Source organism: Mesorhizobium sp. LjNodule214 (assembly GCF_964252735.1).
In the GTDB taxonomy this organism is placed as follows: domain Bacteria; phylum Pseudomonadota; class Alphaproteobacteria; order Rhizobiales; family Rhizobiaceae; genus Mesorhizobium.
In genome coordinates this window covers 1,125,547-1,182,323 of sequence record NZ_CAXUPE020000002.1, presented here as the reverse complement: position 1 = coordinate 1,182,323, position 56,777 = coordinate 1,125,547, and the positions used below count along the sequence as shown (strand labels likewise).

General features: G+C 62.0%; 51 protein-coding genes and 2 pseudogenes (2 of these 53 only partly in view). 37 read left to right on the top strand and 16 right to left on the bottom strand.

Annotated features, from left to right (window positions below):
- The 7 genes and pseudogenes from groL to uppS all read left to right on the top strand — a co-directional run.
- Positions 1-954: the 3' portion of a chaperonin GroEL gene (gene groL, locus ACSQ3Z_RS19385; protein WP_436172911.1), read on the top strand. 690 nt of this gene lie to the left of the window's left edge; 954 of the gene's 1,644 nt are visible here — the last part of the coding sequence; its start codon lies off the left edge, out of view; the stop codon is at positions 952-954.
- A 42-nt stretch (positions 955-996) separates the two neighbouring features.
- Positions 997-1,071, top strand: a pseudogene (locus tag ACSQ3Z_RS19380) (hypothetical protein); the annotation flags it as partial.
- Positions 1,072-1,119: 48 nt separating this feature from the next.
- Positions 1,120-1,485 (top strand): 4a-hydroxytetrahydrobiopterin dehydratase, encoded by a 366-nt coding sequence (locus ACSQ3Z_RS19375; RefSeq protein ID WP_436172910.1) that lies wholly within the window; start codon positions 1,120-1,122, stop codon positions 1,483-1,485.
- A 37-nt stretch (positions 1,486-1,522) separates the two neighbouring features.
- Entirely contained in the window at positions 1,523-1,849 is a 327-nt protein-coding gene (locus ACSQ3Z_RS19370) for an antibiotic biosynthesis monooxygenase family protein (protein WP_436172909.1), read from the top strand.
- Between the two features lie 76 nt (positions 1,850-1,925).
- Positions 1,926-2,837, top strand: a complete 912-nt coding sequence (locus ACSQ3Z_RS19365; RefSeq protein ID WP_436172908.1) for a complex I NDUFA9 subunit family protein — start codon at positions 1,926-1,928, stop codon at positions 2,835-2,837.
- 170 nt (positions 2,838-3,007) lie between these two features.
- Entirely contained in the window at positions 3,008-3,181 is a 174-nt protein-coding gene (locus ACSQ3Z_RS19360; RefSeq protein WP_436172907.1) for a hypothetical protein, read from the top strand.
- A gap of 189 nt (positions 3,182-3,370) precedes the next feature.
- Complete coding sequence (gene uppS, locus ACSQ3Z_RS19355) at positions 3,371-4,153, top strand: polyprenyl diphosphate synthase (RefSeq protein ID WP_436172906.1); 783 nt, start codon at positions 3,371-3,373, stop codon at positions 4,151-4,153.
- 67 nt (positions 4,154-4,220) lie between these two features.
- Here uppS and ACSQ3Z_RS19350 read toward each other — a convergent pair whose 3' ends face one another.
- The 8 genes and pseudogenes from ACSQ3Z_RS19350 to bufB all read right to left on the bottom strand — a co-directional run.
- On the bottom strand, positions 4,221-4,448 hold the full coding sequence (locus ACSQ3Z_RS19350) for a GDCCVxC domain-containing (seleno)protein (protein WP_436172905.1): 228 nt from the start codon (positions 4,446-4,448) through the stop codon (positions 4,221-4,223).
- The gene (locus ACSQ3Z_RS19345) at positions 4,445-4,726 is read right to left on the bottom strand and encodes a heavy-metal-associated domain-containing protein (RefSeq protein ID WP_436172904.1); all 282 of its coding nucleotides are present in this window, start codon (positions 4,724-4,726) and stop codon (positions 4,445-4,447) included. Before ACSQ3Z_RS19345 ends, ACSQ3Z_RS19350 begins: the two co-directional genes overlap by 4 nt.
- A gap of 11 nt (positions 4,727-4,737) precedes the next feature.
- Positions 4,738-5,115 (bottom strand): mercuric transporter MerT family protein, encoded by a 378-nt coding sequence (locus ACSQ3Z_RS19340; protein ID WP_436172903.1) that lies wholly within the window; start codon positions 5,113-5,115, stop codon positions 4,738-4,740.
- Positions 5,112-5,768: an NrsF family protein gene (locus ACSQ3Z_RS19335; protein ID WP_436172902.1), complete on the bottom strand. Its 657-nt coding sequence runs from the start codon at positions 5,766-5,768 to the stop codon at positions 5,112-5,114. Before ACSQ3Z_RS19335 ends, ACSQ3Z_RS19340 begins: the two co-directional genes overlap by 4 nt.
- A complete protein-coding gene (locus ACSQ3Z_RS19330) occupies positions 5,765-6,370 on the bottom strand; it encodes a sigma-70 family RNA polymerase sigma factor (protein WP_436172901.1) in 606 nt (201 codons plus the stop codon). The genes ACSQ3Z_RS19335 and ACSQ3Z_RS19330 overlap by 4 nt, the downstream gene beginning before the upstream one ends.
- Positions 6,367-6,849 (bottom strand): DoxX family protein, encoded by a 483-nt coding sequence (locus ACSQ3Z_RS19325; protein ID WP_436172900.1) that lies wholly within the window; start codon positions 6,847-6,849, stop codon positions 6,367-6,369. The genes ACSQ3Z_RS19330 and ACSQ3Z_RS19325 overlap by 4 nt, the downstream gene beginning before the upstream one ends.
- Positions 6,846-7,640, bottom strand: a complete 795-nt coding sequence (locus ACSQ3Z_RS19320) for an HvfC/BufC family peptide modification chaperone (RefSeq protein ID WP_436172899.1) — start codon at positions 7,638-7,640, stop codon at positions 6,846-6,848. The genes ACSQ3Z_RS19325 and ACSQ3Z_RS19320 overlap by 4 nt, the downstream gene beginning before the upstream one ends.
- Positions 7,624-8,424, bottom strand: a pseudogene (bufB, locus tag ACSQ3Z_RS19315) (MNIO family bufferin maturase); the annotation flags it as partial. The gene ACSQ3Z_RS19320 and the pseudogene bufB, both read right to left, overlap by 17 nt.
- 1,097 nt (positions 8,425-9,521) lie before the next feature.
- Between bufB and ACSQ3Z_RS19310 the strand changes: the two are divergent.
- From ACSQ3Z_RS19310 to ACSQ3Z_RS19200, 23 genes are all read left to right on the top strand, one after another.
- Complete coding sequence (locus ACSQ3Z_RS19310) at positions 9,522-11,588, top strand: phage tail sheath family protein (RefSeq protein WP_436172898.1); 2,067 nt, start codon at positions 9,522-9,524, stop codon at positions 11,586-11,588.
- Positions 11,589-11,600: 12 nt separating this feature from the next.
- The gene (locus ACSQ3Z_RS19305; RefSeq protein WP_436172897.1) at positions 11,601-12,122 is read left to right on the top strand and encodes a phage tail protein; all 522 of its coding nucleotides are present in this window, start codon (positions 11,601-11,603) and stop codon (positions 12,120-12,122) included.
- 41 nt (positions 12,123-12,163) lie between these two features.
- Complete coding sequence (locus tag ACSQ3Z_RS19300; RefSeq protein WP_436172896.1) at positions 12,164-13,027, top strand: hypothetical protein; 864 nt, start codon at positions 12,164-12,166, stop codon at positions 13,025-13,027.
- Between the two features lie 419 nt (positions 13,028-13,446).
- The gene (locus ACSQ3Z_RS19295) at positions 13,447-13,833 is read left to right on the top strand and encodes a hypothetical protein (RefSeq protein ID WP_436172895.1); all 387 of its coding nucleotides are present in this window, start codon (positions 13,447-13,449) and stop codon (positions 13,831-13,833) included.
- An 8-nt stretch (positions 13,834-13,841) separates the two neighbouring features.
- A complete protein-coding gene (locus ACSQ3Z_RS19290) occupies positions 13,842-15,161 on the top strand; it encodes a DUF4255 domain-containing protein (RefSeq protein WP_436172894.1) in 1,320 nt (439 codons plus the stop codon).
- Positions 15,162-15,166: 5 nt separating this feature from the next.
- Positions 15,167-17,191, top strand: coding sequence for an ATP-binding protein (locus ACSQ3Z_RS19285; RefSeq protein WP_436172893.1), 2,025 nt, complete (start codon positions 15,167-15,169; stop codon positions 17,189-17,191).
- Positions 17,191-17,454 carry a hypothetical protein gene (locus ACSQ3Z_RS19280; protein ID WP_436172892.1) on the top strand — a complete coding sequence of 88 codons (264 nt, stop codon included), beginning with the start codon at positions 17,191-17,193 and terminating at the stop codon, positions 17,452-17,454. The genes ACSQ3Z_RS19285 and ACSQ3Z_RS19280 overlap by 1 nt, the downstream gene beginning before the upstream one ends.
- The gene (locus ACSQ3Z_RS19275; protein WP_436172891.1) at positions 17,451-18,647 is read left to right on the top strand and encodes an eCIS core domain-containing protein; all 1,197 of its coding nucleotides are present in this window, start codon (positions 17,451-17,453) and stop codon (positions 18,645-18,647) included. The genes ACSQ3Z_RS19280 and ACSQ3Z_RS19275 overlap by 4 nt, the downstream gene beginning before the upstream one ends.
- A complete protein-coding gene (locus ACSQ3Z_RS19270) occupies positions 18,644-18,916 on the top strand; it encodes a hypothetical protein (RefSeq protein WP_436172890.1) in 273 nt (90 codons plus the stop codon). The genes ACSQ3Z_RS19275 and ACSQ3Z_RS19270 overlap by 4 nt, the downstream gene beginning before the upstream one ends.
- A gap of 74 nt (positions 18,917-18,990) precedes the next feature.
- Positions 18,991-20,181 carry an eCIS core domain-containing protein gene (locus ACSQ3Z_RS19265; protein WP_436172889.1) on the top strand — a complete coding sequence of 397 codons (1,191 nt, stop codon included), beginning with the start codon at positions 18,991-18,993 and terminating at the stop codon, positions 20,179-20,181.
- Between the two features lie 119 nt (positions 20,182-20,300).
- On the top strand, positions 20,301-22,307 hold the full coding sequence (locus ACSQ3Z_RS19260; protein ID WP_436172888.1) for an eCIS core domain-containing protein: 2,007 nt from the start codon (positions 20,301-20,303) through the stop codon (positions 22,305-22,307).
- 399 nt (positions 22,308-22,706) lie between these two features.
- Positions 22,707-23,357, top strand: a complete 651-nt coding sequence (locus ACSQ3Z_RS19255; protein WP_436172887.1) for a hypothetical protein — start codon at positions 22,707-22,709, stop codon at positions 23,355-23,357.
- 8 nt (positions 23,358-23,365) lie between these two features.
- Positions 23,366-23,653 (top strand): hypothetical protein, encoded by a 288-nt coding sequence (locus ACSQ3Z_RS19250; protein ID WP_436172886.1) that lies wholly within the window; start codon positions 23,366-23,368, stop codon positions 23,651-23,653.
- Positions 23,654-23,655: 2 nt separating this feature from the next.
- Positions 23,656-24,789 (top strand): phage late control D family protein, encoded by a 1,134-nt coding sequence (locus ACSQ3Z_RS19245; protein WP_436172885.1) that lies wholly within the window; start codon positions 23,656-23,658, stop codon positions 24,787-24,789.
- A 10-nt stretch (positions 24,790-24,799) separates the two neighbouring features.
- Entirely contained in the window at positions 24,800-25,516 is a 717-nt protein-coding gene (locus tag ACSQ3Z_RS19240; protein ID WP_436172884.1) for a phage baseplate assembly protein V, read from the top strand.
- Between the two features lie 8 nt (positions 25,517-25,524).
- Positions 25,525-25,830 (top strand): hypothetical protein, encoded by a 306-nt coding sequence (locus ACSQ3Z_RS19235; protein ID WP_436172883.1) that lies wholly within the window; start codon positions 25,525-25,527, stop codon positions 25,828-25,830.
- Complete coding sequence (locus ACSQ3Z_RS19230; protein ID WP_436172882.1) at positions 25,830-26,207, top strand: GPW/gp25 family protein; 378 nt, start codon at positions 25,830-25,832, stop codon at positions 26,205-26,207. Before ACSQ3Z_RS19235 ends, ACSQ3Z_RS19230 begins: the two co-directional genes overlap by 1 nt.
- 7 nt (positions 26,208-26,214) lie before the next feature.
- Positions 26,215-28,719, top strand: a complete 2,505-nt coding sequence (locus ACSQ3Z_RS19225) for a hypothetical protein (RefSeq protein WP_436172881.1) — start codon at positions 26,215-26,217, stop codon at positions 28,717-28,719.
- Between the two features lies 1 nt (position 28,720).
- A complete protein-coding gene (locus ACSQ3Z_RS19220) occupies positions 28,721-32,221 on the top strand; it encodes a hypothetical protein (RefSeq protein WP_436172880.1) in 3,501 nt (1,166 codons plus the stop codon).
- Between the two features lies 1 nt (position 32,222).
- Positions 32,223-34,463, top strand: a complete 2,241-nt coding sequence (locus ACSQ3Z_RS19215) for a hypothetical protein (protein ID WP_436172879.1) — start codon at positions 32,223-32,225, stop codon at positions 34,461-34,463.
- Between the two features lie 37 nt (positions 34,464-34,500).
- The gene (locus ACSQ3Z_RS19210) at positions 34,501-37,770 is read left to right on the top strand and encodes a DUF6519 domain-containing protein (RefSeq protein WP_436172878.1); all 3,270 of its coding nucleotides are present in this window, start codon (positions 34,501-34,503) and stop codon (positions 37,768-37,770) included.
- 17 nt (positions 37,771-37,787) lie between these two features.
- Complete coding sequence (locus ACSQ3Z_RS19205) at positions 37,788-38,117, top strand: hypothetical protein (protein ID WP_436172877.1); 330 nt, start codon at positions 37,788-37,790, stop codon at positions 38,115-38,117.
- A 140-nt stretch (positions 38,118-38,257) separates the two neighbouring features.
- Complete coding sequence (locus tag ACSQ3Z_RS19200) at positions 38,258-39,250, top strand: IS481 family transposase (RefSeq protein ID WP_436172876.1); 993 nt, start codon at positions 38,258-38,260, stop codon at positions 39,248-39,250.
- Positions 39,251-39,890: 640 nt separating this feature from the next.
- Here the strand turns inward: ACSQ3Z_RS19200 and ACSQ3Z_RS19195 are convergent.
- From ACSQ3Z_RS19195 to ACSQ3Z_RS19170, 6 genes are all read right to left on the bottom strand, one after another.
- The gene (locus ACSQ3Z_RS19195; RefSeq protein WP_436172875.1) at positions 39,891-41,132 is read right to left on the bottom strand and encodes a tyrosine-type recombinase/integrase; all 1,242 of its coding nucleotides are present in this window, start codon (positions 41,130-41,132) and stop codon (positions 39,891-39,893) included.
- Positions 41,133-42,032: 900 nt separating this feature from the next.
- Positions 42,033-43,151, bottom strand: a complete 1,119-nt coding sequence (locus ACSQ3Z_RS19190) for an ABC transporter ATP-binding protein (RefSeq protein ID WP_292450297.1) — start codon at positions 43,149-43,151, stop codon at positions 42,033-42,035.
- The gene (locus ACSQ3Z_RS19185; protein WP_292450299.1) at positions 43,148-44,143 is read right to left on the bottom strand and encodes a carbohydrate ABC transporter permease; all 996 of its coding nucleotides are present in this window, start codon (positions 44,141-44,143) and stop codon (positions 43,148-43,150) included. The genes ACSQ3Z_RS19190 and ACSQ3Z_RS19185 overlap by 4 nt, the downstream gene beginning before the upstream one ends.
- Positions 44,144-44,217: 74 nt before the next feature.
- A complete protein-coding gene (locus ACSQ3Z_RS19180; protein WP_436172874.1) occupies positions 44,218-45,411 on the bottom strand; it encodes a carbohydrate ABC transporter permease in 1,194 nt (397 codons plus the stop codon).
- Positions 45,408-46,943 carry an ABC transporter substrate-binding protein gene (locus tag ACSQ3Z_RS19175; RefSeq protein WP_436172873.1) on the bottom strand — a complete coding sequence of 512 codons (1,536 nt, stop codon included), beginning with the start codon at positions 46,941-46,943 and terminating at the stop codon, positions 45,408-45,410. The genes ACSQ3Z_RS19180 and ACSQ3Z_RS19175 overlap by 4 nt, the downstream gene beginning before the upstream one ends.
- A gap of 70 nt (positions 46,944-47,013) precedes the next feature.
- Positions 47,014-47,652: a GntR family transcriptional regulator gene (locus ACSQ3Z_RS19170; RefSeq protein ID WP_436172872.1), complete on the bottom strand. Its 639-nt coding sequence runs from the start codon at positions 47,650-47,652 to the stop codon at positions 47,014-47,016.
- Between the two features lie 173 nt (positions 47,653-47,825).
- Here ACSQ3Z_RS19170 and ACSQ3Z_RS19165 point away from each other — a divergent pair, with 173 nt between their 5' ends.
- The gene (locus tag ACSQ3Z_RS19165) at positions 47,826-48,560 is read left to right on the top strand and encodes an SDR family oxidoreductase (RefSeq protein WP_366511189.1); all 735 of its coding nucleotides are present in this window, start codon (positions 47,826-47,828) and stop codon (positions 48,558-48,560) included.
- Positions 48,561-48,938: 378 nt separating this feature from the next.
- Here the strand turns inward: ACSQ3Z_RS19165 and ACSQ3Z_RS19160 are convergent, their stop codons facing one another.
- Both ACSQ3Z_RS19160 and ACSQ3Z_RS19155 read right to left on the bottom strand, forming a co-directional pair.
- Positions 48,939-50,180, bottom strand: a complete 1,242-nt coding sequence (locus tag ACSQ3Z_RS19160) for a tyrosine-type recombinase/integrase (RefSeq protein WP_436172871.1) — start codon at positions 50,178-50,180, stop codon at positions 48,939-48,941.
- A gap of 516 nt (positions 50,181-50,696) precedes the next feature.
- A complete protein-coding gene (locus ACSQ3Z_RS19155; protein WP_436172870.1) occupies positions 50,697-52,127 on the bottom strand; it encodes an NAD-dependent succinate-semialdehyde dehydrogenase in 1,431 nt (476 codons plus the stop codon).
- A 136-nt stretch (positions 52,128-52,263) separates the two neighbouring features.
- On the opposite strand from ACSQ3Z_RS19155, the gene ACSQ3Z_RS19150 reads away from it, so the two are divergent.
- The 6 genes from ACSQ3Z_RS19150 to ACSQ3Z_RS19125 all read left to right on the top strand — a co-directional run.
- Positions 52,264-52,920, top strand: coding sequence for a GntR family transcriptional regulator (locus tag ACSQ3Z_RS19150; protein WP_436172869.1), 657 nt, complete (start codon positions 52,264-52,266; stop codon positions 52,918-52,920).
- A gap of 3 nt (positions 52,921-52,923) precedes the next feature.
- Positions 52,924-53,916 (top strand): proline racemase family protein, encoded by a 993-nt coding sequence (locus tag ACSQ3Z_RS19145; protein WP_436172868.1) that lies wholly within the window; start codon positions 52,924-52,926, stop codon positions 53,914-53,916.
- 30 nt (positions 53,917-53,946) lie between these two features.
- Entirely contained in the window at positions 53,947-54,789 is an 843-nt protein-coding gene (locus tag ACSQ3Z_RS19140) for a transporter substrate-binding domain-containing protein (protein WP_436172867.1), read from the top strand.
- Between the two features lie 74 nt (positions 54,790-54,863).
- Complete coding sequence (locus tag ACSQ3Z_RS19135) at positions 54,864-55,517, top strand: amino acid ABC transporter permease (protein ID WP_436172866.1); 654 nt, start codon at positions 54,864-54,866, stop codon at positions 55,515-55,517.
- The gene (locus ACSQ3Z_RS19130) at positions 55,514-56,371 is read left to right on the top strand and encodes an amino acid ABC transporter ATP-binding protein (protein ID WP_436172865.1); all 858 of its coding nucleotides are present in this window, start codon (positions 55,514-55,516) and stop codon (positions 56,369-56,371) included. The genes ACSQ3Z_RS19135 and ACSQ3Z_RS19130 overlap by 4 nt, the downstream gene beginning before the upstream one ends.
- An 86-nt stretch (positions 56,372-56,457) precedes the next feature.
- A protein-coding gene (locus tag ACSQ3Z_RS19125; protein ID WP_436172864.1) for an aldehyde dehydrogenase family protein crosses the window boundary here: on the top strand, positions 56,458-56,777 show its start. Its footprint extends 1,159 nt past the window's final position; 320 of the gene's 1,479 nt are visible here — the first part of the coding sequence; it begins with the start codon at positions 56,458-56,460; the stop codon falls past the right edge of the window.

Sequence of the window (56,777 nt, the reverse complement as noted above, 5' to 3'; positions counted from 1 at the left end):
CAGGCGCTGCTGCCGATCCTCGAAGCGGTCGTGCAAAGCGGCAAGCCGCTGCTGATCATCTCCGAGGACGTCGAAGGCGAAGCGCTGGCGACACTGGTGGTCAACAAGCTGCGGGGCGGCCTCAAGGTCGCGGCGGTCAAGGCGCCGGGCTTCGGCGACCGCCGCAAGGCGATGCTGGAAGACATCGCGGTGCTCACCGCCGGCCAGATGATTTCCGAGGATCTCGGCATCAAACTGGAGAACGTCACGATCGACATGCTCGGCCGAGCCAAGCGCGTGCTCATCGAGAAGGATACGACCACGATCATCGACGGCGCCGGCGAGAAAGCCACCATCCAGGCGCGCGTCCAGCAGATCAAGTTGCAGATCGAGGAAACGACCTCGGATTACGACAAGGAGAAACTCCAGGAGCGGCTGGCGAAGCTGGCCGGCGGCGTTGCCGTCATTCGCGTCGGCGGCGCGACCGAGACGGAAGTCAAGGAAAAGAAGGACCGCATCGACGACGCGCTGAACGCCACGCGCGCGGCCGTGGAGGAAGGCATCGTTGCCGGCGGCGGTGTTGCGCTTTTGCGCGCCAAGGCAGTTTTGACTGAGCTTACTGGCGCGAATGCTGACATGACGGCAGGTATTTCGATTGTGCTGAGAGCGCTTGAGGCCCCCATCCGGCAGATTGCCGAGAATTCCGGCGTCGAAGGTTCGATCGTCGTGGGAAAACTGATGGACACAAAGGACCCCAATCAGGGCTTCGATGCGCAGACCGAGCGTTACGTCGACATGGTCCAAGCCGGCATCGTCGATCCCGCCAAGGTTGTTCGAACGGCCCTTGAGGACGCCGGTTCCATCGCCGGGCTTCTGATCACCGCCGAGGTAATGGTCGCGGACATTCCGCGGAAGGATGCGCCAGCTATGGGTGGCGCAGGAGGTATGGGCGGAATGGGCGGAATGGACTACTGAGCGGCGCCTGAAACTATAGCCAGGACGACGGAAGGCCAGCGACGCGGGCACATGCTCGCCGATATCTCGGCGATCATCAGTTCGCTCGACATCGTGTTCGGGGAGATCGATCGATAGCTCGTCGCTGTCGTTTTTGCTACTAAAAATGGTCGTGGAGACAAGAACATGACCGACACTCTTGCCGAGAAAACATGTACGCCTTGTCGCGGCGGCGTCCCGCCGCTCACGCGTGATGAAGCCCAACGCTTCCAGGCTCAGGCTCCCGATTGGGAGCTGGATGACGATGCCCACCGCATCCAGCGGAGCTTTCGATGCCGCAATTTCCGGGACGCGCTCGCCCTTGTTCAGGAGATCGGTGAGCTCGCCGAAACCGAAAGCCATCACCCCGACGTCAGCTTCGGCTGGGGTTATGTGACGGTTTCCCTGAGCACCAAGAAGATAAAAGGACTGCACGAGAACGATTTCATCATGGCGAGCAAGATCGATCGGGTGTTCGATCGCTCGGGCCAGCCCCTCGACCGCCAGCGGTGACACGGCAAAATCCATTGCCAATCAAGCGAGGTCGTTTATGCCACACATCCGAACCGACAATCAGCCCGTAACTCAGATCACGGTTATCGAGCCCGAGCCGGGAAAGCAGGCCGAGGCGTTGTCATTGATGACTGAGCGGGCCCGCTTCATGGCGCGCCAGCCCGGGTTCATCTCCGTCAGCCTGCATCGCAGCCTCGACGGGCGTCGCATCGTCAACTACATCCAATGGCAGAGTCGCGATCTCTTGCGATCGGCTCATAAATCGCCGGAATTCCGCAAGGAGTGGGACCACTTCGATCAGCTAACGGACGAGATCGATCCCAATCTGTACGAGGTAGCCCAGGTGATAGATAGTGGTCAGTAGGCGTGCTGTTCACGTGACCTGAACCTTACGGCCGAGACAGCTCGACATAAGCTGGCGAATTTGAGCCACGACGGCCATGAACGATCGCATTGTAACCGTTTTCGGCGGAACCGGCTTTCTCGGCCGCCGCGTCGTTCGGCATCTCTGCAAGCGCGGGTTTTCCGTTCGGATTGCATCAAGGCATCCGGATCGGGGGCACAGGCTGTTCGCTCTTGACGATCCGCAACTTCAATCGGTCGCGGCCAACATTCACGACGAGCGGTCGGTCGCCGATGCCCTTGCCGGCACTTTTGGTGTTGTAAATGCGGTCAGTCTTTACGTCGAGCACGGACGGGAGACGTTTCATTCCGTGCACGTCGAGTCTGCCCAACGGGTAGCAGCTCAAGCACACCTAGCCGGAACCGAACGGCTCGTTCACGTTTCAGGAATCGGCTCCGACGCTGCCTCGCCCTCGCTCTATATCCGCAACCGTGGCGAAGGCGAACTGGCGGTCCGGGCCGCGTTTGCAGACGCCACACTCATCCGCCCCGCAGTGATGTTCGGGCCGGACGACGCGTTCCTCACCACCATCCTCAAGCTGCTCGGCCGGCTTCCAATCTATCCGATGTTCGGCCGCGGCCTGACGAGATTGCAGCCGGCCTATGTGGAAGATGTGGCGGAGGCGACCGCAAGGGCGCTGCAGGGTACGGAAACGCATGCGATCACATTCGAGTGCGGCGGCCCTCGCGTCTACTCTTACGAGGAATTTCTCAAAGTCGTCGCGCACGAAGCCGGTCTTAAGCCCAAACTGATTCCAATCCCATTTGCCGCTTGGCACGCGCTGGCTTGGTTCGCCGAAATGCTCCCGAGCCCGCCCGTCACTCGGAATCAAGTGGAACTGATGCAGGTCGACAACATGTCATCGCCGGAGATGCCGGGATTTGGAGAACTTGGAATTTCGCCGTACTCGGTCGAGGAAATGCTCCAGGAGATATTGTGGGATCACTGATCAAAGAGCTTCTTCGTCTAGTACGCTCCCGCCAAGGGGAACGATAGGCATGGTCGAGGGCATGGTGAAGTATGCCCGCTCGAACTTCATGACGCCGATACCGGCGGCGGCGAGCGTCGCCTTTCGTGCCCGGCCTGAAGAACCCCGGCCGGGCCTAGCTGGTCGTCGCGATGAGTTCGACGCTGGCGGGAAATTTTACGCTGCTGGGATCGGTCGCCAACCTCATCGTCGTCGAGCAGACGCGCGCCGCCGGCACGCCGCTCGGTTTCGGCGCCTTCTTCAAGGTCGGGCTGCCGCTGACGCCGATAACCCTTCTCGCCGGAACCGTCTGGTTCGCAATGTAAAGTTTCATGAAATAAGCCTGTGTCGGCGGCGTTCAGCTATAAATAAGACAGGAGCGGAATGCCCCGGTCTGATCAGCCGTGCCGTAGCGTCTTGATTGGGCTCGCTCGGCTGGGAGGTGCGACAGGAGTTACGTTGGAATCCCTGGCTGTGGGGGTACCGTCCGGCAGAGAAAGGCGGATAATCCGCATATGACCGCAGAGCAAAACGCCAAGTCCGAGGAAAGTAATGGCAAGTGGCGATTTGTCAGCCTGCTATACTGGGTCTACGAGCGTCGGCTGCTGCGCCAAATTCGGGGACGGGTATTCCCACGCCATGTCGGTTTCATCCTGGACGGCAACAGGCGCCATGGACGTCAACGAGGACTGCAGGATTTCAACGAGATTTATCGGCGCGGTGCTGAGAAGCTCGACGACGTGCTTAGTTGGTGTGCCGAGTTGCAGATCCCTACTGTCACGCTCTGGGTATTCTCGACGGAGAATCTCAAACGTTCGCCCGAGGAAATTTCTGGGATTCTCGCGGCAGTCGAGTCCAAGATCGCCGCTCTTGCCAGCGATCCGCTCACGCATCGACAACGTATCCGGGTGCGGGCGATCGGCAGACTCGACATCCTACCGGGATCGGTCATCGCTGCCATTCGAATGGCGGAAGCGGCGACTGCGCAATACGATTCCCTGACGCTGACGATTGCGGTCGCTTACGGCGGGCGCGAAGAGATCGCCGACGCAGTCCGCTCCCTGCTTCGAGACGAGGCAGCTCAGGGGATCGCGTTGCCGAGCATCATTGAGCGCGTCACCCCCGAAGCCATCGCTTGCCACCTCAGGGTTAACCTGCAAGCCAGAAGGGTGGCAGTGATCTTGCCATGCGCGTGGCCCATGCAATCGGCGGCTGCCGGCGTCCGCAGTTCTGTTGTGAAGTGGCGGGCCACGACCGATGAAGATGAGCACTATGCCTTCACCAGAGCACTCCGATGACCCCCCCCCGCGACGTTCAAAAAGACCTGGAGCCTGCCGCCGCTGAGAGATTTCAACGTCATAAACCTCAGCAGCAACGATGCTGGCCCGCCGCGCCGGACTGCAGCTCTCCCTGTTTCGGCGGACAGGGATGATCGCCGTAGGAGCAGAATACGCAGCAATCTCCCGTTAGAGGCTTGAGCAGAGTCTTGCAGCTTTCGCATTCGTAGAAATACCGGCAGGCATCGGTAGGCATTGTCTCGGTCCTGCGGTGGCCGCAGGATGGACAGGTGATGGTGCTGATGAGGTCGGTCATTGCTCATTTACCAAGGCTGCTGCATAGCCGGCATTGGCGGAAGCATCGGCGATCGCGGCAGTGCTCGTCTTGCCATCGTCGAAGACAACCGTTGCAGTCTTGGTACTGACATCGGTTGAAACCGAGACAATGCCGTCGAGGTGCCTGATCGCGGTTGCAACGGTGATCGGGCAGAGCGGACAGGTCATGTCGGGCACTGAGAATGTGGCGGTGCGCTGTGCTGCGGCGGCAGGCAAGGCGGCAAGAAGCAGCGCAACAACTGCAATGACGATGCGCATGGCGGGATCTCCTACAAATTGAGCCGTCCGAAGACATCGACAGCGGCCGCTGACGCCGCAATGAGGCTCGCGGCCAACAGGATGAAACGGGTGGAACGGCGATAGACGGGACTGGCGCAAAGCGAGCCCGGAAGGCAAGCGGCCTCGCTGCGGCGGTAGCGCCAGAATCCAAGACCGATGGAGACGGCTGCGAGCGTGAGGAAATATGGCTGGTAAGGCGCCAGCGCGGTGAGGCGCGCGATCCAGGCGCCACTAATTCCTACGAGAGCGAAGGCGAGGGGAACGACACAGCAGGCGGAGGCGAGGAGACCTGCCGAGAGCCCGCCGAGAGCGAGCGACAGCGCAGCCCGCGATGTCTTTGAATTGTCGACGATCAATGGTCTGCTCATGCCGGCCTTCCTACGCGGTTCGAGACGAATAGGTTGATGGCGCCGCCCGACAACACGATCAACAATCCGGTGCCGAGATTGAACATCAGAATCTCGACGCTGGCGTCGAGTGGATGGAAAAGGGTCAGCGCTGCTGCGGTGATACCAGCGACGGAAAGACTTGCGGCGAAGATCACTGGCGCCGGGTTGAAACTGGCTGCATGGCGCAGCATGAGGGCCAAGGCGAGCGACAAAGGCAGGGTGGTCAGCACCAACGTGGCAATGCAAGAGGCCGTCTCACCGGGAGGCGCGCTGCCGGGAACCATCGGGGTCCAGAATCTCAGGCACTGATAGCCGATCGAGGAAAGCCAAAGGGTGAGTGCCGGAAAGGGCAGCCACAGCCAGTGACGCGAACGGCCGGGAAGGCAGATGAGGAATGCCGCGACTGCGGCAAGGATACCGGTGAAGACAGCCCCCGTGAGGCTCAAGGCGAAGCGGATCTCGACCAGGCGAACGAAGAGGCCTGGCCGCCAGCCATGGGCAGCGGCGATCATGACGAGGATCAATGCCGCCAGGAGCAAGAAACCGGTGGCGCGCAGCAGTGGCGGACGGAGCCGCCTGACCGGCCTCAGATTGGTCGCAAGCGCGGAGATGAGATCATCCGTGGGGATCATGTTTCGCTCCCGCCTGAGAAGAATTGCCGCAGACGCCGGATGGCACGGTGGGTGGCGATCTTGAGCGCCGCCACGGTCATACCGCTCGCCGCCGAGGCCTCCTTCAGCGACAGTCCTTCGATCTTGGTGAGCCGCACGGCTTCGCGCTGTCTGGAGGGAAGGCGGTCGAGGGCAGCAGTGATGTCATGGATATTCGTCATGTCCTCAAGGTTCGCGGACGGATCGGCAAAGGTTTCATAGTTAGGCTCAGATTCCGTTTCGAGGGCCCGGCGGCGGCCCTGGCGGCGCAGTCGGTCGATCAGTCTGCGTCTGGCAATGGCCGTGAGCCAGGGACCGAAGGGCCGCGCCGGATCGTAGGTCGCACGCGCAGCGTGCAGGGTGAGCAGTATATCCTGCACCGCGTCCTCGACGTCGCTGGGGTTGCGGTGACAGCGCGCGGCGTGGGCGCGGAGATATGGTGTGATGCTCTCGAGGAGCCGCCGGTAGGCATTGGCATCGCCGTCCTGCGCTCTTGCCATGAGGATCGACCAATCCAGCTCCCGCACCTGCGGCGGAGGAGCAGCTCCCCCTCTCACAAGCTTCAACACAGGAGGGGTGGTCATTGCCCATACGCCTCCGAAGCAAATCGTCGCACGACCATCCGGTCAAGGGAAATAGGCCCCGCGCCAAGGGCAATGATGGAGATTGCCATGGCGGCCCAGGGTAGATGGAAGTTGGCCCAGCCATCGGGCACCACAAGCTGGATGACGCTGGTCATGACGAGCATTGCCAGGGCGGCGAAGCGGGTGGCAAGGCCCAGTACCAGCAGCACCGGCAAAGTGAGTTCGGCGGTTGCAACGAGAAAGGCCACGGCATCGGGCATGGGGAAACCATATTCGGCACCGAAGATGTGCAGTTTGAACTCCTCTTCGAACAGATAGATGGCGATGTCCGAAAGTTGAAGGAAGCCGTCCCAGCGGGTGAGGCCGGAGCGGAAAAACGGCACAGCGAGTGCTGCTCGCAGAAACAGTGGCGCCGAAGCCATGGCGGCAGAAGAAAGCCACCTCGTCAGTGTACGGACCAGTTCCGGCGCCGAAATCATGATGGTGCACCTCCGGTATCCTGTTCGAGGCTCCAACCGATGAAGGCGCCGGCTTCTATCAGTCCGGCCAAAATCGTCCTGAGATCGAAGTACGGTGTGGCTTCGAGTGCGGCGATAGCCGCGGCCACCACTGGCCTACCGGCACCCAGGGTCCTGACGAGGGCCGCAGCTCCCATCGGCAGTTGGTTCACTACAACTTCGGCGCTCGAGCGGATGATGAGGGCATCCTCGCCACCGGCTTCGAGATCGACAGCTCCGGGCTCGCCGCCAGCAACGTTCATGCGCCAGATGGTGAGGGCGGGAAACCGCGATTGCGTCACCCGGAGCGAAGGATGGAGCGCCAGCCGGACTAGGGCCAGACGGTCCTGATCGATTGTGAGGAGATCATCGGCGGAAAGCGGCTCCGCTTCGGCCGCATGATAGGCCCCGATCCACGCGCGTTCGATCCTCGCCACGTCGGCGAGATAGGGGAGTGCCGCCGCAGGATCGAACCCATCGATGAATTCGGGGAAGCCTGCGCCGTAGCCCAACATGATGGGCGACTGCGGCGGATTGGCAGTTACGAATTGCCCCGTCATGGCACGGAAGAATTCATCCCCGACGATGCGGTGAACCGCCGGGTAGTTTTCCTTCAGTGTCTCGATCAGGCCGGCCACGACATTGTTGCGATAGACCGCAAAGCGGCGCAGACTTGGTAAACCATCGGGCCCCACGAGGCCCCGCGGCGCGGCGCGAGCAGCATCGAGCAGGGCCAGGGCGAACTCCTGTTGCCGTTCAGCCAGTCGTTGCAAGGCGCATCTCCTGCCGTGGCGCGTGAGACTTCATATACACTTCGGCTCGCATGGCCTCGGCGTGCAGCTCGTTCCATGACGGCAAATCGGCATCCCATTCGATCAGCGTCGGCGTGGGGCCGAGTTTATCGATCGCGTAGGCGTAGAGCTGCCAAACCATGGGGTCGACCGGCCGGTTGTGGGTGTCGATGAGCAGTGGCCTCTGTTTCTCATCGATTTCCGGCGTGAAGCCGGCAAGATGTATTTCCTGCACGGCGCCGAGCGGGTAGGCATTGATATAAGCGAACGGGTCCCACTGCTGATTGGTCGAAGCGACATGGACGTTGCTCACGTCGAGCAGCAGTCCGCAGCCGGTGCGGCGCTGCACTTCGGCGATGAAATCAGGTTCGGCATAGGTGCTTTCGGCAAAGGCGATGTAGGTAGAAGGATTTTCCAGCAGCATCTGGCGGCCTAGCGTTTCCTGCACCTCGTCGATGTGTGAGGCGATGCGCTGGAGCGTTTCCCTCGTGTAGGGCGTCGGCAGGAGATCATTCAGAAACACATCGCCATGACTCGACCATGCAAGGTGCTCGGAGAAAAGGCCCGGCTGGTAGCGGGCGATCAGGTCTTTCAGGCGCCTCAAATGGTCTTGGTCAAGGGGCTTGGCCGCGCCGATCGACAGACCGACGCCGTGCAACGATAGCGGATAACGCTCGCTCACCGCCGCGAGGTAGCGGTGCGGTGGCCCGCCGGCCCCCATGTAGTTTTCGGCGTGGACCTCGAAAAAGCCGACGTCCGGCGGTTCTTCTGGAGGTTCGCGACAGTACCCGCGGAGGTTACGGCGGCTCAGATCTCCACGGATCACGAATCTGTGTAGTGCGGCGGTTGGGGCCGCTATGTGGGATCGCCGGGAAAGAACAACGCACTTGAGGCGACGGGCGCCGCAAATCAACCGCAGATGAGGCTTGATGAGGCGGCCGCATCGCCATCGCGGCTCCGCAAATTGACGGTTCGTCGGAGGACATCCGGCGCCGCCTATCCAGATTTTTACCTCACCTCGTGCCATTGGCTTCCAAGTGGGGTCGCCAGACGGGTAGCAGGGGTCGGCGACTGGGGTCAAAAGGGCTCGCGATCCCCCTAAAAACCGACCCCAATATGCCATGATATCCCGCAATACGACAAGTCAGAAAATTTATATGATTCAATGGGTAGTGGCGTGATCTAGCGTGATCGAAAGAGGTCGAGTGGGATGGTTGTGCATCACGCTCAATCACGCTGGATCACGACAACGCACAGTGAAGCAAGGTGCTGCCATATCACCTCGCGCTGGTGAACGCCAAGACACTCAAGGGAGTTGCTGTGCGGCCCAGACTGGGGCAGGGGATTGGGAGTGGGAGAAGGGTCGCTACTGAAAGGCTGGCCGGTTGTCATCCCACTTTCGCGCAAAACTGCCAGTGGGCCCCTTAAATTCCGGTTCCCTCTTCAGTCCTAAACCCGGAGTCCACGGAGCCGGCAAAAGGCCATACACTCGTATATAGGTCCCTATGGCCTCTCATACTGCCACGGGAATAGGCGTGGTTACTTTCTATGGGAGCGGCTTTTGGTGGATGGGTGGAGCGTTCGAAAGTTGTTATCGTGTAAGAAAACAACGTGGTTAAGGATAGGTAAAAATTTAGATCGTCGTTGATCGAACAGAATTGTGTGCCGCATATAACTCATCATTGATCGCATGCATTGGATGCTGGACATTCCGCAGGCGGCGTGTAATGTATCGGCATATATCCAATAGATCGTCGGCAGACGAATATTGACCCACAGCCTGCGCACTGTAAGGGGGGCGCAGTTGTTGTGCTGCTCATTCGAGCGCAGGCGGATGGCAAACCTCGTTTCCTGGAGGATGTCATGCCCGTTCATCCGACTTATCCCGGCGTATATATTGAGGAAATTCCAAGCGGCGTCAGACCGGTAGCCGGGGTGGCGACTTCGATTGCCGCATTCGTCGGGACGTTCCGAAAAGGCCTGCTGGACGAGGCAGTCCAGCTTCTGAGCATGGCTGATCTCGAGCGCGAATATGGCGGGCTCGATCGAAACAGCGAAACATCCTATGCGATCCAGCAATTCTTCCTCAACGGCGGTACGGAAGCCTGGGCGGTTCGCATCGCCGACACTGTCACCGGCAATGCCGCTGTGCCGCCGACGAACGCACGCTCGGCGGAGATAATCCTCACGACGGTACCCGGCGGCGCCGTTCAGATCTTTCGGGCGCGCGCCGGACATCGCATCCGCGGCCAGAGCGCCGAAAACCCCGGAGCCTGGGCCAATGCGCTTCGGCTCGACGTGGACTATGACACGGCCGATCCAGCAGAGCAGTTCAATCTGACGATCAGCGAGGTGAGGGTCGATGGGGACCGTACCTTGGTGCTGCAGACGGAGACGTTTCGCAATCTGACGATGCGCCCCGACACGGCCAACAACGCACTCGAAGCGGTCAACCAGGGATCGCGGCTGGTCCAGCTCGATCGCGCCGGCTTGAACCCGGCTGCGATTCCGAACCCCTTTGTCACGACATTTCGGCCTGCGTCGAACGGCACGCTGGGTGGACCGTTGCCAGTGCCGGTAGCCATCCCGGCCAACAACGCCGCCTTCAACGTGAATATCGGCGCAGGTGTCATAAACGGCACTATCCAGTATGGCGCCAGCCCGGTGCCGACAAGCTACGCGGGCCTCTTGCCCTTTGTGCAGGCAGCGATCCGGCGTGCGGCGGACGATATCGGCGTTGCCGACGGCCTGAAGCCATTGCTCAGTGGGGCAGTGGTCAAGCTGGTTGGCGACTCGACCGTCAACAATGGCGCGCGCTTCTTCGTGCAGCTGGGGCGCAGCGCCCGTCCTTTCGATCCGGCGACCAGCATCGTCTTTACCGGTGCAGCGACCGTCGGTGGCGCCAACGGCATCCGCCTTGCCACTGCCAATGGCGCTGTTCCAAACGACCAGCAGCAGAGGCCCGTGACGTCGGGGCTGGGTCACGACGGCACCCCGCCGGCGCCCGGCGACACTTTCCGGCCGATACCGATCAATTTCTTCATCGGCACGGCGGTGCCGCGCACCGGTCTCCAGGCCCTTGAGGACATCGATCTTTTCAACATTCTGTGCGTTCCGGAAGCAACGACGCTGCAGCCGGACTCGACGATGCGTACTTTCTATGCGGCGGCGGAATCCTATGTCGAATCCCGTCGTGCGATGCTGATCGTCGATATCCCGGACGATGTCCGTCGACTCGATCAGATGCAGACATGGCTGACGGAGAATGAGGGCCTGCGCCATCCCAATGCTGCAGTCTATTTTCCCCGAACCAACATCGTAGACACGCTAAACAGCAACCGGCCGCGCTCGATGGCGTCGAGCGGCACCATCTCCGGATTGTGGGCACGCACCGATTCGCAGCGCGGCGTCTGGAAGGCGCCAGCCGGGACCGACGCGCGCCTGCGGAATGTCGAAAGTCTCGGCTATTTGTTGACGGATCTGGAAAACGGCACGCTCAATCCGCTCGGCGTCAACTGCCTGCGCAACTTCCCCGTCTACAGCAACATCTGCTGGGGCGCCCGAACGCTCGACGGGGCCGATGCGATCGCGTCGGACTGGAAATATGTGCCGGTCCGGCGAACCACGCTGTTCATCGAGGAAAGCCTCTATCGCGGCACCAAATGGGTTGTCTTCGAACCGAACGATGAACCGTTATGGGCGCAGATCCGGCTTAATGTCGGCGCCTTCATGCATGATCTCTTCCGCAAGGGCGCCTTCCAGGGGACGACAACGCGCGAAGCCTATTTCGTCAAATGCGACAGCGAAACGACTACGCAAAGCGACATCGATCTAGGCATCGTCAATATCGAGGTCGGTTTTGCTCCGCTGAAGCCGGCCGAATTCGTCATCCTGAAGATCCAGCAGATCGCCCGGCAAACGGCAGAGTAAGGAGGAACGGTCATGGCACCCTTCACAGCGAACCCGCGCCGTTTCGACCCGTACAAGAATTTCAAGTTCCGGGTTAAATGGGATGGCCGCTATGTGGCCGGCATCAGCAAGCTCGGCGCGTTGAAACGCACGACGGAAGTTGTCGAGCACCGCGAAGGCGGCGACCCGTCGACTGGCCGTAAATCGCCTGGGCGAACCAAATACGAGGCGATCTCGCTGGAGCGCGGCGTCACCCACGATCTCGAATTCGAGCAATGGGCAAACAAGGTGTGGAATTTCGGCGCCGGTCTCGGCTCTGAAGTCTCGCTCGCCGATTTCCGCAAGGACGTCATCATCGATGTCTTCAACGAGGCCGGACAGAAGGTTTTGTCCTACCAGGTCTTTCGCTGCTGGGTGTCGGAGTACCAGGCGCTGCCCGATCTCGACGCGAATGCGAACGCCGTGGCGATACAGACGCTCAAGCTCGAGAACGAGGGCTGGCAACGCGACATCGCCGTGGTGGAGCCCGTCGAGCCCAGTATCGTGCCAGCGTAATTCCGGCGCCGTTCTCGTGAACGGCCAGAGAGAGATCGGCGATGCGAGAAAGTGCCACCGTCCTATTGGCACATGGTCTGCCGGAGGCGGGCGTCCGTCACCTCGACGCGCAATTGCGCGGACTGACCGGCCATGAGGAGGCCATGATCGGCGATTGCCCGGTACGGATCACTCCGGCCGAATGCACTACGGCCGTGCTTGCGGCGGTGACACGGCGCATCGGCAAGCTTGAATCCGTGACCCCGGAGATGGTCGCTGAGCTTGTCGTCGGTGATCGCGAACGCCTGCTGCTGACGCTATGCGAGATGACATTCGGTCCGGAACTCGATCTGGTCACGACCTGTCCGAAAGAAGGGTGCGGCGCGGTCTCGGAAGTCCCGGTGTGGATCGGCGACATCATCGGGCGCCAGGAGGCTGTCGCGGAAATCGAACACGAGATCAGGCCGGCTACGCCGAAAGGCGAATGGCAGATTCGCTTCAGGCTCCCGTCAGGCTGCGATCAGGAGCGGGCAGCCCAAGCTGCACTGTCCAATCCGGCCGATGCGGCACGCGCGCTCATCATCGGCTGCGTTGTCGCTATCACAGACCCCTCCGGAGCGGCGGTGCCGCCGGGCGAATTGCCTGCGGCGTTTGAAACGGCGCTGTCCGACGCATTCCAGCGTCTCGACCCCTTCGCGGAGTCGACCACCGCGATCGTCTGCCCAGTGTGCCGAACCGAAACCAAGGTGGTCCTCGACGCCTTCTCGGTCCTCCATGCCGGGTTGAACCGGGGTGCCGGCATCTATGCCGACGTCTACCGGATGGCGCGCGCCTATCACTGGAACGAGCGCGATATTCTCGCGCTGCCCTTAGCTAGGCGCAAACGCTATCTCGAACTCGCCTCGGGCGTGGAGGGTGGAGCATGAGCAGTTTCGCGGAGCGGCTGGTTTCCCGTGGCGCGCGTGTCGCTTCCGTCCCAGGTTTTGCCACGCTTCAGCCAAGGCCGCTTTCGCGCTTCGAGGCCGTACCCGCAACCGCCGCTGACGGCCCGGACGGCCCGGACGGCGGGGCCGTCCACGCTCGCGCACTGGCTGCAAGCGCTGAACATATCTCGGCTGCCGGCCCCGAGAGAAAGGCAACCCATCCAGACAGTTTCCGGATGGTCGCGACGGATTCTGCGGCGCGTGCCGGTCCGCTGGAACGAGGGGGTTCCGAGATTGCCGAACAGAACATTTTTGACCAACGGCCAAGTCCGATGACCATACCCTCGCGCAGGGGGCCGCATTCGCAAGATGCAGCGGCGCCGATACAAGTCTTCGAACCCGAATCGCGTTCCATCGCACCAATGGAATCGCCGGAGGACGCTGTCACGGTCTCGATTTCCAAGGATACGATCGTCAGCGCCTCGCGATCAAGCGAATCCGCCGAACCGTTGGATATCGCGGCTGTTGCCGAGGTGACGTCGCGGCCTCGTCAGCCCGCCCTCGATTCAGTTGGAAGTGTCGCCACTGCGGAGCAGGCCGCGCTGACGTTTGCCGACATCGGCAAGCGTCCCGTCGATCCGCGGATCGATGCAGCCGAGGCGAACCGTGCTCCGTCGCTCGCCGTTACGGTCGGCCGGATCGATGTGCAATTCGTGCAGCCTCCGCAACGCCCCGTTGCCGCGCCGCAGCCGCAGCGTTCGCGTGGCTTCGAAACTTACGCCCGCGCCAGACGCGGCGAACCGCGTTAGGAGGGCGCATGGCGACGCACGCCGCCATCGCTGCGGTCAGCCGGACGCTTCGGACCGTGCTGCTCGACCGCATGGTGATGCCGGTTTCGGTGACGCTTGCGCCACCCGACGTCACAGTTGCCGGTATCGATGGCGCCCGCGTCAATCTCTACCTGATTCAGCTGATCGAGAACGCCAATCTCAAGAACCAGGAGATTCCCGGAAAAGGCAGTCCCGCGGCGTATGGGCATCCGCCTCTATCGCTCAATCTCCGCTATTTGATGACAACGCACAGCGCCATCGAGACCCAGCCCGACGCGGATCTCAATGCGCAAACGCTGCTGGGCGATGCGATGCGCGTGTTCAACGACTTCGGCAACCGCGTCGATCAGCTTGCCATTGTCAACCCCGCGGCCGGTACGGTTGGCGATCCGCTGCTGGACCCGGTGCTGGCCGATGAGTTCGAGCGGGTGAAAATCGTGCTGCATCCCGCCAGCCTCGACGACATCACCAAGGTCTGGTCGGCAGTGTCGGGCACCAACTTCCGCAGGTCGGTCGTCTACGAGGTCACCGTGATCCAGATCGAAACGATCGAACCAAGGGTTCGCCCGCAGCCGGTGGAGACGCGCCGCATATTCATGACTGTACGCCGGCGCCCCGAAATTCTCGATGCCTACGTGACGCCGGCATTGAACGGTCCGATCGGGGAGATTCGGGCGCGCATCGGCGACGAAATCACCATTTTGTCGGAAGGTGCGCTGGCCGACCGTCTTTATGTGCGGCTGGGCATGCTCGATCCTATTCGTGTCAGCCCGACCGCCGACGGCCGAATACGCATCGCGCTGCCCGATGCGCAGTATCCCGCCGATCTCGACAATCCGCTGCCGCGTCCGATTCCGCCCCAGCAACGCTTGCAGCCGGGCCCGCTCGAAGTGCAGGTCATCGCAGGCCACCCCATCGAGGGCGTTGAGGGCGGTCTGGGACATGGCGCGGCGATCGCAGGCACGCGGCGCTACTCGTCCAACCTCGCGATGCTCCAGCTTTGCCCAACCGTGACATCGGTCGTACCGGTGGCAGGAAACGCGACGACGGTGCTCAGGGTCAATGGCCAGCGCCTGTGGCACGCGCGCGCCCGCGTCGCCGAAGTGATCGTCGGTGACGCGGCCATTGCTGTTCGTGCGCCGGCTGCGGGGGATCCCTGGGCTGCGCCCACGCCGACCGCCGTCGAAGTTCCGATGAGCGCGGCCATGGACATCCTCGTCGTATCACCGACGCCTTATCTCGTGGCGATGCAGGTTGATGGGGCGCGAAGCCGCGACCCCGGCATATCCTTCACGCTAGGGCCGTGATTCCGATGAACGTTGCACCCAATCCGAAGCTGGACAAGGATCGCGCAGCGGAGCAACTGCCATGGCGCGACCGCAACCGACGGCTGGTGGACTTCGGGCTTGCCTGGCTCAACGCCTTGCTGACCGATCATGTTATGGCGCTACGCGCTCTGCCGCGCAGCCGTGGCGGACTGTCAGATGCCGAGGCCGACTGGCTCCTGGACAACGCCTGTCGCGCTGCAATCGCTCCGTCGCCCGAAACGCTTGCCACGCGTGAAGCCTATGACCGCGCGCGTGCGGATTTGCTGGCGTCTGAAGAACCCTCCGCGATTGACCGCCTGGCAGCGCTGTTTCAGCTCTCGCCTTTCGACGAAGACGTCCTGCTGCTTTCGCTCGCCCCGCAGATGCGGGCGCATTTCGCGTCGATCTACGGTCATTTGCATGGTCGCGCGGCGATCAGCCATGCAACGCCGCATCTCGCCATGACCGTCTTCGCCGCCGGCGCGGAAACCGAAGCACGGGCCTGGGAGCGCCTTTCACCAGATGCGCCGCTACGCCGCTTCCTGCTGATCGAAAGTCCGGACCGCACGCTTCTGCCGCTGTCGCCGATCATGCTCGACGAACGCATGACACGACTTCTGTTGGGCGATCAGACGGAGGAGCCGCGCACGCGGTCCATGCTTTCGGAGCCAGAGCCCACGGTCTTTCCGGAGCGCCATCGTGCTGGTGTCGAGAAATTAGCCGCGCGCATCAGGACTGCACGCCGCCCGCTTGCCGCCATTGTTGGTCCGAAGCGCAGCGGCCATGCCGCTGCGGCGCGCGCATTGGCCAGCCAGTTCGGCCTGGAGCTTGCGGTGTTGAAACCGCGGCCTTTCGAGCCGATCCAGGATCTACTGGCGTTGCTGTCGCGTGAGGCTGCGCTCGGCGGCTTTGCCTTGCTGGTCGACAGCGCCCAGCCCGACAATAGACGCTTTCTCGATGACCAGATAAACGCGCTGGTGATCGTCACTGCGGAGACGCGCCCCGATTTGCCCTTCGGTGTTCCGCATTTGCGTCTCGAAGCGCTGGATCAGGCCGATCACATGGCGCTGTGGCGTGAAGCGCTCGGCCTGCACAGCGTGGAAACGGACAAGCGGATAGAGGCCATCGCCGACCAGTTCAGATTCGACCCGTCCGAGATCGCCGCGATCGCTGCCGCCGGCGGCGATCTGTGGCAATCGTGCCGAGAACACGCCGGCCGCAACCTTGACGAACTCGCCGAGCGGGTCGTGCCGCGCTATGGCTGGGACGATATGGTCATGCCGGCCGATGTGCTGCACGACCTCAAGGCGGTGACTGAGCAGGTCCGGCATCGCTCGCTGGTCTACAATCGTCACGGCTTTGGCCGTAAACTGGTGCGTGGCCGCGGTGTTTCTGTGCTGCTGTCGGGTGCGAGCGGCACAGGCAAGACCATGGCCGCTGAAGTGATCGCCCGCGATCTCGATCTCGATCTCTACCGTATTGATCTGTCCGGGGTCATTTCAAAATATATCGGCGAAACCGAGAAGAACCTGAAAGCCGTCTTCGACGCCGCCGAGGCAAGCGGCGCAGTGCTGTTCTTCGACGAGGCGGATGCGCTGTTCGGGAAGCGCAGCGAGGTCAAGGACAGCCACGACCGCTACGCCAATATCGAGATCAGCTATCTTTTGCAGCGCATGGAGAACTATGGCGGCCTCGCCATTCTGGCCACCAACATGAAGGGGCACCTCGACAATGCCTTTCTTCGGCGACTGCGCTTCGCCATAGACATTCCGTTCCCCGACGCGTCGCTGCGGCGCGCGATCTGGCTGAAGGCTTTTCCGGACGAAATGCCGAGGGAGGTACTCAATGTCGACGCATTGGCGCGTCTCGACATCGCCGGCGGTAACATTGCGGTGATCGCGGTCAACGCAGCTTTTCTCGCGGCGGCAGAGGGCAACGCGCTTGCAATGCGCCACATAGCCCGCGCCGCTCGCGCCGAATTCCGCAAGCTGGACAAGGAATTCCGCCCACCCTGGACGGAGGCGCTGTGATGAGCGACCGCCAGAATCCTTCTGCCTCGGTATCTTTCGGCAGCATGACCGTTCGCGGCGACGGACCTGGCCATTCGGCGGCGCGCGCCGCGCGCGACCTTGCCGCCGGTCTAGGCGACGCCGTGCAAGGCATGGAACTGGGTGGTGCCCCGCTGCATGTCGACACGCTGAAACTGAAGCTGACGGCAGGGGCCTGCGGAGCGGAGATCGCCCGCGCCATCCGTCATGCGATCGACGCGAAACGGCGAGGCCGCGACAGATGAGGGTCGCGATTCAAACGTTGAAGGCGGCGCCTGCGCCTGCGTCTTTTCTGGCGGCGCCGAGCCATGCCATCCAGAGAAAGGCGACCATCGGCCCAATCGACGATCCGCTCGAGCGCGAGGCCGACCGTGTCGCCGATGCCGTGATGGGCGGCGGCTCGGCTGGCGCTTTCGGTGCTGCTCCGGCCGCAATCGCACAGCGCACATGCGCGGCTTGCGAGGCCGAGGAAGAGAAGATCCAGCGCAAATCTGCCCCATGTGAAGTCGGAGAGCACATCCAGCGAAAGCCCGCTGAGGCGGCCGCCAGTGCAGTTGGCGATGGCGGCGCGCCGCTCGCGCCGGAAGCGCGCACCTATTTCGAACCGCGCTTCGGCCGGGATTTTTCGGACGTGCGGGTCCATACGCACGGTCGCGCAGCATCCGCAGCAAATGCCATCCATGCGCGCGCCTATACGCTTGGCAGCAACATCGCCTTTGCGCCGGGCGAGTTCTTGCCCCAGTCGCAGTCGGGACGGAGGCTGCTTGCGCATGAGTTGGTCCATGTCGCGCAGCAAGTTCGGTACGGACAAACCATCCAACGCGCGCCGACCGGATCTCCGGTCGCGGCGCCCGCCGTCAGCAGCATCTTGCTCACAATTCAGCGAGTGATGCTCATCATGTGCAGGAACTCGCGAATGCGCGAGGCGTTCGAGATGATCGACCGGGACGGAGTCCAACTGGTTGGCTTCAAGACCGGCCTTGATACGTGGCGGTATGATGATGGAAGGGTCGAAGAGGTTCCGATCACCGGCCTGCGCGGCAATACGGACGTTGCCAACCGAACGATCCGGCTTAACGAAGCGCTGCCCGCACAGACCATGGCTGAAACCCTATTCCACGAATTGCAGCACTGGGCGCATAATCGGGATCCGGCTGGCCCACGCGGTCTCGAAAGCGAGATTCAAGCGCGCATCGCGACCGAGCAACTTGCGATCGAACGGGGACGGCCGCCGACCGGCCCGGGCTACCGAACCGCCGATGGGCGCGTCGACGAAGCCGCGATTCGCCGCGCGATGGCCAGTTCATCGCACTACAGCCCTGTCGGCCGGCAACGGATCGGGCGACGCTACGAGGGTGAGACGCCGATCCCCGGACCGCTCGTCTGCCCGCCCATCGGCGATTTCCCCGAGCCCTCGCGAGAGAGAGTCTTCGCATGAAGCTCACGCTTGTCATCCGCACCTATGAGATCCAAGCACAGTTCGACCAGTTCGACGACGGATCGTCTGAGGCTTTCGATGTCGCCACCGCCGAGATCGTCGGTGGCGAGCAGGCGGGCCAGCGGCTGCGAATCCTCGTCGAGAGCGACAGTCCCCTCGCAGGGCGCTGGAACCATCCGGGCGAAACGCTGACAGTGACGGTCGAGCCGGAGCGATTGGCTGCGCAGATTGTATTCGCCGGCGCCTTTGCGGTCGAGGACAGCCCATGAGCCGCGCGTTGGCCCCTATGCGCGTCGCAGCCTTAAGCACACTGGCACCTCCCGCCGGGGCACCGCCCATTCAGATGAAGACGCGACTTGGTCCCGTCGACGATCCGCTGGAGCGGGAAGCAGATCGTATTGCCAGCACTGCTGTGGGCGGCCCCATCGCCCCGGCCAGTTCGCCTCCGAGCAAAACAGCGCAACGCAAATGCGCGGCGTGCGGCGAAGAGAAAATCCAACGCAAACCGGTCGACGCGGCTGCGCGCGCGGCAAGCACCGGCGGCACACCGCTGACCGCACAGCAGCGGGCCTATTTCGAGCCACGCTTCGGCCGGGATTTTTCGAACGTGCGCCTTCATCTTGGTGGCGAAGCCGCAACTGCGGCGGAGGGCATCAACGCCCGCGCCTACACTTTCGGCACGGATATCGCCTTCGCTTCGGGCGAATTCGCGCCCGGCACGCAAGCCGGCACCCATCTGTTGGCGCATGAACTTGCTCATGTCGGACAACAGACCGGCGATGCGTCGATCCGGCGAAAGATCAGGAGCGACGCACAGGCACCGCTGGACACCTATCTCTCGGGCAAGGGGATCCAGGGCTTCACCGTCAAGGACAATGTCTACGGGGCGACGAAAGGCGGCGCCACCTATTTCGAGCAGGAACTTCTGTTCGACATGCTGGGGTCGCCTCGAGTGTTCGATGTCGACGGCGGCGATCCATTGACGGCAGCAAAATCACTCAATGCGCATCTCGCCGCGCGAACGGGCATCGTTACCTTCGCCGCACAAAAGAAATACACATTCGCCTCGGTAACCAACTTCAAGATGAATCCGAAATACTACGACGTTAACCCGGCCAAGCTCAAATGGAGCATGAAACAAGGCGTCGATAGACAGGCTGCCTGGGACGACCTCAATGCCAACCCGACGCTTTACGCGATCGGCTGTGCTGCCGCGACGGTGCTGACCCAGGGGGGCGGCAGCAAGGGCGCCAAGTTCGAGGACAAGCCGAGCGCCGACGAAACCGACTGGGTGGCTGGCGACGCCGGTTACATCACCAACACCAAGTTCCAGCAAGGTGCCGACATAGGCCTTCTCGGCGAGAACATCATCTATACGGGCTCGGGACAATTTTGGGGACATTTCAGCGACAATGTCACCTACAAATCGTTGGCTGGCTGGAAAGGCGCGGTCGCTAGCTGGCACGGCCGCGGTGCGGCCGATGCAGCGGAAGTCGACCCAAAGCGAGAAATACCGATGACGGGATTGCTGTGATGCCGGCGGTTGACACCTGCCGCGCGGGCTACCGCGGTCGGTACAAGGCTGATGATCGAATGATGTGTTTCGCGCCCTTGATGAAGTCTGATGCCGCCAAAGCGCAGGCGGCAAGGCCCATGCCCGCGCTTGAGATGCAAGCGCGCGTCGGTCCTGTCGACGATCCGCTCGAGCGGGAAGCCGATCGGGTCGCGGATGCCGTGGTCAATGACGGCGCGGCAGACGCGTTCGGCTTGGCACCGGCGGGAGCGACCCAGCGCAAATGCGTTCATTGCGAAAGCGAAGAACTCATTCAGCGCAAACCCGCCGAGGCAGCCGCAAAGGCGATCGCCGATGGTGGTGCGCCGCTGTCTTCGCAAACGCGCGCCTATTTCGAGCCGCGCTTCGGACGCGACCTTTCCGCCGTTCGAATCCATACGGACGACCGCGCTGCTTCCGCGGCAATCGGTATTGCCGCGCGCGCCTACACGCTGGGCTCCGACATCGCGTTTGGGTCCGGCGAATATGCACCTGGCTCTTCCGGTGGGCAGCGGCTGATCGCGCACGAACTGGCCCATGTCGTGCAGCAGGCGCCACCGGCGATCAGGCGCGCGCCGGCGGAAGAAGCCGGAAAAGATGAAAAGCCGCCGACCAAAGTCGTCTGGGCGGCCAAGGATCTGCTTGTTTATCCGCTCTTCATCGATCTGTGGAACGACATTTTCGCGCAGAAGCTGACGGACGCCCAGAAGAAGGAATTCAAGCTCAAGGGCAAGGAAGGCGCTGCGCTGTGGAACCTGATCTTTGCCGGTGTTCCAGCGGGCAAGTCGCTCGCGGCGGACGCATCCTTTGGCGATTTTCTCAGTGCCTGGCTGAAGAACGCCGAGGAAATCCACACGATCGCCGGCGGTGACGATTTCTACCTGGACATGTTCAGCCGGTTCGTTGGCATCAATCTCGATTCCTATCTTGGCTCCGAGCTCTTCAAGAGCCGTTTGAAAGGCCATGCCCTCGCCCTTGCTTCGATCGTGGCGCTTGCGCAGGCCACGCTTTCGACGGTCCAGGCGGTCAAGGAACCCTCCGCCAAGGTTGGCGAATTCGAGCCGACCCAGGGGGAAAAGCAGACGCTGCTGGCCAAGGCGATCGTCAACATGCTGCTGAAGGAGCAGATCAAGGCGCCGGACTTCTTCGCCATCGGTCCCCTGAAGCTGTCGACACATCCGGCTTACGCCGCCACGTCCGCGACAGCCGGCGGCGGTCCGCCAAAGCTTACTTTTGAACAGAAGGAGGGGCAGGGCGAAGGGCAGGGCGGCGACCAGCTGAAGCTTGGCCTGACGCTCAACTTGCCGCAGATCATCGGCATGTTCCAGGAGGGTGCTCAGTCAGAGAAGGATCGGGCCGACCTTCAGAAATATCGCGGGTGGCAAGGCAGCCTCTGGTTCAGTTTCGACCAGACCAATCCTACGCTGCTCCAGCAGCAGGCGGGAAAGCTGCCTTCGAAGGCTTTCAACGTCGGCACGCTTTTTGGCGGCGGCGGCTTTCTTGGCGAGCTCGAGGGCGGTGCCAGATATGGCGGCGACGCGGCGAAAGACCTGACCGGATGGTTCGTGCGTGGCGGCTTCGGCTACAGCGGCAAGAAGGGAGACATCATCCAAAAAATGGGCTTCACCGCCGTCTACACGGACTGGACCGCCCAGGATATTTTCGCGCCGCGTCCTGGCGCCGGTGACGCGCCGGTCGGGGGACGTGCCGGGCAATTTACGCCATTTGCCAAACTCGAATTCGGCACGAAGCACAAATTCGGGGTCGGCGCGGCGCTCAGCTTCGTCACCGGCACGGAAGAGACATTCAATGTGTCGGATTTTCGCGGCGACTTCTCCTACACCTATATGGGCGACCGTTCCGAGGACAAGCTGCCGGTCTTCAAACTCGATCTGTCAGGTTCGGTCAGTCGGCTCGACTGGTGGAATCCAAATTCGCCGCTGATGACCGGTGTGCAGGTGAAGGGCAGCGTCGACAAATATTTCGTCGCGGGTCAGGTCAATACCGGGGCAGGGGACATTCCCGAGCAGCGAGCCGTGCAAATCGGGGAGAAGGAAAAAGTGCTTGTTCCGACAACAGTTTTGTTCACGGGAGGTGTTTATTTCTGACAAAGCGCCGGTGGAACGGTACCGGCTCGTCAAATTGACTTGCGGGCGTTCCTGGATCGTCCCAGCCGCTTACCGATCAAGCGGCGAGCAGTGTCCGGCCTGCATGTCGCGGTGGATGCTAAAATTCCACCGTTGGTTGAGTGTCTTTGTACTTTTACTAAAGTATAAATGGCGCTGATTTCCAATTGCATTCGAATCAAATTCGAAACAATTCCGCGTGAGTTTCAAAAACTCGGCCAGGCGAAGTAGGAATTATATCGAATATTCGAAGCATATTGAAAAGACCTGCCGGAATCGAGCAAAAACGACGGTTCATCCAACGTTTTCAGTTATCAATGCCGAAGAACAATGCTAGGTTCATTTTCGTTCCTTGGGGGGCTATACCAAGGAGGCCAGCAGATGGGGTCCGAGTTTCCACGCAGTCCGCGTGTGCTCAAGGGCGGCATCGTGGCCTATCGGTTACCCGATCTGTTTCCGACTGTCATCGTGTTCCAATACAATCCGGACGAGGTGTCCCGATCTTTCCAGGCGGGCGCAAGCGGTGGTGGTCGGGGTGACGCCAACAGGGTCAACGGCCCGCCGCAGGAAACGCTGACGTTTTCCGTCGAGATCGACGCCGCCGACCAGCTCGAGCGGCCATCCGAGAACGCGATCACGGTCGAGAACGGCCTGCATCCGGTCATCGCGGCGCTCGAAAGGCTGATCTATCCATCCTATCCCGTGGTCATCGCCAACGAGGCGCTCGCCTTTGCCGGCAGCGCGTTCATCCTCAGCGAACAGGCGCCGCTTGCGCTTCTCATCTGGGGTCCACGCCGCGTCCTGCCGGTGCAGATTCAGAGCCTTTCGATCAAGGAAGAAGCTTTCGATCAGAAGCTCAATCCGATCCGGGCCAAGGCCGATCTGTCGCTGAAGGTGCAGACCTATCGCGACCTCGACGTCACCAATCCCGGTTACTGGGTCTATCTCGCTTCCTTCACGCAGAAAGAAGTGATGTCGGCCCTCAATCTGCTCGGCGACCGGACAGGACTAGAAGCGATCACGCCGATCTAGGAGGCACCATGTTCTTCAGAGGCAGTCGCTACGAGCACATTGCGGACGCGTCCATCGCAGGACCCGGCGAGCGCACCATCCGCTACAAGCGGATGCGTTTCATCCCGGCGGTTACCGCACGTCTTTCGATGACGGTGAACGAAGGCGACCGTCCCGATCTCGCAACATGGCGCGCGATCGGCGACCCGGAACAGTTCTGGCGGCTATGCGATGTGAACCTCGTGCGGCGTCCGGTCGACCTGACGGCGCAAGCGGGTCGCCGGCTGGGCGTGCCGGGACCCGAAGGAGGCTTTTGAGCATGGGTCTGCTTCCCTCCTTTTTTACCGTCCAGGTGGCGATGGCGCCTATGCCGGTCATGTTTTTCCAGGCGTTGCGCGAGATCGAGGTAGAAACCTCAGTCGGACGTGCTTCGATGTTCCGGCTGCATTTCGATCTAAGCCGCAATATTTTCGGCGATTTCGATGCGCTCGCCTTCGATATTTTCCGCCCGCTGATACCGATCACCATTCGCATTTCGGCCGGCTTCGGCATCCCGCAGGCGCTGATCAACGGCTATGTCAAGGACGCCCAGCTGAGCGCGGCGAACCAGCCCGGCGCCTCGCGGCTGGAAGTCGTCGGCATGGATGCGCTTGGCACGATCATGGCGCATATCCAGCAGCCGTTCACCTGGCCGAACTTGCCCGACAGCGTCGCCGCGACCGCCATCTTCGGCAAATATGCCATGGTGCCAAATGTTTTCCCGACGCCGCCGCTGCGGACCATTCTGGACACGACTTCCAATCAGCGAGACTATGACGCGACCTACCTTTTCCAGCTCGCGGCCCGCAACAACTACGAACTCTATGTCCAGCCGGATCCTGTCATCGGTCTCGATATAGGCCATTTCCACCCGCCTTTGACGTTCATGCCTCCGCAAGGGGTCCTGTCGATCGATTTCGGCACGCAGACCAATCTCAATAATTTCTCGGCCTCCAACGACATGCTGCGGCCAACCTCGGTCGTCGGCGTCACCACTGACCCGCACACCCGCGCGCCGATCCCGTCAGTTGCTCCGGTCTCGACGGAATTGCCCATGGGGCTGGAACCGGCGCTCAATCGCATCATACCGCCACCCATCACGCGCCCGGCCGCCACCGACGCGGCAAGCCCGGCGGAAGCCCAGGCACAGGCATTTGCACGTGCGAGTTCATCGAGCCGTGCCATCACCGCGAACGGCGAAGTCGATGGGCTCAAATATTCGCGGGCGCTGCTTGCCGGGCTGCCGGTTCTGGTGCGCGGAGCAGGCCGCCAGAACAGCGGTCTCTACTACGTGCAGTCAGTGACCCACCGGATTTCGCGCGACAATTACACGCAGACCTTCTCCGCTTGGCGCAACGCGGTCGGTCTCACCGGCGCGGAGGTCTTTTTCGATCCGCTGGCGGCGGTAGCCTGAGGAGAGATCGATGCTCAATACCAACATGGCGATGGGAGAGGATCAGGGCGGCAACCGCAACCGCGTCTATGGCAAATTCGCCGGCACCGTAATGAACAACATGGACCCGCTCTTTCAAGGGCGGCTGCAGGCGTTCGTTCCAGAAATTTTAGGCGAGATCCCGACCGGCTGGGCAAAGCCGTGCACGCCCTATGCCGGGCCTACCTCCGGCTTCTTCTCGGTTCCGCCGATCGGTGCGGGCGTCTGGATCGAGTTCGAGGCAGGCGATGTCTCGCGGCCGATCTGGGCGGGATGCTTCTGGGGTGCTGGCGAGCTGCCGATGAAGCCGCCCGGCGGCCCGAGCCAACCGACGACGAAGATCTGGCGCAGCGAACTCGGCCTGACCGCCGTCCTCGACGACTTGATGCAGACGATCACGTTGACCGACGCGCTCGGCCTGAATTCCGTCGAGGTAAGCGTCGCTACCGGCGCAGTGACGATCACCGGCGCGGTGCGCGTCGTCTCCAGTGCGCCGCTGATCCAGGAAGGCAGCGCCGCTGCGGCGCATCCGGCCGTGCTCGGCGATCAGTTGTTCGCCTATCTCACCCAGCTCGTCACGCTCTTCAACGCGCATGTGCATCCCGGCGAGTTGGCGCTCGGCATCCTGCCGGTCACACCGGCGCCGCCGGTGGCGCCAATGCCGCCGCCGACCCCGAGCCTGCTGTCGATCAAGGTTCTGCTGGAGTAGGCGCGGCGATGGGTAACAAACTGAGACCCGGAAATCTGAGCCCGAAGAACCAGCATTGGGTCAATGATCCGCTGTTTGCCAACTCGATGGCGGAAGTAATCGAGGATGAACTCAATACGCTGATGACCAATGACGGCCTACCCGAACTTGACACCGACGCCTCGGACTCCACCGTGCGCGACCGCCGGCGGCTATTCATCGCCATCGCGCGCGGCGTCGTGCGCCACCTCCAGCAGAACAAGTCGGCCATAAAAGTCTTCTGCGAGGACAATGAAACCAAGCCGGTCACCGCGATCAACGTGGATTACGGCTGATGAACATAACGCGACCCTTTTTCGATTTCCCATTCGCCATCGACGAACGCGGGCTTAGCGCGCTCACCGGTGAGGACGACCATATCCGTGACCTCATCTACCTCCTGCTGTTCACCGCACCCGGAGAGCGGGTCAACCGACCGGAATTTGGCTGCGGCGTCAAGCAACTCGTCTTCGCGCCGGCCTCGGATGCCTTGGCGGCTGCGACCGAACAGCTCATCCACGGCGCCCTGATCCGCTGGCTCGATCCGGTCGTGTCGGTCGAGAAGGTAGCCGTCGCGGTGCTGGAAGCGACACTCGAAATCACCATCGTCTATGTCCGAAGGGATACAGGCGAGCGGCGCGAAGACGTGTTCAGGCACCCTGTTGCTGCATGAGGAGAACATGACGGTCTTGTCATCAGACGGATTTGTTTTGTGCGAGGACGAGCGGCGCTCCGGCATATTGCTCAACCCCGCCCATCCGCTGAACGGCATCGACTTCATCGAATACCGCCGCGACCTGCTCGCTGTGCCGGCGCGGCGGCATGTGCTGGAAGTGACCTTCCTGAAGGCGCCGCCGGCGCCGCCCGCTGTGACCGTCGCGAATTTCACTGTCATCGGCGGCGTCAGGATCGTCGATCTCAAAGTTCTCGACGTCGAGCCCGATCCGGGCGACGCGCTACGGCTCAGGGTTTTCCTCGATCGCGAAGGCGATTTTTCCGCCTATGTGCTCGACATGGACCATGCTTCGATCGACGTCGAGCGGTCGCAGGCCGAGTTCGGCTTCAAGGCAAGCTGTCCGACAGAACTCGACTGCAAGCCGGTTCACGATTGCCCGCCCGTCGTGCTCGAGGAACCGGCGCTCGACTATCTGGCGAAGGACTATCAGAGCTTCCGCCGCCTGATGACGGATTTGATCGCCGAGCGCAATCCGGCCTGGCAGGAGCGCCTTCCTGCCGATCTCGGCATGACACTGGTCGAACTCATGGCCTATGCCGGGGACTATCTGAGCTACTACCAGGATGCCGGTCCGGGAACCGAAGGGTTCCTCGACACCTGCCTTCACCGCATTTCGGCCGCTCGGCATGCGAGGCTGATCGACTACACGATGCTGAATGGCCGCAATGCGGCGACGTTCGTGCACTTCGTCGCCACGCCGGCATCCAACGTACTTGTGGCCGCGGGCCTCAAGCTGACCAGCCTTGTCGGCGTGCCGCTGGTCGGCGAGATCAACCCGCCTTCCACGATCATTTCTGTCACCGCCGACTTCGACAGCGATCCGGCATTGGCTGCCGTCACCGTATTCGAGACGATGGCGCCTGTGCGCGTCATCGCCACCAACAACGAAATCCGCATCCACACATGGGCGGACGCCCAATGTTGTCTCGCCAAGGGCACGACTTCGGCCTATTTCTACGTCGTCACCGCAGGTGGAACAGCGGTCCGGCCCGACGTCGATGCCGGTGAATATCTTTTGTTCGAAGAGATCCGCAGTCCCGACACAGGTGCCGCGCCCGATGCCGACCCAAGGCATCGCCAAGTCGTGCAGATCGATCATGTCCACCTGACCGAAGATGCCGCCTTCACCAACGTCATTGCCGGCGGCGCGCTAACGCCGCGCCTCAACATTGCTGATCCGGCTTTGCCGCTGCTGCGCATAAGCTGGAAGGAAGCGGATGCACTCGCCTTCCCGCTTTGCGTATCGGCGCTTACCGACCAGGACGTGCCGGTCGATCCAGTTTCGGTCGCGCGCGGCAATGTCGCGCCTGCCGATCATGGCCGCACTGTGGAGCGGGACACCGCGCTCGGCACGCTCGGCTTTCCAGACATGGGTGCCGGACGCTGGCCGCTGCCTTCGCTTGCACTGCCCGACGCGCCATTGACCCATGCGCAGTCGGGCCCTGCCGCCGAGCTTCAGCTCCGTTTTCCCGGGAATCCGGCCGCCGAGACCTGGACTGTCGTTCCCGACCTTCTCGACAGCGGCGCCTTCGACCAGCATTTCGTCGCCGAGATCGACAACAGCGGGGAGGCTGTGCTGCGGTTCGGCGACGACCAGTATGGCCGCCGTCCGCTCGACGTGGAGCACGTGGTTGCCCGCTACAGGATAGGCAACGGCGTTGCCGGCAACAGCGGCTGGAGCATGCTCGTTCATGCAGTCGCGAGCGGCGCTGCCGCGGCCTCGATAGACAAGGTGCGTCAACCATTACCGGCGCGCTTCGGAGAGGATCTGGAGACCGTCGAACATGTCCGCCAAATTGCGCCCGAGGCGTTTCGCGCAGTGCAGTTTCGCGCTGTCACCGTGCGCGATTGGGAGGAGGTTGCGCTGAGGCATCCCGATGTCGCTGCAGCCAAGGCGAGTTTCCGCTGGACCGGAAGCTGGTATACGGTGTTCGTCGCCATCCATCCGCGCGACGCCGCCGACCTTCGCCGGCTGCCGGGCGGCGGCGCGGAATTGCAGCCGGCCTTTGCCGCCGAGATCAAGGCACACCTGACCAGGTTCAAGCTTGCCGGCTACGACCTCAATGTTCGCGCCTCGATCTACGTGCCACTGGAAATCGATATCAGGCTCTGCGTTGGTACCGGACACTTCCGCGGTGACGTTCTAGCGGAGGCGGAGCGCGTCCTGTCCAACCGCAGCTTTGCCGACAGCTCGCGCGGTTTCTTCAATCCGCTGAGTTTTGGTTTTGGCACGGCTGTTTACCTGTCCACGCTTTACGCCGCGGTCGAGGCGATCGAGGGCGTAAACTCGGCCGAAATCACTCTGTTCAAGCGGTTCTGGGAACTGCCGCACGGCGAACTCGAACGCGGGCTGGTCGGGATGGGACCCTTCGAGATCGCGCGCCTCGACAACGATCGCAACTTTCCAGAGAACGGTGTTTTGCGCCTCAGCGCGGTGGGGGGCCTGTGACATGACGCTGCCGCACTCGGCTTTCTGCGCCTGCTGCAATTCTCCGTCCCTGCCGGTGCCGGCGCAGATATGGAACCGCCCCGGCTTGTCGGCGCTCTCTTTCCGCATTGGAACCTTCGCCACCTTCCGCGAAACCATGCTCGAGGCGATCTCCGACGAGCCCGCGCTTTCCGTGCTGACGACGCGTGAAAGCAGCGACTATGCGATCACCCTCATCGAGCTATTTGCCGCCGTCGGCGATGTCCTGACCTTCTACAACGAACGGATCGCCAACGAACTGTATCTGCGCACGGCGCGCGAGCGCGACTCCGTGCTGCGGCTGATCCGGCTCCTCGGCTATCGAATGCGGCCGGGCCTGGCAGCGCAAACCATGCTGGCGTTCACCCTCGATGCCGGCGCCGAGACGCGCATCCGCAAGGGTCTCAAGGTGATGAGCGTGCCGGGTCAGGATGAGCGACCGCAGACCTTCGAGACGGTGGAACAGATACTGGCGCATGCGGATATCAATGACCTCGGTGCTTTCGGCCAGCCGTCGCTTTTCAACGCGCTGCGCACGGGCGGGATCGGCGGGCCGCTGATCTCGCGGCCGGCCAAACTCGCCGTGAGCGACCGGCTCGTGCTGTTTGGTCTGAGCGCCATCGAGGAGAAGACCGTTGCGGCGCTCTCGGCGCGCGCCGACGGCGAAGCCATCGCCTTCGATCCGCCGGTTCAGGCACAGGCCTGGTGGCTGGAGGTGACGCGCGCGGCAAAGCTGGAGGGGCGGCTACGCTTCTTCGGCCACAACGCGCCCGCCAAGGTCAATATCTATGTTCCCGCTTCGCCGCCGACCGTGCTCTGGCCGAAGTGGACGTCGGAGACCGTCAATGCCAGTTTCGGCGCGGCAGATACAGTCTATCCGCTGGATGGGCGCTACACCGATATAGCTCCCGGTTCCCAGTTGCTGATCGACGCCGGTCCCGGTTCATCTCCGCGTTTGCGCAGCGCCACCGTTTCCAAGACCGAGGATCTGCCAACGAGCCTGAAAACGCTGGAAGACACGGTTACTCATCTGCATCTGCGCCAGACCATTCGCGGCTGCCCCGCCGTGGTTTCGCAACCGACCGGCGGGCACGCTGTTTTCGCCCGCTCCGGCACAAGTACCGTTCTCGCACTTGGCGCGACGGGGCCGAGGCAATGGACCTACCACAATCTCGACGGCGCCTCGTCCGGCGTCACCGGCACCGGAACGGCGGTCGGCAGAACGGATATCTTCGTGCGCGACAATGCCGCTCGGCTTCGCCAGAGGGTCCTGCTGGCAGGAGCTGTTCTGCCTTGGGTCAACCATGGTGGTATACTGACGTCGGAACCGCGCCCGGTGATGCGGCCAGGTGGCAATGTCACCGTTTTCGTGCGCGGTCTCGATCTTGGCCTGTGGAGCCTTGATGCGACCTCCGGCACCCCGGGAAGCTGGGTTTCGCTCGGTGGCATCCTGACCTCGGCGCCAGCACCGGTCGCCAGCGGCGGTTCAGCTCTTGCCGTTTTCGTCCGTGGTCTCGATCGCGCGCTCTGGTACCGCAGCTGGAACGGCATCGCCTGGGCCGACTGGGCGCCGCTCAAGGGGGTGCTGGCGACAGTTCCGGCAGCGGCTTCGACAGGTGCCGGCCGCATCGACGTCGTAGCGCTCGACGATGCTGGTAGCCTCATCCATCGCCTCCACGACAGCAGCGACTGGTCCGACTGGCGCAATCTCGGCGGCAAGCTGGAAGGCGATCTCGCCATCGTCGGCGGCAACCCCGACCGTATCGATGTCTTCGCCAAGGGCGTGGACGGCGGGCTTTGGCACATTTCGCGCAATGGCGCCGCCTGGTCCGGCTGGACAGCGCACGGCGGCGCCCTGACCTCTGCACCCGCGGCGGCTCGCGACGGCACTGGCGTCCACGTCTACGCCCGCGGGGGCGATGGTGCGGTCGCCTATCGGGCGCTGCTCGCCGGCGGGTGGGGGCAGTGGGCGAGCCTTGGCGAGGGCATCGGCTCGGTGCCGGACCGGCGCAAGACCGCGATATACCGCATATCCGCCGAGGACGTGGTGTTCCGCGACTACGAATATCCAACGGCTGCCTCGCAAGGGCAGTTCGTGCTGCGTCTTTCGCAAAAGCAGAAGGCTGACGATCTCGGCGGTCTGGAGAAGCTTGCAAAGGGTCGCCGCATCATGCTGCGCTCCGGCGACCGCAATCATCTGGCGACGGTGAGTGCGGCCACGTTGAGGGCAGCCATTCCCGGCAATCTTCCTGATCACCTGTTCGTCGACTTCACGCCCGTGCTGTCGGAGCCGTTCGAAAACGCCCGCCTTGTCGGCAATATCGCTGCGGCGAGCCACGGCGAAACGCAGCCCGACGAGCCGCTCGGGCATGGCGAGGCGGCGAAGGCTTTCCAGAAATTCCGGCTGTCACGCCCGGCCCTGACCTACTTGCAGAACTCGAGCAAGCTGGAGGGCGAAGCCGCGCTCGAGCTGCGCGTCAACAGCGAATTGTGGAAAGAGGTTCCGAGCCTCTACGGCCGCAAATCCGGCGAACGCGTCTACACCGCCCGGCAAAGCGTTACCGGCGAAACCCAGATCTCGATCGGCGACGGCAAGACCGGTGCGCGCGCTGCATCCGGCGCGGTCAACGTGATCGCGCGCTATCGTACCGGGCTCGGCCTCGAGGGTCTGATGAAGGCCGGCCAATTGTCGATCCCGCTCGAGCGTCCGGTCGGGCTGCGCACGGTATCCAATCCATTGCCGGCCGATGGCGCGGCCGATCCCGAAAGCCGTGACAATGCGCGCGCCTCCGCCCCGAACACGGTGCGGACCTTCGGCCGCGCGGTCTCGCTTGCCGACTTCGAATACATCGCCACCAGTTCGGGGCTGGCGCAGCGAGCGTTCGTGACCTGGGTGTGGCGCGAACTCGAACGCGCAGTGCATGTGACCGTCGCCGGGCCCGGCGGAATAAAACTGTCCAGCCTTTCGCTGAGCACGCTGCATGCCTCGCTTGAAACCGCGCGCGACACCAACCGGCCGCTGTTTCTCGCCAATCTGGTGCGCGTGCCTGTCGTTGTCTCGGCGCGCATCCTGCGCGACCCCGCTTACGAGGCCGACAGTGTCCTCGAAGCAGCGCGTACCCAACTGCTGGCGCTCCTCGCCTTCGAGACGACGTGCCTTGGCGAAGCTGCTTTCCTCAGCGGGGTCTACGCCGCCTTGCACGGCGGCAAGGGGGTCGCCGCCGTCGATATCGACCTTTTCCAGCTCAAGGACTATGCCGACCTGACAGCGACGGAGCGGGCTATCCGTGCTGTCACGGCCGACCCGGTTCAGCCGCATATCAGGATTTTCCCGGCCCGGCCGACGCCGCCGGCACCAATGATCGACCGCTTCGCCAGGGCCGGCTTCGAAGGCCCCGTTCCGCCTCTTGTCCTTGCCGCGGAACAGGCCTTCATCGAGAACCCGGCGACCGACATCAAGCTGACCGTGGTGGAGGCACTCTGACATGAGCTTCTCCAACGCCGAGCGCGACAAGCTTTATGGGCTGCTTCCGGCTTTCATCCGCGACAAGGACGACGCGGAAGGAAAACCGCTGCGCGCGCTGCTGTCGATCATTGACCGGCAAGCTGATAACATCGAAGGCGACATCCGCCAGCTCTACGAAAACGCTTTCATCGAGACGTGCGAGCCATGGGTCGTGCCGTATATCGGCGACCTCGTCGGCACCATCCCGCTCTTTGACGAGAGCCACGTCAAGGACGGCGATACCGCTGCCGAACTCTTCAAGTCTTTGACCGGCCCCAGCCTCAAGCCGTCGATCGCGCTACGCGGCCGGGCCGATGTCGCCAAGACCATCTACTATCGCCGCCGCAAAGGCACGCTGCCCATGCTCGAGGAACTGGCGCGCGATGTTACCGGCTGGTCGTCCCACGCCGTCGAATTCTTCGAACTGCTCGGCTGGACGCAGTGGCTGCGCAACCATGTGCGTGCGCATTCCTTGAGAACGCCAGACATAAGGCGCGTCGAGCGCATGGACCGCCTCGATGGCGCCTTCGACGAGATTTCGCACACGGTCGATGTCCGGCCGATCTCGCAGGATGAAGGCTGGTACAATGTCCCGAACATCGGCTTTTTCCTGTGGCGGCTCGGCGCCTATCGGCTTGAGCTTGTCGAGGCCCGGCGACTGGGTGCGGCCGGTGGTTTTCGCTATCATTTCAGCCCGCTCGGCAACTCGGCGCCATTGTTCAGCCGCAGCCGCCGCGAAGGCGACGAGGCTGGACTGGCAACGGAGCTTCATGTTCCTCAGCCGATAAGGCCAGCCCGTTTTTTCGTGGGCATCGGCGACTTCTATGGCCTTTTCGACGCCATCCCGCCATTGCCGGCCGCGACCGCGCCAAGCATCATGGTTTTCGTCGACGGTGTCCCGGTCACCACCGATCGTGTGGTTTGCCGCAACCTTTCGGTCTGGTCGCAGCCGTCGACCAACAGGATCGCCGTCGATGTCGTGCGGGGGCGGCTGGCGCTCGGACCGGCGCTGATGCCGGCAAATCGCGTCGAGGTCTACTACCACTGCGGCTTTCCGGCCGATCTTGGCGGTGGTCCCTATCGCCGCCGGGCATGGCTGACGCGGCCCACCTACACCGACAATGTGCAGATGCTGTTTGTCGACGGCACTGGCGCGCCGGGAATTTTCCCGACGATCGCCGCGGCGCTCGGACAGTGGGTTGCGGACGGTAAGCGCGATGCCATCATTCGCGTGCGCGACAACCGCACCTATCGGGAAACGCTTGCCATCGACATGACCGCTGTGGCTGTCGACCCGGGCACGTCGCTGGCGATCGAGGCAGCGGACGGAATGCGCCCGCACATCCTGCTCGATGGCCCGCTGACCCTGTCGGGAGACCGGCCGGACTATTCCGTCACCCTGGGTGGCCTGCTCATCGAGGGACGCATCGCGGTCACCGGTTCGCTCAACCGGCTGCGGCTGCTGCACACGACCCTGGTGCCGGGCGTTTCGATTGCCGAGCAGGATCCGCCGGCGCCGCAGCCGCCCGAACCGAGTATAGCCGCTGCGGCCGCTCTGCCGACCGGCGCGCCGGCAAATACCGAACTCGGCGTCGAGCTGGCCTTTTCGATCTGCGGGCCGATCCGCCTGCCTGTTCATTCGGAGACGCTGATCGCGCTGGACAGCATCGTCGACGGCGCAGGAATCGACGCGATTGCCGGTGTTGCGGGCCCAAATCTTCCGGGTCCGCCGGTGCGGCTCGAGCGCACGACGGTTCGCGGGCCGACACGCGTCCGCCAGATCGACTTCGCCACGGAGGTCATATTCGACGGGCTCGCCACAGCCGAGCGCATCCAGACCGGCTGCGTGCGCTTCAGCTATCTGCCGCCAGGATCGCGCGCGCCACGGCGCTACCGCTGCCAGCCCGACCTGGCCGAGCGTAAGGCGATTGCCGAGGAGGAGGCCCGCGTCGGGCCGCTGACCGACCCGCAACGTGCCGCCGTCCGCGCCAGAGTGCGGCTGAGGGTCAAGCCGGAATACACCGCAGAAGCCTACGGGCTGCCTGCCTATGTGCAGCTTTCGCTGCACGGGCCGGTCGAAATAGCGCAAGGCGCCGCCGATGGCTCGGAAATGGGCGTTTACTGCCACCTCAAGCAGCCGCAGCGCGAGGCCAATCTCAGGCTGCGGTTGAAGGAATACCTGCCCTTCGGCCTCGACTACGGCCTGATCTATGTGACGTAACGGGCAAAAGCGGCGGCCCAACAGGAGGAACACAGCGATGAGCGGCGACCATACGAGGTTCACCTTCGATCCCCTCAAGCGGTACTCCGGCGTCCTCATGCAGCAGGGGCGGGTACAGCTCGATTCCGACTGGAACGAAGAGGTCGCCATCCTCAAGCGGCGTCTGCGAACCACGGCACTGGATGTTTTCGGGCCGGTCGGCGTGCCTTATCTTTCCAACCCCGGTGCTTTCAACGTCGGCCTGATCCCGGGTCCGCCGGCTGATCTGTCGATCGGCCCGGGACGTCTTTATGTGGACGGCGTGCAGGTCGAGGCCTTCGCCGAAGAGAATTTCACCTATCTCAATCAGAAATTCCTGCCGGCACCGCTCCCCGCGCCACTGCCTGCCGGCGATTCCGTCGTCTTTCTCGACATTTGGGATCGCGAGGTTACCTATATCGAGGATCCGGAGCTTCTCGACGTGGCGCTCGGCGGTGCCGATACCACGACGCGAGTGCAGACGGTCTGGCAATTGCGTGTCGAGGGGCGGGACGGCGCGACCTGTGGCCTCGATGTCGGCCAGCCGCCGTCAGCCGGCCGCCTGACGACGGCGGCGGTAGCGCCGCCAACGCCCGACGACCCATGCATCCTGCCGCCGGCCAGCGGCTACCGCGGACTGGAAAACCGGCTCTACCGGATCGAGGTTCATACGGGCGGGGCGCTGGGCACCGCGACCTTCAAATGGTCGCGCGATAACGGCACCATCGTTTCGGCGGTCAGGTCGATCGCCGTCAGCGGCACGCAGACCACGCTGACCGTCAACCGCATCGGCCGCGACGAATTCATGCGTTTCAAGATCGGAGATTGGGTGACGGTGACCGATGATCATCGCGAACTGATGGGCGAAGCGGGCGAAATGGCGATGGTTGCCGACCTCGATATGGCCAATCTTCGCATCGTCATCGACCGGTTGATCCCGACTGGTACGGGCAGGGCCTTTGGCGCCAACGACGCGGAAGTCGGAGCAAGGCACACCCGCATCCAGAAATGGGACCAGACCGCCGCGGCCAATCCGGGCCTCAATCCCGTCTCCGGGTTGATCCTGACGGCTGCCGGGCCGATCGCCATCGAGGCAGGGATCGAGGTGAGTTTCTCGGTCGTGCCCGTCGGCGGGTCGTTCCGCGTCGGCGACTATTGGGTATTCTGGGCGCGTACCGCCACGGCGGAAATCGAGGAACTTGTCGCCGCGCCGCCGCGCGGCATAAAGCACCGCTATCTGCAGCTTGCAGCCGTCGTCGGTCTTGGCGGAGCCGACCCTGTGGTGATGGATTGCCGTCCGCCGCCTCCGCAACAAGGCCAAGCCGATTGCTGCTGCACCATCATCGTGCGCGTCGGCGAGGACATCCAGGCCGGCATCGACGCGCTGCCCGAGCAGGGCGGCTGCGTTTGCCTCAAGACCGGACTGCACCTCGTCCGCGAATCGCTGCGCATTGCGCGCGGAAGCATCGTGCTCAAGGCGGAAAGTCCGGGAACCACCGTCCGCTCGACAGGAGCCGGCCCGGTTCTCATTGTCGGCAACGGCGGGGGGCGCGTTGAAGGCGTGGATGTCCTTGGCATTGCCTTTGAGGCGAACCAGTTGAGGCAAGAGGCGGACGGCGTCGTCATCGTTGCCATGTCGGCAAACGTGCGGATTGCCAACTGCACCATGCGGGCCGTCCAATCGCGGCAATTCGCCGGGCTGTCGATCGTTACCTCGGATCGGGTATCGGTCTTGCAATGCCGCATCGATTCTGTCGCCCTCGGCATATGGGTCAGGCAACGCTGCGAGGATTTCGTGGCAGATGGCAACGCAATCGAACTCAGGCGCCAACGCGGCGAGGACGGCCTCCCCCCGCTGGCCGGCATCCTTGTCCAGGAATCATCATTTGCCTGCCGGATCACCCGCAATCTGGTCACCGGCGCGCTCTTCGGAATCGTCGTTGACGACCACCCCGATGCCGCAGCTGCGGCGTCGCTTGCCGATCGTTCGATCGTGGCCGACAATCTTGTCGATTTGCCAAATTTGTCAGAAGGGCTCGATACGACCGCCCGGTTTTACGGGATCGACTGCGCCGCCGATTTCTGCACCATCTCCGGCAACAAGGTGCGCTATCTGCACAGGCTGTTCGTCGGCATTCGCGTGACCGGATCTCTCTGCGGCATTACCGGCAACACGCTTTTTTCCGGCCAGAAGGAACGTGATATCCGCGGGCCGCTAGCGATCCTTATCGGCCAGGCCGAGGATGCCGAGGCGCCACCGGTTCTCGGCGGTGTGATAACCCAGAACTTCCTGGCCGGACCGCAGAATGGCATCATGATCCTCAGCGCCGACGATCTTGTTGTCGACGGCAATGTTGTCGAAGGGATGGGGCAAGGAAGCTTCGCCATTCTCGGCACGCATGTGCGCGGCTCGCACTTTGGCGGTAACCGCGTCCGTTCCGCGCTGAGCGGTTTTCTTCTGGCCGACGGCCATCAAAACCGGATTTCGGAAAATGACATTCGCGGGGGCGTCGCCGGCATATCCCTGTTCAGGGAATGGGGACCTGCCATCCACGGCAACAGGCTCGACAATCTCGAACAGTGGGGTGTGCTCGGGCTGTTGCTCTTCGCGCGCTGCGAGATCACCGACAATCGCATCGTTGCGTGCGGCCGCGCCATGAGTTCCGTTGCAACGGCGATCGGGTTGATCGCCGTCGCTGGAGAGGCCCACATCGTCGGCAATGAGGTCATGGATACCGGATCGCTGGCGGGCGCGGCGCCGACCACCACGGCCGACTACGGCATTTCGGGCGACCTCATCATGGAAGCGCGTGTATCCAACAATCTCGTCACCTATTCGGACGCGTTCGCCCGTGATCCGTCACGCGAGGATCGGGCGCTGGTCATGCGCGGCCTGCTCGACTTCCAGCTCAACGACATTCTCACTTTCGGCTTTGCCGTTCAGATCCACGGCAACAAATTCATCGGTACAGGCCGCACCGCGCTTGTCGAGTTGCGCGAGACCGAAGTCAACAATGGCTTCATCAGGTTCGAGCGGGTGTCTTTCGACCAGAATTATTGCATGCATCGCTCACCGCCGGATCGGAACGACAGCCGCGCCACGGTGTCGTTGACTGGCCGTTCAGCGATCGTCACCGGCAATCACGTCAAGGCCACCACGCCGAACTATTTTTCGGTGAATTTCAACGGCGTACCGGGGCCGTTCATCGGCAATGTTACGACCGGCGGCAGCCTGCAGCACACACAGTTCCCGGCCCCGGAATCTGCCTTCAACATGATTCAGACATAGACGGAAAGGACCGTGCCATGACGCTCGACGAAATTCTGAAGGAACATTCGGCCTGGCTCGACAAAGCCGCCAAGCAGCCTGTTTTCGCCAAAGTCACTGAAAAGGATGTCAACTTCCCGCAGGAACTGCGCGACCGGCGTGCCGAGGAAATCGCGGCAGCCATCGAAGCGCTCTCGCAGCGCCGCGACGAGACCACCGCGCGCTACGAAGCCGCTGTAGAAGGCTACAAAAAGGAACTCGAGGCACTGAAATCGGCGCCGGCTCCGACTACACAACCTCCGACGGACCCAAAGCCGAAACCGGCGCCGGGACCGTCGAGGGCTTCATCCAAGAAGGCAACGAAATGAACAAGGATCCAGGGGGGCGGTCAGCGAGCTGGTTGCGCAAAGACGCGCAATCGAGGTCCTGACGTTGACTGCCCAGGGCCTAGCTGTTTGATCCCAGGCTTTGATGGTTCATCATTGTCGTCCGAATCAAAGGATGCGCTATGGGCCAGGTTCTGCATGGGAGCGCCACGACGACAGAGGCGATCCGTCGAGCGATACAACATAGTCAAGCGAGCCTGAGGACGCTTTCGAAGCGCTATGGCATCAACCCCAAGACGGTCGCGAAGTGGAAGAAGCGGAGTTCGACCGCCGATCTGCCCACCGGCCCCAGGGAGCCGAGATCGACGGTTCTGTCTGTCGAGGAAGAGGCCGTCATCGTCGCCTTCCGGCGCTACACGCTGCTGCCGCTCGATGATTGCCTCTACGCGTTGCAGCCGACGATGCCGCATCTGACACGCTCTTCATTGCACCGCTGTCAGCAGCGCCACGGCATCGGCCGATTGCCGGATGTCGAGGGCGACAGGCCGGCGAAGAAGACGTTCAAGGCCTATCCGATCGGCTTCTTCCACATCGATATCGCGGAGGTCCGAACCGAACAGGGCAAGCTACACATGTTCGTCGCCATCGACCGGACCTCGAAGTTTGCCTTCGTCGAACTGCACGAGAAGGCTCCGACAGCCATTTCCAAAGAGTTTCTGCAGCACCTGATCGCGGCCGTTCCCTACAAGATCCACACCGTGCTCACCGACAACGGCATCCAGTTCACGACGCCCGGCGCTGGCGGTTCGGCCGTTCCACTCATCAAGGAAGCGATCGCAAATGGCGAGATATTCCGGGCTCATGCCTTCGAATACACCTGTGCCAAGAACGATATCGAACATCGAACCACAAAGCCAAAGCACCCCTGGACCAACGGCCAGGTCGAGCGCATGAACCGCACCATCAAGGACGCGACGGTCAAGCGCTTCCACTACGACGATCACGACCAGCTGCGTCGGCATCTTGCTGACTTCGTCGCAGCCTACAACTTCGGCCGCAGACTGAAGACCCTCAAAGGCCTCACCCCCTACGAGTTCATCTGCAAGGCATGGGCTTCCCAGCCCGAACGCTTCACTCTCAATCCGCTCCAGCAAATGCCGGGACTAAACACCTAGCCAACAGGGAAATCGCCACCCGCCAGGAGAAAGCCTGTGCAGACTTCGTTGTCGCGCAACCTCGACCTTGATCGCCTGTTCACGCACCGTTGACGTTTGGATCAGGCAGAAGAGGTCTACCGGATCCTTGACGCCCAGTCGGGCGGCAAAGGCGCCTTCATCTTTTAGTCTAGCGTATAGCCAAAAACGCTCTACCACGCCGCGTCGCCGCGCTTGATCGCGGCGTGTCGGCCATCAGGATCGGCTGCGCTCAACGGCAGCGCGTCGGTTCACCGGCTCGACGAACAGCATCAAGATCGCTGTGCCGACCGTTCACGTCGAGGGCGGAGCGGAGACGGCGGCCGCTGCGCAGCAGGCGCTAGAAATGCCAACCTCTCGCCCCAGCAGCGAACCAGGCCTAAATTTGGGTGACTGATCGGCAGCCTTTATGCGACGCGGCGAGCGCCCTTGGCGCCGCAGTAATCGGCGAATTGGCCAGACCGCCGTGGTCGACCAGCCGGATAGACTGATCCAGCATCAAATGGGACTAACTCCAAAACAAACCGGTGTTAATTCAATAATTTACGACAATTCATTGAAGTCGTGCTGTACCAAGTGCAGTACCGAGCAACGGGGGCAACCGGCGGCTGCGCCAATGCCATCAGCCAGCCCTACGATTTCGGTTCTTGTCGAGCACCGCCTTGACGAACTGATCCCACTTTTCCATGCCTGCACGCTTCTCGGGCATGTAGTTCCAGCGGTCGTAGCTCTTCGAGCTGACGTCGTGCAGGGCATGGTTCTGGATGCGGTCGCGGATCTCCTTTGAGATGCCTGCCTTGCCGGCGAGCGTCTTCCAGGTTCTTCGCAGATCGCGGTTCGTGACGATCGGGATGACGTTGCGCTCGCGCTGCCGCCAGATGAAGCTGTAGAGCGTGGCGTGGCTGACCGGCTTCGACGGGTCCATCGCGGAGGAGAAGAACCAGCCATGCTTGTTGGGCTTGATTGACTCGATCAAGTCCGCTGCGAGAGAGGGAACAGGAATGGCATGCGGCCGGCTGCTCTTCGTCTTCGACCAGTCTATGACCCCCTCAGTCGCATCCCACTGGTCGACATGGAGGCGTGCGATCTCCTCGACCCGCTGCCCGGTCAGCATGATGATACGCACGGCGCGTGTATAGGGCGGATGCACCGGAGCATCGGGGCACTCCAGCCAGCGATAGAGCCGCACGAATTCGTCCTCGTCGAGCCAGCGGCTACCAACGGTCTTCGGCTCGGTCGGGATGCCGGCGGCTGGGTTGTAGACCAGGCTGAAGCGACGAGGGGAGGTGGTGCGGTAGTCATGCTCCGACTTCATGCCCCAACTGTAGGCGGAACGGATGTAGCTTCGGACATGGTCGGCCATGGCGCGGGCGCCGCGCTCATAGATGGGGCGGATGACGTCGGCGACCTCGTCGGGCTCGATCTCGCGGGCAGGGCGGTTGGACCCGAGCGTGTCGGCTATCCTGTTGAGGCCCTTCTCGACCTCCTTCCAGGACGGCTTGCCATTCTCCTTTAGGGACTGGACGTAAGCCTCGAACAAATCAGCGACAGTTCCGGGTCGGCTATCGCTTGCGATCTTGATGCTGCGGCCCTTCTGGATGAGGTTGGCATAATCGCGCTTGAACACTTCACGGGCTTGGGCGAGCGACATCGAGGGGTAGTTGCCGAGTTTCGCCTTGGACCGCTTTCCATCGCGCCACTGCTGTGCCATCCACTCGGCGGTGACGCGCCTCGGCATCGGCTTCAGCACGAGCACAAGGCGGCCGGTACCGCGGCCTTCTCCATCGGTGAGGCTCACCTGCTTTCCCGACTTCTCCACCCGTTTGATGGCTTGGCGGAGGGCTCCGTCGGTGAGACTTGGCATGCGGCAGGGCTCTTGCAAACTGGGATCGGCTAGCCCTCGCGGATTGGTGGCGGTTAGGCCTCCGATCGACAAGAACCACCCCCAATATGCAAAATGCCGCCCCCAGTACGCAAGCCCAAAAATGTCAGTGAATCAGCGGTATTGAACGTGATCCAGCGTGGCTTTTGAGGGGCAGGTAGGATGGTTGTGCATCACGCTCAATCACGCTGGATCATGGTGGTACACGATGGAGCAAGGTACCGTGGGCGGACATAGCGAGCCAACGGGGGGCGTTGAGCTGGGGCAGGGGATTGGTGGTTGCATCAGGGCGGACCGATGGGGATGACTCGTGCTCATCCGACTTGACACGCAGCATGTCATTCTCGAACAGGAAAATTGCACCGCACGTGGACACTTTGCAGCGACGCAATGGGCGTCTTGATTGGGGCCGGGAGCGGACTTGCGGCTTCGAGGCTTGGAATTAGAGAAGCGGACATTCAGGCGCCCCCAAACGCATCGACGTTAACTGACCCTTCTGTGACGTTCGTCCGAGAAGCTCCGTAAGTCCGCAATTTCAGCGAAGGCGGACATTGCGACGGTCATCTCAAACCAGGTCACAGCGCGGCACGCCTTCTACCTCGCGTCCCTGTGTCGCTGCGCGGTGATCTCCACCGCCAGGCTGACGGCAGTGCGGATCAGGGCTTGGCGCGCTTCCGATCAACGCCCTTGCTCTTTGCGAGCGCTGATCTAGTAGAGAAGCCTCCAATAACTCCTTCTCGGGGGGGCTTACTCGTTTACAGCGCGATGGAACACTACTTATTCGGAACTGAGCTTGCTGCCAGAATCCTGTGGCGATCGCGACGAGAGGATGAAAACCGAGACAACAGTGGATTGAACACCGCGGCGCAAACCGGCTACCGGCTAGTACGCCGATCCCAGTTGCAGCGCTAGACGTTTCCCCGAATTTGCATCGAACAAGAAGCCCCGCTCTAGGGGGAACCGAACCGCCACTTTGCTGTCGAAATCGACGTAGTAGTTCTTCGGCATCTTGACCGAGACGCTTTCTTTGCCGACCAGGAGCGTAACCAGGGTCACATCGCCGGTGGGCTCGGCGGCATAAACAGTGGCGTCAAATAGTCCACTGCCCGGTTCGACAATGCAGGCATCTTCCGGCCGAAACCCCATCACGGCAGCCGCGACAGCAGGAGCGTTTACTGCAGCAACCGGCAGATTAACCCCATAGGTCTCAAAGCGGTCGTTCTCAATCCGCCCGTGCAAGAAGTTCATCGGCGGCGAGCCTATGAACCCGGCGACGAACAGGTTCGCCGGGTGGTCATAAACCTCCCGCGGCGTGCCAATCTGTTGCAGTACGCCCTGCTCCATGATGGCGATTCGATGCGCAAGAGTCATCGCCTCGACCTGATCATGGGTAACGTAGATCGTCGTCACGCCAAGATCGTGCTGCATACGCTTCAGCTCGGCGCGCATGAATCCTCGCAGCTTCGCGTCGAGGTTGGACAGTGGTTCGTCCATGAGAAACACCGATGGTCGCCGCACGATCGCGCGCGCCAGGGCGACACGCTGCCGCTGTCCGCCGGACAGTTGGCGAGGATATCGGTCGAGGAAGCCTTCCATGTGGACCTGAGCCGCGGCTTCGCGTACGGCGATCTTGCGTTCCTGTTGCGGGAAGCCGCGCACCTTCAACGGAAAGTCGATGTTCTCGGCGACCGTCTTATGCGGATAAAGCGCGTAGGATTGGAATACCATAGCGACGTCACGATACTTCGGCAGGATGTTGGTTACGTCGGTGTCACCAAGCACGACTTGCCCCGTGTCGGCGGTTTCAAGCCCGGCGATAATGCGCAGCCCCGTGGTCTTGCCACAGCCGGATGGCCCGAGAAGCACCAGGAACTCACCGGGCGCTACATCGATGCAGAGGTCGCTGACCACTTTGATGGCGCCAAACGACTTACCAAGCCCGCGCAGCGACAGACGCTGCGCCTGAATTGCTGTGCCGCCACTCTCTTTCACCGCGCTCATCCCTTTATCGAACCCAGCAGAATGCCCTTGGAAATGAAGCGTTGCAGGACCAGCGCCATCAGCATGACCGGAATGATCATGACCACAATCACCACGGCCATAGTCCACCACAACACGCCTTTCTCGCCGGCGTTCATGGCCGCCACAAGGATGGGCATCGTCTGGGCGTTCGTGGTCGAGAGAACCAACGAAATCAAATATTCGTTCCAGCAAAGGATGAGGACAAGCAGCGTGGTTGCGGCGAGGCCAGGCGCGGCCAGCGGCATGATGATTTCGAAGAAGGTTCTGATGCGGGTGGCGCCGTCAAGCTGGGCACTCTCGTCGAGGTCGGTCGGAATGGTCAGAAGAAAATCGTGCATCAGCCAGACGACGATCGGCAGGTTTACGACCGAATAGGTGAGTATCTGGGCCAGATGCGTGTCGAGCAGGCGTACCTGCTGGAACATCAGGTAAATGGGAACGATGCTGACGATTGGTGGGAGAATGCGCTGCGATATCATCCAGAACAATATGTCGCCATTTCCCAGCGTGCCCTTGAAATGCCGTCCGAGCGCCCGCGCCAGGAAATAGAAGAGTGTTACCGCGACGGTAAACGACAGCCGCCAGTCGACTCCCCACCGCCCAACGACGATTGCAGCCGCCGCCATACACAGCACGAAGATCGCTATCACCCCGAACTTCGGTTTGTAGTGAAGGCGACTGAGCCCATAGGCAGCCATCGAACCGATTGTCACGCAAAGCGCGGTGGCGCATAGCGCGATGATGATCGAGTTCAGATACGCCTTGGACGTATCCTCGAAATCGTTGATGAAAAGCTCGCGCCAAGCATGGGCGCTAGGTGTGAAGTCGATCCACGGCAGATAGACCGGTCCGCCATTCACGTCGATGGGCAGTTTGATCGACGTGATCGCAACCCAATAGAGCGGGAACAACACGAAGGCCGCCCAGAGGATCAGCAAAGCGTAGACGATGATGGCCGTGGCGGGAGCCATATGTCTGATAGTCCTTGGTTCGAACCATCGCGACGCAAATGACCTCCTTGCGGAAGCCCGTGAGCCTTGTGCTGTCATATTGGCCTGAGCCGCTTAAGGACGACGTAGTTGAAGAAGGAGACACAAATCACAACCGTCACGAACAGCAGGAGATAAGCTATCGCCGCGGAATCGCCGAGGTTAAGTGCACGCCAGGCGAAGAAGGAATGGAGCGTCATCGACTCGGTTGCGATCCCCGGACCGCCGGCGGTCATGATGTTGGGCAGGTCGACGAGTTTGAACGCCTCTATGACGCGGATCAGCATGACAGTCGCCGCGACGGGGGCGATCTGCGGCCACGCGATTTCGCGAAAGATCTGCCAACCGCTGGCGCCGTCTACCTGGCCGGCCTCGACCAGATCCCGCGACACGCTTTCCAGGGCGGCGAGAAGGATGACGAAAATAAACGGTATCCACTGCCACGAATCGCCGACAACGATGAACAGGCGGGCCGTCCAAGCGTCGCTGGCCCAAGCGAAATTGCCAAGTCCGACCCATTGCCACGCCGGCGCGAAGGGCCCCTTCGTAGTATCCGCCAGCATGCGGAAGGTATAGCCGATGCTGATTGGCGTAATCATCAATGGCAGGAAGAAGACGACCCGAAAAAAGGTCCGGCCCTTGATAGGCTGGGCGCAGAGCAGCGCAAGGCCGAGACCGATCAGGAACTGCACGGTGCAGCCGACCAAGACGTAGAAAATCGTAACGCCCAATGTGCCGAACGGATTGCCGCTGAGAAGCGTCGCCGAAAAAAGAAGCGCAAGTGCGAAGGCAAGACTCGCCGAGATCAGGCGGCCGATAAAACCGATGATCTTGAAGCCGGTCGAAGCGTAACGATACAGCCACCATAGGAGAAGGGCCGCGACGATGCTTGTCACCGCCCAACCAAGGGGCCTCATAGTCGTGAAGGTGCCGAGGAAATGAAACTGGTCGCTGCCGAAGAGTTGCTTCCTGAAATTCTGCAGGCCGACAAAGGTTACTGTGTACGAGCCACCACCAAGACGCATTCTAGAGAAAGCCAGTATCAAGGAAGCAATCGTCGGAAAGACCGAAAAGAGCAAAATCGCGAAGACTGCAGGTGCGATGAAGAGCCGACCCGAATGGCGGTCCAGCCATTCACTCAGGCGGATTCGCGTCTCTGTCACCCTGGACCGGTCGGCCGGGACGGAACGCCCCGACCGACCACGTGTCGACGCCTCGATATTTGAGGTCACTTCCGAGCCACTGTTCATTTGGTAATGCCGAGCGAGGCCTTGTACATGCCCTTCTGCTTGTCCCGGCCGAACTGCTCGGTGATTTCCTCCCAGCCAGCTTCGACGTTGGCCACTGCCTGTTCCGCGGTGATTTCACCAGCGATGAAGCGCGCCAGTTCCCGATCCAGGACAACACCCTCATACTCGGCCGTTCCGGGAATCTTCAGATCGGACGCCATATTCGGGTTGTTCAAGCTGGCTTTGATCGCGCCGAGATAGTTGTTCGCCGATTCCTCGGTGAACCCGGCCTCAATCCAAGGGGCGAGGTTTTCGAGTTGCGAGATGCGGTAAGGATTGTAGCCGGTCCAACCCATGGTGACGTCGATGTTCGATTGAGCGGCTTGGTTGCAATAGGAAAGAAAGTCATAGGCCGCCTGCTTGACCTTGTCGTCCGCCTTAGCGTTGATCACGCCGGACCAGCCGCCGAAAGCTGCGAACGGCGAGTAGTTGATACCGTCAATGGCGTGCGGGCAGCGTTGGGCATCACAGGCAACGAGCTTGCCCGTGGCGCGATCCAGCACCTTGGTGGTGCCAGGCATGATGATCGAGCCCATCTTGTTCTTGATCGCGGCGCCGGCGGGATCGATAGACAGCGGGCCGACATCGCCCCAGTCGATCACCTGCGCGCAACGACCGGCCTGGAGAAGTGCACGGGTGTCGCCGACATCATGATTAGCTTCGTCGGGCGGCCCGTATTCGCCCGTCGCCTTGTAGATGCGGAAGGCTTCAGCCCAGGCCTCGTTGTTGACCAACGGCTTCATCGTATCCGGATCGAAGAACATACCTTCACCGGTCCCCTGCGTCTGCACATAAGCGGCTGCGAACGACATAACGGCGAAGTAGGACTGGGCGTTGCGCTTCTTGAACATGCACGAGCCGAAATCCGGCTGGCCGTCGCCGTTCAGATCCTGACCGTTGGTCGCCTTCGCAACCGCAAGATACTCGTCCCAGGTGCGCGGCGGCTTGAGGCCCATTTTGTCGAGGATGTCCTTGCGGTAGTAGGCCATCTGGAAGTCGCCGTCGATAGTGATGGTGTAGGTCTTGCCGGCGACCTTCTGGTTGTATTCGCGGAAGAACGGCGCAATGTCCGCGACATCAATCTTGTCGTCCTTGGCGATGTAGGGCGACAGGTCCTCGATCAAACCGCCGTCGACCAATTCCGGCACCCAGCTCGCCGCGAGAACGGCAACGTCAATCGAGTTGGTCCCGGTCGCCCAGTCGGTCAGCGTCTTCTGGAATATTTCGGCGAACGGCACCTCGGTCACTGTAACGGTGGCGCCGGTCACCTTAGTGAACTCCTTGCCGTGATCGTCAAGGCGCTTGGCGATGACGGGGCCTGGCCGCGTCAGGATTCGTATGGTGACCCCGTCATACTCGCCGGCGACCGCCGATTGAGCGCTCATCGCCAAGACGCCTGCAACGCCTATGGCGCCCACCACGAGGGGGCTCACAATCTTTCCAATACGTCCCATTTGGTTCCTCCTTTTGTGTGATCCGGTCCAATGTCCCAAGAAGGCACTTCCTCCCTACAAGGCGCACCGAGAAACCGGTTCGCCGATCGCGCCTGACCAGGCGCCTTATTCACGGCTCGAACAAATTGGGGTGCCGAGCCGCGAATTTCTTCAGCTCCACCATGACCGCGTCGAGATGACGGGCCATCGCGGCGGCTGATTTATGTGAATCTCGAGTCTTCAGCGCAGCCACTATGGCGCGGTGCTCGCGATAGGTGTCTGGAGTGCGGCCGGGCGCTGGCAACATCAGCCGCCGCGTACGCTCGACCTGAGCGCGGGTAGATTCGACCGCTTCGGCGATGCGGCGCATGGCCAATCGCTCGAACAACATGGTGTGGAAGCGCACGTCGAGCGCATAGAACTCGTCCCAGTCTTGCGTACTCAAAGCGGCCGCCTGATAGCCGAGATTGCGGTCAAGACGATCCAGTGTCGCTTCGTCGATTTGTGAAGCGATGTTGTAAACGGTGGCGACTTCCAGGGCCCGGCGAACGAAGGCCGCTTCGGCGATGTCGGAGAGCCGGATGCGGGCAACGAACGTCCCTTTCTGCGGCTCGACCTCGACCAGGCGCTCCTCGACCAGACGCAACACAGCTTCGGCCACCGGCTGGCGCGACACGCGCAGCCTAGCGCAGACTTCGTTCTTGTCGATGCGGGCGCCGGGTTCGAGCGTAAGCCCGACGATGGCGGCGCGAAGGTCCTCATAGACCATCGCCGCTTTCGACAAGCCGCGTCGGACGTGCGTCAAAGCGGCAGGGCTCGCAAAGGCCAAGGCCGTTCACTCCCATGAAGGCGGCCCAACGTGGACAGTTAAATGTTAGCATGATTAGATGGCGTGACAAGCTGGCACATGCGACAAAATCCAAGGTTGTCCAACCGAGGGGTATGATCGTGAATCAGTCGATCCGCGGTAAGGTTGCCATCGTGACCGGAGCAAGCTCAGGCATCGGGCGAGCGATTGCGCGGCTGTTTGCTGCGGAGGGCGCCAGACTTGCCCTCGCCGCCCGTTCGACCGACAAGCTAGAAAAGCTCGCTGGTGAAATCGGACCGGCGCCGCTCATCCTGTCGATTGATCTTGCCCAGCCAGTGGAGGTCGAGCGGATGGTCGCCGAAACGCTCGCCCATTTCGGTCGTGTCGATGTGCTGATGGCCAATGCGGGCGTCTATATTCCCGGAGAAGCCGCAGAAGGCGATCCCAGCGCCTGGGACAACCTTCTCGCCGTCAACGTGAGCAGCGTATTTCGCAGCGTGCGAGCGGTATTGCCTGGTATGATTGCGCAAGGGTCGGGCGACATCATCGTGACCAGCTCCATCGCCGGCCATCAGGCCCTACGGGGGGAGCCCGTCTACAGCGCGTCCAAGCATGCCGTGCAGACTTTCGTTCACACGGTTCGCCGCCAGGTCGCACCGCACAACATTCGTATCGGGGCGGTGGCGCCCGGCACCGTTCTCAACGAATTGTGGGGCGTGACCGATCCTGCAGAGGTCGATCGGCGCGCAGGGTTGCGCGAGGGTCTCCGGTCCGAGGATGTCGCCGAAGCTTGTTTGTGGGTTCTCACGCGGCCGCCGAACGTCACCATCCGTGACCTGGTGATGCTGCCACAGAATCAAGATATCTGAGCCGACCACCCTCCCGTAGACACTGCAACGAGTCAGTGCCGTTGCTGCGGGCTGGCGAGGATAGGCATCTTTGAGAGTCCCGTGGCTCTCGCCCACCGTCTCAACGAGCGCTCATGACCCGAGTGGGGTCCATCGATTGAGCGCCGTTAGAAGGTCCGCTTCTGAGGCACACAGCGGCCATTCGTCCGAATCCGGACAAAACGTCCGCGAATGGCGCACCCGCGACCTCCAGCGCGGTGGTCGGTAATGTCCGCTTTAAGGCAGTGGCACAGCTAACTTTAATGACCGAGATGCGGCGCAAAGCTGCCGTCTACGTCGCGGTGGATATGATCGGCTTCGGGTCAAATCTTCGCGTTGATACGCCCCAGCCGCCTGCAGCTAGGCCGCCTTTCTGGCTCGATCCTTGCTGAGCATCGCTCTGACGAACTGATCCCACTTTTCCATGCCGGCACGCTTTTCCGGCATGTAGTTCCAGCGGTCGTAGCTCTTCGAGCTGACGTCGTGCAGGGCATGGTTCTGGATGCGGTCGCGGATCTCCTTTGAGATGCCTGCCTTGCCGGCGAGCGTCTTCCAGGTTCTTCGCAGATCGCGGTTCGTGACGATCGGGATGACGTTGCGCTCGCGCTGCCGCCAGATGAAGCTGTAGAGCGTGGCGTGGCTGACCGGCTTCGACGGGTCCATCGCGGAGGAGAAGAACCAGCCATGCTTGTTGGGCTTGATTGACTCGATCAAGTCCGCTGCGAGAGAGGGAACAGGAATGGCATGCGGCCGGCTGCTCTTCGTCTTCGACCAGTCGATGATCCCCTCAGTCGCATCCCACTGGTCGACATGGAGGCGTGCGATCTCCTCGACCCGCTGCCCGGTCAGCATGATGATGCGCACGGCGCGTGTATAGGGCGGATGCACCGGAGCATCGGGGCACTCCAGCCAGCGATAGAGCCGCACGAATTCGTCCTCGTCGAGCCAGCGGCTACCAACGGTCTTCGGCTCGGTCGGGATGCCGGCGGCTGGGTTGTAGACCAGGCTGAAGCGACGAGGGGAGGTGGTGCGGTAGTCATGCTCCGACTTCATGCCCCAACTGTAGGCGGAACGGATGTAGCTTCGGACATGGTCGGCCATGGCACGGGCGCCGCGCTCATAGATGGGGCGGATGACGTCGGCGACCTCGTCGGGCTCGATCTCGCGGGCAGGGCGGTTGGACCCGAGCGTGTCGGCTATCCTGTTGAGGCCCTTCTCGACCTCCTTCCAGGACGGCTTGCCATTCTCCTTTAGGGACTGGACGTAAGCCTCGAACAAATCAGCGACAGTTCCGGGTCGGCTATCGCTTGCGATCTTGATGCTGCGGCCCTTCTGGATGAGGTTGGCATAATCGCGCTTGAACACTTCACGGGCTTGGGCGAGCGACATCGAGGGGTAGTTGCCGAGTTTCGCCTTGGACCGCTTTCCATCGCGCCACTGCTGTGCCATCCACTCGGCGGTGACGCGCCTCGGCATCGGCTTCAGCACGAGCACAAGGCGGCCGGTACCGCGGCCTTCTCCATCGGTGAGGCTCACCTGCTTTCCCGACTTCTCCACCCGTTTGATGGCTTGGCGGAGGGCTCCGTCGGTGAGACTTGGCATGCGGCAGGGCTCTTGCAAACTGGGATCGGCTAGCCCTCGCGGATTGGTGGCGGTTAGGCCTCCGATCGACAAGAACCACCCCCAATATGCAAAATGCCGCCCCCAGTACGCAAGCCCAAAAATGTCAGTGAATCAGCGGTATTGAACGTGATCCAGCGTGGCTTTTGAGGGGCAGGTAGGATGGCTGTGCACCAGGATTTTCGTACTGTTTTGCTTCGAGACGAATTCGCCATTCAGATGACCGCCATCAGCGAACGTCAGTATCGGTGGTTTTCAATATGGTCGGCCATCGGTGGCGGGACGATACGGGCAGACTTTTGATTTTGGCCCACGAAAAATCCAATGAAATCAACGTTCCTGTTACATCCTGCTGGCCCACCATTATCGTTATTTATCAATAAGTTAGCTTAGTTTATTTGCCTCGGTTAGCCAATTCAGGTTGGCGAACCACCATACATCCCATTGAATTCCTTGATTTATGGTGGGCTACCGAGGATTGCCATCGATTGCTGCCCCCTACATCTCGGTTACGAACTTTGTCCGCAGATATGCATCGAGGCCTTCGACGCCGCTCTCCGAGCCATAGCCGGATTCATTGACGCCGCCGAACGGCGTTTCCGGTGTCGACACCATCATATGGTTGACACCGACCATACCGGCGTCCAGCGCCGCCTCGGTCTTTTGGGCAAGGCTGAGATTGCGCGTGAAGACAAAGGAGGCTAGCCCGTAAGGCAGCGAGTTTGCCCGCTCGATCATGTCGTCGAAGGTGGAGAAGGTGGTTGTCGGCGCGATCGGCCCGAACGGCTCCTCGGACATGATGCGCGCCGTGTCCGGCACGTCTTTCAGCAATGTCGGTGCGTAAAAGTAGCCCTTGTTGCCGATCCGCTTGCCACCGGTGACGACCGTCGCGCCTTTCGTCGTTGCATCGCTGACGAAACCGTCCATGGCGTCGAGCCGCCGCGGTGCGATCATCGGGCCCATCTGCACGCTTTTGTCGAGGCCGTCGCCGATCTTGAGCTTTTCGGCGCGCGAGGCAAAACCGTCGATGAAGCGGTCATAGACAGCTTCGTGCACGTAGAAGCGGGTCGGCGAGGTGCACACCTGGCCGGCATTGCGGAACTTGAAGGTGACGACCGTATCGAGCGTCTTGTCGAGATCGGCGTCCTCATAGACGATGACCGGGGCGTGGCCGCCGAGCTCCATGGTGCAGCGCTTCAACGTATCCGCCGCCTGCTTCTGCAACAGCTTGCCAACCGCCGTCGATCCGGTCAGCGAGACCTTCCTCGGGATCGGTGAGGCGATGAGATAGGACGAGACCTTGGCCGGCTCGCCGAACACGATGTTGAGTACGCCCGCCGGCAGTCCGGCGTCATGGAAGCAGCGGGCTATGGCGACGGCGGTTCCCGGCGTTTCCTCCGCCGGCTTCACGATGATCGAGCAGCCGGCGCCCAGCGCGCCCGAAATCTTGCGGATGACATTGCTGGCCGGAAAGTTCCAGGCGGCGAAGGCGACCACCGGCCCGACCGGTTCCTTGAGCACCATCTGCCGCACGCCGGGCAGCCGGGCAGGGACGATGCGGCCATAGGCGCGCTTGCCTTCTTCCGCGTACCAGCGGGTCGCATCGGCGGCGAACTGCACTTCGCCCGTGGCCTCGGCCAGCGCCTTGCCGTTTTCCATCGTCAGGATGCGTGCGATGGTGTCCTTGCGCTGCTCGATCAGGTCGGCCGCCTTGTCCATGATCGCCCAGCGCTGCATCGCGGTCATCGTCTTCCACAGCTTGAAGCCCTTGAGCGAGGCCGCGAGCGCACGGTCGAGATCGGCCTCCGAGGCATGCGGCACGCTTGCCAGCACCTCCTCGGTGGCGGGATTGATCAATGGTTCGGACTTGCCGTCCGATCCCTGACACCACACACCGTCAATCAGCAGCTCGATCGTCTCTGGATACATGTCCTGGCCCTTTCCGGCCCGGCGGCACGCGGGAAGCCGCCGGCAGATTGCACGTCACAAGAAAATGTCCGTGATGGCTTGACCTGTACATTGTATACAGTATGGTGTCGACATGATTTTAGCGCGCATCCAAAAATTGTCAGTCGCCATCCCGGAGAATCTCGCCGAGATGCTCGAGGAGGAGATCATCTTCGGTCGCCTCAAGTCGCGGGAGCGGTTGACCGAGGAAATGGTCGCCGCACGCTACGGCGTCAGCCGGTCGCCGGTGCGTGAGGCGCTCAGACTGCTCGAGCGCGACGGCTTGGTGATGCGCGAGGCCAGGCGCGGCATCTGGGTTTCGCCGATGTCGCAGCGCGATTTCGATGAGGTCTACACATGCCGCATCGAACTCGAAGGGCTGGTTGCCAAGCAGGCGGCGGAATCCGCCGACATCGAAAAGAAGGCGGAGTTCAAGAACCTTTTGTCGGAGCTGAAGCAGGCCCAGGCCAGGAACGATGCCCGGCAGTTCTTCATCGTCGACGTGCGCGGCTCGTTCCTGACCTACACGCTGGCCGGCAACAAGACGCTGACGCGCCTGCTTGGCGGGCTGGAAAAGCAGGCTTTGCGCTATCGCTACCACGCCTACGAGCAGGATCCGAAGATCATCCAGCTGTCGCTCGACGATACGGCCCGCATCTATGACGCGATCACGGCTGGCGATGGCGAAAGCGCCAAGGCGATGACCGAAAACCTCATCCGGGAAATCTGGCAGAGCATGCGGGCCGGCATTCGCGACGCCTTCGGAGAGGGCTAGGTCGTGTCCAGCTTCTCGTCAGCGTTCAGCGTCATCGATTCCCACACGGCCGGCCACCCGACGCGCGTCATCCTCAGCGGCGTTCCGAAACTCTCAGGTTCGAGCGTACGGGAGAAGCGCGACCATTTCCGCCAGCACCTCGATCACCTGCGCTCGGCACTGCTGCATGAGCCGCGCGGCCATGCGGCCATGGTCGGTCTGGTGCCGGTCGCCTCTGAAGTCGCCGACTATGGCGCGTTTTTCATCTCGTCTTATGTCTATCTCGACATGTGCGGTCACGGCACGATCGGCTTTGCCAGGACGCTGGCCTTCACGGGCCAGATCTCTTTCGAAACCGGCGATAGCTTCACGCTGGAGACGCCGGCCGGGATCGTCACGGTTCATCTGAACTGGAACGAAGACGGCTCGCTCGATCGGGTTCGGATCGCCAATGTCCCAAGCTATGTTGGGCTCGAGCAGCTGAGCGTTGCCGTCGAAGGCGTAGGCAAGGTCGATGCGGCAATCGTCTATGCCGGCATGTGGTACGCGCTGGTGGACGCGGCTTCGCTTGGATTGAAGCTCGTCCCGGACAGCGCGTCAGCCCTGATGCAACTCGGCGCCAGGATCAAGGGCGCGATCAAGGCGGCGACGCAGGGCATGCCGCTGTTCGCCGGCGCTACCGCGCCGAGCGTGCTCTTCTACGATGCTGACAGCGAAAACTCGGCGACGCATTTCCTTGTCCTGGAATCCAACAAGTTCGACCGCTCGCCCTGTGGCACCGGGACCTCGGCACGGCTGACATATCTGCTGCAGAAGGGGCTGATCGGCCCCGACCAGACCTATCATGCCAGGAACATCCTTGGCATTCCGTTCGAGGCACGCCTGCAAGGCCGCGCCCAGGTCGAAGGCCGGGACGCGATGATTGTCGAGATCGAGGGCGCCGCCTTCATCACCTCGACCCAGACCATCTACTTCGAGAAGAGCGACCCTCTCTCGCAGGGATTTTTATGCCGCTAATCAACCAATAACTCAGAAAAGGGGAATGAAATGAAACTCACAGTCATTCGTACGTTCATAGCCGCCTTGACCATCGGCCTCGGCCTGCTCTCGGCACCCATCGCCGCTTCCGCGGACGACAATCCATCCGCTGTCATCGATCAGATCCGCGCCAGCGGCGTGCTGAAGGTTCCGGTGATGACCGGCGAGGAGCCGGGCTACATCAAGGATCCGGCCACGGGCCAGTGGAGCGGCTTCTACTACGAGTTCCTCGGCGAGATCGCGACCCAGCTCGGCGTCAAGCTCGAGCCTGTCGAGACCACCTGGGGCAATCTGGCCGCCGACTTCCAGTCCAACAAGATCGACATCGCCATCGGCGTCAACCCGAACCCGAAGCGCGGCCTTGTCGTCGATTATCTTTGGGAGCCGCTGTTCACCGACGCCTGGGCCGTGCTGACGCCTCCCGGCAAGCCGGTCAAGACCTGGGCCGAACTGAACTCACCGGACAAGACCGTCGTCGTCCAGAAGGGCAGCACGATGCAGGTCGTTGCTGAAGCGTTGCTGCCGAAGGCCAAGATCACGCCGGTGGAAGATCGCGGCCTGGCACTGATGGAACTCCAGGCTGGCCGAGCCGACGGCGTCGTGTTTTCCATCTTCGATGCGCTGCAGATCACCAACCAGAAAATCGGCAATGTGTCGCTTCCCGAGCCGATCCTGCGCAATCCGGCGACGCTTGCCGTTGCACGCAAGCCCGGCAATGCGGGCTTCATCAACTTCCTGACCAACTGGATCCTGCAGGAGCGTTCGCTCGGCCTCGCCCAGGGCAAGCTTGCCCGCTCTTGGGAAGCCCGCGGCATCGACTTGTCGATCCTTCCGGCAGGCTTCAGCTTCTGATTGCAACAGCCTGACCGCCGCATGGCGCGGCGGTCAGGCCACCACTGGGCGTGCATCGAGCCAGTGAGGACATCATGTTCGACTATACAGTCATAACCAACAATATCGGGTTGCTCTGGCAGGGCCTCCTGATGACGATCTATTTCACCGTGATCACGATCGGCGCGGGCATGCTGATTGGCCTGTTCATCGGGCTTATCCAGCTGAGCACGTTTAAGCCGCTGGTCATCCTCGGCCAGATCTATGTCGAGTTCTTCCGCAACATTCCGCTGCTCGTCACACTGCTCTGGGTCTACTACGCCTTCCCGATCTTCGCCGGCATCAATGTCACCAAATTCTGGGCCGGCTTCATCGGGCTGAGCTGCTACGTCGGTTCCTTCTACGCCGAAATCCTGCGCGCCGGCGTCCAGTCGGTCGATCCAGGCCAGACGGACGCGGCGACCGCGATCGGCATGTCCTACGGCCAGCGCATGCGCCGGATCATCCTGCCGCAAGCCTTCCGCAAGATGATCCCGCCGCTCGCCGGCCAGTCGATCATCCAGATGAAGAACACGACGCTGCTGTCGATGATAACGGTTCCAGATCTCCTCTATCAGGCAAGCTATATCAGCAGTTTCACCTATCGGCCGATGGAAGTTTATACCGCCGTCGGCGTCATCTTCCTGATCATCCTGATCCCGCTGACCCTCTTGTCCAGGAAACTCGAAAGCAGAGGGAGCCTGAAATGAGCGCCAGTGAACCAAGCGCCGTGACAGACAAGAACGACAAGCCTGTCCTGCGGCTGGATGGCATCTGCCTGAAGTTTGGCGACAAGCGCGTGCTCAACGGCATCGATCTCTCGGTCGTCGAAGGCGAGGTTGTCGTGCTGATCGGCGCCAGCGGATCGGGCAAGACGTCGCTGCTGCGCTGTATCAATCTGCTCAACGTGCCGACCAGCGGCAGCATCGTCATCGATGACGAGACGCTGTTCAGCAGGCAGGCCGATGTCAAGGGCGCCCAGATACCGGCCCAGGAGGTCAACCGCATCCGCTCCAAGACCGGCATGGTCTTCCAGCAGTTCAATCTGTTTCCGCACATGACGGCGCTCGAAAACGTCATGGAAGGCCCGGTCATCGTCAAGAAGGAGCCGAAGGAGCAGGCGCGCCAGACCGCGCTGAAGCTTCTCGACCTCATGGGGCTGTCGCAGCATGTGGAAAAATATCCGCGCCAGCTTTCCGGTGGCCAACAGCAGCGGGTCGCGATCGCCCGGGCCATGGCCATGCAGCCGAAGGTGATGCTGTTCGACGAGCCGACTTCGGCTCTTGATCCTGAACTGGTCGGCGAAGTCATGAAGGCGATGGTGGAGCTGGCCAAGAGCGGCATGACCATGGTGATCGTCACCCATGAGTTGGGCTTTGCCTTCGAAGTCGCCGATCGGGTCGTGTTCCTCGACCAAGGGCTGGTCGCCGAGCAGGGGCCGCCCTCCAAGGTCCTGCTGCATCCTGAACATCCGCGTCTGAAGAGTTTTGTCGGACGCTTCCATGAATCGGCGGATCTGCTTCGCCCGTTCCTCGAGGCGCGTGAGGCTGAGAAGGCGTGCTGAAGGGCACGCCTTCTTCGCGCACAACAGTCTAGCGGACATCGTCGAATGCGGCCCCTTTCGAGTTGGCCGCAAAAGGAAAGACATCGATGACATTGAGTTTCGAACCCGCCACAATCGCCGTTCCAAGGGGCCACCATATCGGGGGACGATTCATTGAATTGCCCGGCACGGAGATCGAGGTGCTCAGGCCGTCCGATCTCCAGCCAATGGGTCTTGTCACTGACGGCGACGAAGCCGCGGTGCAGCAGGCCGTCGATGCCGCAAAAAGGGCGCTGGCGCAGAGCCGCTGGGCGAAGATCGCGCCGCGCGATCGTGCCGCCGCGCTCATGCGTTTCGCGGCCTTGATCGAACAGAACGCCACCTATCTCGGACAGCTTGAGGCGATGGGATCGAGCCGGCTGATCTC

What these genes read in the sequence shown, in the direction of transcription:
- ACSQ3Z_RS19375 (WP_436172910.1), top strand. Translation starts at nt 1,120, where the DNA reads ATGACCGACACTCTTGCCGAGAAAACATGTACGCCTTGTCGCGGCGGC.
- ACSQ3Z_RS19370 (WP_436172909.1), top strand. Translation starts at nt 1,523, where the DNA reads ATGCCACACATCCGAACCGACAATCAGCCCGTAACTCAGATCACGGTT.
- ACSQ3Z_RS19365 (WP_436172908.1), top strand. Translation starts at nt 1,926, where the DNA reads ATGAACGATCGCATTGTAACCGTTTTCGGCGGAACCGGCTTTCTCGGC.
- ACSQ3Z_RS19360 (WP_436172907.1), top strand. Translation starts at nt 3,008, where the DNA reads ATGAGTTCGACGCTGGCGGGAAATTTTACGCTGCTGGGATCGGTCGCC.
- uppS (WP_436172906.1), top strand. Translation starts at nt 3,371, where the DNA reads ATGACCGCAGAGCAAAACGCCAAGTCCGAGGAAAGTAATGGCAAGTGG.
- ACSQ3Z_RS19350 (WP_436172905.1), bottom strand. Translation starts at nt 4,448, where the DNA reads ATGACCGACCTCATCAGCACCATCACCTGTCCATCCTGCGGCCACCGC.
- ACSQ3Z_RS19345 (WP_436172904.1), bottom strand. Translation starts at nt 4,726, where the DNA reads ATGCGCATCGTCATTGCAGTTGTTGCGCTGCTTCTTGCCGCCTTGCCT.
- ACSQ3Z_RS19340 (WP_436172903.1), bottom strand. Translation starts at nt 5,115, where the DNA reads ATGAGCAGACCATTGATCGTCGACAATTCAAAGACATCGCGGGCTGCG.
- ACSQ3Z_RS19335 (WP_436172902.1), bottom strand. Translation starts at nt 5,768, where the DNA reads ATGATCCCCACGGATGATCTCATCTCCGCGCTTGCGACCAATCTGAGG.
- ACSQ3Z_RS19330 (WP_436172901.1), bottom strand. Translation starts at nt 6,370, where the DNA reads ATGACCACCCCTCCTGTGTTGAAGCTTGTGAGAGGGGGAGCTGCTCCT.
- ACSQ3Z_RS19325 (WP_436172900.1), bottom strand. Translation starts at nt 6,849, where the DNA reads ATGATTTCGGCGCCGGAACTGGTCCGTACACTGACGAGGTGGCTTTCT.
- ACSQ3Z_RS19310 (WP_436172898.1), top strand. Translation starts at nt 9,522, where the DNA reads ATGCCCGTTCATCCGACTTATCCCGGCGTATATATTGAGGAAATTCCA.
- ACSQ3Z_RS19305 (WP_436172897.1), top strand. Translation starts at nt 11,601, where the DNA reads ATGGCACCCTTCACAGCGAACCCGCGCCGTTTCGACCCGTACAAGAAT.
- ACSQ3Z_RS19300 (WP_436172896.1), top strand. Translation starts at nt 12,164, where the DNA reads ATGCGAGAAAGTGCCACCGTCCTATTGGCACATGGTCTGCCGGAGGCG.
- ACSQ3Z_RS19295 (WP_436172895.1), top strand. Translation starts at nt 13,447, where the DNA reads ATGGAATCGCCGGAGGACGCTGTCACGGTCTCGATTTCCAAGGATACG.
- ACSQ3Z_RS19290 (WP_436172894.1), top strand. Translation starts at nt 13,842, where the DNA reads ATGGCGACGCACGCCGCCATCGCTGCGGTCAGCCGGACGCTTCGGACC.
- ACSQ3Z_RS19285 (WP_436172893.1), top strand. Translation starts at nt 15,167, where the DNA reads ATGAACGTTGCACCCAATCCGAAGCTGGACAAGGATCGCGCAGCGGAG.
- ACSQ3Z_RS19280 (WP_436172892.1), top strand. Translation starts at nt 17,191, where the DNA reads ATGAGCGACCGCCAGAATCCTTCTGCCTCGGTATCTTTCGGCAGCATG.
- ACSQ3Z_RS19275 (WP_436172891.1), top strand. Translation starts at nt 17,451, where the DNA reads ATGAGGGTCGCGATTCAAACGTTGAAGGCGGCGCCTGCGCCTGCGTCT.
- ACSQ3Z_RS19270 (WP_436172890.1), top strand. Translation starts at nt 18,644, where the DNA reads ATGAAGCTCACGCTTGTCATCCGCACCTATGAGATCCAAGCACAGTTC.
- ACSQ3Z_RS19265 (WP_436172889.1), top strand. Translation starts at nt 18,991, where the DNA reads ATGAAGACGCGACTTGGTCCCGTCGACGATCCGCTGGAGCGGGAAGCA.
- ACSQ3Z_RS19260 (WP_436172888.1), top strand. Translation starts at nt 20,301, where the DNA reads ATGCCCGCGCTTGAGATGCAAGCGCGCGTCGGTCCTGTCGACGATCCG.
- ACSQ3Z_RS19255 (WP_436172887.1), top strand. Translation starts at nt 22,707, where the DNA reads ATGGGGTCCGAGTTTCCACGCAGTCCGCGTGTGCTCAAGGGCGGCATC.
- ACSQ3Z_RS19250 (WP_436172886.1), top strand. Translation starts at nt 23,366, where the DNA reads ATGTTCTTCAGAGGCAGTCGCTACGAGCACATTGCGGACGCGTCCATC.
- ACSQ3Z_RS19245 (WP_436172885.1), top strand. Translation starts at nt 23,656, where the DNA reads ATGGGTCTGCTTCCCTCCTTTTTTACCGTCCAGGTGGCGATGGCGCCT.
- ACSQ3Z_RS19240 (WP_436172884.1), top strand. Translation starts at nt 24,800, where the DNA reads ATGCTCAATACCAACATGGCGATGGGAGAGGATCAGGGCGGCAACCGC.
- ACSQ3Z_RS19235 (WP_436172883.1), top strand. Translation starts at nt 25,525, where the DNA reads ATGGGTAACAAACTGAGACCCGGAAATCTGAGCCCGAAGAACCAGCAT.
- ACSQ3Z_RS19230 (WP_436172882.1), top strand. Translation starts at nt 25,830, where the DNA reads ATGAACATAACGCGACCCTTTTTCGATTTCCCATTCGCCATCGACGAA.
- ACSQ3Z_RS19225 (WP_436172881.1), top strand. Translation starts at nt 26,215, where the DNA reads ATGACGGTCTTGTCATCAGACGGATTTGTTTTGTGCGAGGACGAGCGG.
- ACSQ3Z_RS19220 (WP_436172880.1), top strand. Translation starts at nt 28,721, where the DNA reads ATGACGCTGCCGCACTCGGCTTTCTGCGCCTGCTGCAATTCTCCGTCC.
- ACSQ3Z_RS19215 (WP_436172879.1), top strand. Translation starts at nt 32,223, where the DNA reads ATGAGCTTCTCCAACGCCGAGCGCGACAAGCTTTATGGGCTGCTTCCG.
- ACSQ3Z_RS19210 (WP_436172878.1), top strand. Translation starts at nt 34,501, where the DNA reads ATGAGCGGCGACCATACGAGGTTCACCTTCGATCCCCTCAAGCGGTAC.
- ACSQ3Z_RS19205 (WP_436172877.1), top strand. Translation starts at nt 37,788, where the DNA reads ATGACGCTCGACGAAATTCTGAAGGAACATTCGGCCTGGCTCGACAAA.
- ACSQ3Z_RS19200 (WP_436172876.1), top strand. Translation starts at nt 38,258, where the DNA reads ATGGGCCAGGTTCTGCATGGGAGCGCCACGACGACAGAGGCGATCCGT.
- ACSQ3Z_RS19195 (WP_436172875.1), bottom strand. Translation starts at nt 41,132, where the DNA reads ATGCCAAGTCTCACCGACGGAGCCCTCCGCCAAGCCATCAAACGGGTG.
- ACSQ3Z_RS19190 (WP_292450297.1), bottom strand. Translation starts at nt 43,151, where the DNA reads ATGAGCGCGGTGAAAGAGAGTGGCGGCACAGCAATTCAGGCGCAGCGT.
- ACSQ3Z_RS19185 (WP_292450299.1), bottom strand. Translation starts at nt 44,143, where the DNA reads ATGGCTCCCGCCACGGCCATCATCGTCTACGCTTTGCTGATCCTCTGG.
- ACSQ3Z_RS19180 (WP_436172874.1), bottom strand. Translation starts at nt 45,411, where the DNA reads ATGAACAGTGGCTCGGAAGTGACCTCAAATATCGAGGCGTCGACACGT.
- ACSQ3Z_RS19170 (WP_436172872.1), bottom strand. Translation starts at nt 47,652, where the DNA reads ATGGTCTATGAGGACCTTCGCGCCGCCATCGTCGGGCTTACGCTCGAA.
- ACSQ3Z_RS19165 (WP_366511189.1), top strand. Translation starts at nt 47,826, where the DNA reads ATGATCGTGAATCAGTCGATCCGCGGTAAGGTTGCCATCGTGACCGGA.
- ACSQ3Z_RS19160 (WP_436172871.1), bottom strand. Translation starts at nt 50,180, where the DNA reads ATGCCAAGTCTCACCGACGGAGCCCTCCGCCAAGCCATCAAACGGGTG.
- ACSQ3Z_RS19155 (WP_436172870.1), bottom strand. Translation starts at nt 52,127, where the DNA reads ATGTATCCAGAGACGATCGAGCTGCTGATTGACGGTGTGTGGTGTCAG.
- ACSQ3Z_RS19140 (WP_436172867.1), top strand. Translation starts at nt 53,947, where the DNA reads ATGAAACTCACAGTCATTCGTACGTTCATAGCCGCCTTGACCATCGGC.
- ACSQ3Z_RS19135 (WP_436172866.1), top strand. Translation starts at nt 54,864, where the DNA reads ATGTTCGACTATACAGTCATAACCAACAATATCGGGTTGCTCTGGCAG.
- ACSQ3Z_RS19130 (WP_436172865.1), top strand. Translation starts at nt 55,514, where the DNA reads ATGAGCGCCAGTGAACCAAGCGCCGTGACAGACAAGAACGACAAGCCT.